Below are 55,384 nucleotides of genomic sequence, written 5' to 3' on the forward strand. Positions count from 1 at the left end.
GCCGGTCACGGCCCACGAGCACCACCCGGTGCCCCCGGCGGGAAAGCCCGGCCGCCGCGGCGGCCCCGATCCCGGAGCTTGCCCCAGTAATCACGCTAATCATCCTGTTCCTCCCACTGCGCCGGAACCTTAAACGGTGCTAGTCTCCTGTGCGATCTTCCGGAGGTGTATTTACACAAAAGGTGGAAATGCCCCTCGACTCCGAGGTTGGGACATGGGCTCGCGTAACCGGTCAATTCGGTTCAAGATCTTCTTATTGCTGCTGCTACCCCTCCTGTCTCTGAGCGCGCTCTGGGGGTTCGCACTGAACCTCACCGTGGGCGACGGCCAGGCCCTCCTGCGGAGCAACACCGTGTACCAGACGGTCGGCCTCACCTCGACCGAGCTGGGCCTCCAGCTCCAGGCCGAGCGCGCGCGCTCCGCCGTGGCCGTCACCACCCGTAAGCTCACCCAGGACCTCGGCGCCCAGCGAGCCCGCACCGACAAGGCCGTCGCCGACTTCCGCCGCTCCACCGTCGAGGCCGGTGACGCCGTCGAAGGCGAGCTGCGCGGCCCCATCGACGGGCTCGACCGCGCCCTGTCCCGGCTCGGCTCCATCCGCGCCGACATCGACGCCGGCCTCAGCTCCCGCCTCATGGGCATCGACGCCTACAACGCCGTCCTCGACGCGCTCTTCCGCTTCTACGACCACATGGTCTCCGTGCCCGACCTCCCCCTCTTCCAGGTGGCCACGGCCATGCAGGCGATGGGCAACGCCCGTGAGGTCATCGCCCGGGAGCACGCCCTGATCAGCGGCGCCCTCATCGACGGGCAGCTCACCGACCCCGAGGCCGCCGCGTTCACCGAGTACGCCGCCGCCCGCAAGTTCCTGCACGCCCGCGGCATGGCCGGGCTCGACGTCGCACTGCGCGGGCCGTACGAGAAGGTGTTCGACGACCAGACCTTCCGCGACTTCGCCCGGATGGAGACGCGCGTGGTCACCACCGGCGCGCCGCCCCCCGACGGCGACGCCTGGAACGCCGCCGCCGGCCAGGTGATGACCCAGCTCGACCGGATCAACGCCGACTCCACCGCCGTCCTCGCCGAGCGCGCCACCAGCGCCGCCACCGTCATCCTGCTCCGCATCGCCGTCGCCGGCGTCCTCGGCCTGATCGCCGTCCTCGCCTCGATCATCATCTCCGTGCGCCTCGGCCGCCGGCTGGGCGCCGAGCTGTCCGGGCTGCGCGCCGCCGCGGTCGAGCTGTCGGACGAGCGGCTGCCCGCTCTCGTCGAGCGCCTGCGCCGCGGCGAGACCGTGGACGCCGCCAAGGAGACCAAACCGCTCAAGGTCAGCGGCTCCGCCGAGATCACCGACGTGGCCCGCGCGTTCGCCTCCGTGCAGTCCACCGCCGTACGGGCCGCCGTGGGGCAGGCGGAGCTGCGCCGGGGCGTGAGCCAGGTCTTCCTCAACCTCGCCCGGCGCAAGCAGGGCCTGCTGCACCGCCAGCTCGCGCTGCTCGACAGCATGCAGCGCCGCACCCACGACCCCGACCGCCTGGAAGAGCTCTTCCGCGTCGACCACCTCACCACCCGCATGCGGCGGCACGCCGAGAGCCTCATCATCCTGTCCGGCTCCGCGCCCGGCCGGGCCTGGCGCAAGCCGGTGTCCGTGCTCGACATCGTGCGGGCCGCCGTCGCCGAGGTCGAGGAGTACACCCGGGTCACGGTCGACACCATGCCGGCCAGCGCCATCGACGGCGGCACCGCGGCCGACCTGACCCACCTCGTGGCCGAGCTGGTCGAGAACGCCACCCTGTACTCGCCGCCCGACACCGTCGTCCACATCCGCGGCGACCTGGTGAGCAACGGGTACGCGATCGAGGTGGAGGACAGGGGCCTCGGGCTCTCGCAGACCGAGTACGCCGCGGTCAACGCGCGGCTGGCCCGGCCGCCGGAGTTCGACCTGGCCGACAGCGACAGGCTCGGCCTGTTCGTGGTCGGCAAGCTGGCCGAGCGGCACGGCATCCAGGTGCTGATGCGCCGCTCGCCCTTCGGCGGCACCACGGCGATCGTCCTGGTGCCGCGCACGCTGGTCAGCGAGCAGGCGGCGCTGACGGCCGGCGACGACGACCGTGAAGCGGCCCGCGAGACGGGCAAGGACACGGGCGGCAGCGGCCGGGGCACCGCCACCACGCTGCCCAGCCGTACGAGGAAGAAGAAGGCCCTCGCCGTCGTGAACGGCGGGACCCATGCCGGCCTGCCCACGCGGGTCCGGCAGGCAAACCTGGCACCCCAGCTCCGGCCGGACCCCCAGCCGGAGCCGGAGCCGGAGCAGAAGACGGAACGCTCTCCCGACGAGGTACGCGATCTGTTCTCCGCGTTCCAACGGGGAACCCAACGTGCCCGAGAAGAAGCAACAGAGGAGGGGGAGGCATGAGCGCGCCCACGACCAACACCGGTGAACTGAACTGGCTGCTCGACGACCTGACGACCAGGGTCGCCGCGGTCCGGCAGGCGGTGATCCTGTCGACCGACGGCCTCGCGGTGGGCTACTCCAAGGGCCTGAGCCGGGAGGACGCCGAGCACCTGTCCGCCGTGGCGGCGGGGTTCCAGAGCCTCGCCCGCGGCACCGGACGCCACTTCGGAGGCGGGGACGTCCGCCAGACCATCGTCGAGATGGAGTCGGCGTTCCTCTTCGTGACCGCGGCCGGCAAGGGCACCTGCCTGGCCGTGCTGGCCGAGGCGAACGTCGACGTCGGGCACATCGCCTACGAGATGGCGATGCTGGTCAAGCGGGTGGGCCAGCACATCTCGACCAACCCGCGAGCGACGGCGCCATGACGGAGACCCCCCAATGGCTGGACGAGGCGGCGGGGCCGATCGTCCGGCCCTACGCGCTCATCCGCGGCAGGACCAGGTCGTCGGGGGACGCCTTCGACCTCATCGCCACCGTGAGCGTCGTCGGAGAGCCCTCCGACGAGGTGGCCGATGAGCTCGGGCCGGAGCAGCGGCTCATCTTGCGGGTGGCGCGCGACCCGATCTCGGTGGCCGACGTGGCCGTCGAGATCGACCTGCCCATCGGGGTCGTCCGGGTGCTGCTCGGCGATCTGCGTGACAACGGCCTCATCTCGGTGACATCCCCCTCAGCGGCCAGGCCGCGTCCGAGCGAGGGCATTCTCAAGGAAGTGATCAATGGACTCCGGGCTCTCTGACGACCCCGTGGCGCTGAAGATCCTCATCGCGGGGGGCTTCGGCGTCGGCAAGACCACCCTGGTGGGCGCCATCAGCGAGATCAAGCCGCTACGCACCGAGGAGGTGCTGTCCGAGCGCGGGATCGGCGTGGACGACATCGACGGCGTGGAGGCCAAGACCACCACCACCGTCGCCATGGACTTCGGCCGCATCACCATTCGCGAGGGGCTGGTCGTCTACCTGTTCGGCACGCCGGGACAGGAACGGTTCTGGTTCATGTGGGACGAGCTGTCCTACGGCGCGCTGGGAGCCGTCGTCATCGCCGACACCCGGCGGCTGACCGACTGCTTCCCGTCCGTGGACTACTTCGAGCAGCGCGGCACGCCGTTCGTGGTGGCCGTCAACTGCTTCGAGGACGCCGAACAGCACAGCGTGGAAGACGTGCGGATCGCGCTCGACCTGGACCCGGACGTGCCGGTGCTGCTGTGCGACGTGCGCCGGCGCACCTCGGCGAAGGAGGTCATGGTCACGCTGGTGGAGCACTCCCTGCGGACCCTGACCGCGACAGGCTAGCGTCCCGGCGCCCGCCCCCCGGCGAGGCGCCCGTCCGGCCCTGGCGGGCGCTACAGCGCCCGCAGGCCGTTGATGACCTCTCTGAGCAGGTTCTCCGTCGCCCCCGTGCCCTTGGCCAGCGGCGGGCGCACCGAGACCAGCCCGTAGTGCAGCAGGTCGCCGAGGAGCACCCGTACCACCCCCACGGGCAGTTCGAGCTCCGCGGCGAGCTCCACCACGGGTCTGGCCTGCCCGGCGACGCAGCCGATCAGCCGCCGGTGCTGGCCGCTCAGCTCCGCCTTGGCCGGCGCGGGCAGGCCGCTGGCGACGACGTTCGCCAGCAGGTCGATCTCCGGGGCGGAGGACCTGGTGCGTCCGCGGGCGACCGCGTAAGGTCGCACGACCGGCCCGGCCTCCTCATCCACCCACTCGGGCTCGCGGCTCACGATCGAGTTCCCCCATCCTGGTCGCTGTCCTGGCGCCCGCGCCGCCAGCCCGACTGGAGGGAGGACAGCAGGGCCCTGGCCTCCTCGGGCGAGCGCTCGTCGGCGGACCGGGCGGGCTGCTGCGTGCGGGTACGGGACGGCAGTGCGGACTCCTGCTGGCCGCCCTGGGCGGGCAGGCCGGCGCCCTGCTGCTGGAGCTGGGGCGGCAGGTTGGTCTGCCGGACGCGGCGGGGCAGCCCGGAGTCCTGGGGCTGCTGCTGCGGCGCCGAGGCGCGGCGGGACGTGCGGACGCGGCGCGGCAGCGCACCCGGCCCCGTGGTGCCCGTGCCGCCTTCCAGGGCCCCGGAGAGCCGCTCGGCCCCGTCGGCGTCGTGCCTGGCCATCGGCACCGACACCGGCTCGAACTCCGGCATGTCCAGCGGCGGCGGCAGCAGCTCCACCAGCATCGACGGGACGAGCACGATCGCCGTGGTCCCGCCGTAGGGTGACGGCTTGAGCGTCACCGAGATGCCGTGGCGGGCGGCGAGCATGCCGACCACGGCGAAGCCGAGCTGCTCGGTCTGCGACGGGTCGAAGTCGGGCGGGCTCGCCAGCCGCAGGTTGATCGCGTCGCGCTGCTCCGGCGCCATGCCGAGGCCCCGGTCCTCCACCTCGACCGCGAAACCGCGGCCGACCATCTCGCCGCGCACCGACACCTCGTTGTCGGGGGAGGAGAACGTGGCCGCGTTCTCGATCAGCTCGGCGAACAGGTGCATGAGGTCCGCCACCGCCGAGCCGGAGAAGCCGGCCTCGGGCATCGGGTAGACGCGGACGCGGGTGTACTCCTCGACCTGGGCGGCGGCGCCGTTCAGCACGTCCTCGACCGGGATGGTGCCGCGCCAGCGGCGGCCGGCCGAGCCGCCCGACAGCAGCACCAGGCCCTCCGCGTGGCGGCGCATGCGGGTGGTGAGATGGTCGAGCTTGAACAGCCTCTCCAGCGCCTCCGGCTCCTCGGTCTGGCGCTGCATGTCGTCGAGCAGCCTGAGCTGGCGCTGGAGCAGCGTCTGGCTGCGCCTGGCCAGGTTGCGCAGCGCCTCGGAGACGCCCTGGCGGAGCCTGGCCTGCTCGACGGCGGCGTCGACGGCGGTCCGCTGGACGCTGTCGAAGGCCGCCGCGAGGTCCTGGACCTCACTCGTGGTCTTGTCGGCCACCGTGATGGGCGGCGCCTCGGCGTCCACGTCCACGTTGTCGCCCTGGCGCAGCCGGGTGACCACGTCGGGCAGCTTGATCTCCGCCAGGTCGAGCGCGCTGCGGCGCAGCGTCCCGAGGTCGTGGGCGATGCGCCGGCCGGCCCGGATGGAGACGACGAGGGAGAAGATGACGGCGAGCAGCCCCAGCGCGCCCGCGATGGCGGCGCGGACGATGATCGTGATGCCGGCCGGCTCGATCCGCGCGAACAGCGCGTCACCGGTGCGCCAGATGGCCTCGGTGTAGTCCTTCAGCACCGGGTCGGCCAGCTCGCGCCACATCTGCATGTTCACGGGCTCACCCATGACGTATGACTCCAGCGCCCGCTCCATCGTCGCGAAGCGGGAGGAGCCGGCCACCTTCCGCACCCCGGCGCTCAGGTCGGCGTCCATGTTGGCCATGGCCGTCGGGAAGAGGTTCTGCCGGGCGCCGTCGATGCGGGCCAGCATGTGCAGGTCCGACATGGACGGCTTGCCGTTCGCGGCCACGATGAGGGCGTTCTCGCGGCTGAGCAGCTCGCGGACCTCGTCGGCGGCGATCAGGCCGTGGCTCTGCCGGGCCAGCTCCACGTCGGTGCTCACGGTGAACGTGGCGTACATGAGGTGGACGGCATCGGAGATCTCGGAATACTGCTCGATCAGGGCCGAGGGGGTCATCCTGCCGCCGTCGACCTGGCGCCGCACCTCCGGCAGGCGCTCGATCGCCTGGTACGCCTTCTTCAGCCGGTCGCGCATCTCCGGCGTCATGGCCGACTGGGTGCCCGGGGCGGCGCCGTTCTCGACGAGCTTGGCGCGCACCCGGTCGACCTTGGCGCGGGCCTCGGTCAGCGCGGCGGGGTCGGTGGCGGTGCCCGCGAGCCGCTCGGCGGAGGCCAGCCGCTCCTGCTGGAGATTGCCGACCACACCGTCGGCGTAGTTGATCACTCCGGTCCAGAGAGTCTGCGCCTTGAGGAGGTTGACGGCCTCGCCGATGGTGGTGCTGGCGGCGAACGCCCAGAGCGCGACGAGAGAGACCAGGGGGATGACGAGCAGTGTCGAGATCTTGAATCTTATGGATCTGCCCGATGCCATGGTACCTGCTCCCGGATAGAAGATCGCGGGAGAGAATAGCACCGATACGGGTGGGTTTAAGATCAACTAGCGATAAATCTGTGGTAAGTCAGGAAATTTGCGTCTTTTCCGATCGTCCGGGCCCAGGCCAGCCGGGCCAGCCACCCGGCCAGGACCAGCAACAACGCCACCTCGGCGCCCAGCAACAGCCGCTCCACCAGCCCGATCATCACCCGTCCGCCGGGCAGCGCCACGTAGGTGATCGCCAGCAGCCCCAGCCCCCCGGCGAGCGCCAGCCACTCCACCACCCGCGCCACCGGCTTCCACGCCGCGTCGGCCGCCAGCCTCGGCACCATGAGCGCCGCCGCCGCGGGCAGGCTCACGAACGCCGCCACCGACACGTACCGGTGGATCTGCGCGGTCAGCGTCAGGTCCTGACCGATGGGCGTGGTCGGCACCACCGCCGCGACCACCAGCGCCACCGACCACACCAGCAGCAGCCGCTCGGGCGTGCCGCGGACCGGCGCCCCCACCGCCCGCAGCCCGCCCAGCAGCGCCAGCGACCCCAGCCCCAAGACGGCCATCGCGACCTCCGTGACGCCCCCGCGGTCGGACACGGCGTACTCGCTGATGGTCACGTTCAAGGGGTCGAGATACGGGTCGGGACCGAGCTGGCCGGCCACGACCGCGACGACGGCGAACGCGATGGACAGGCACGCGACGAGGGCGTAGACCCCCGCCCGCGCCCCGCCGAACCCTTTGAACCGGCTCCCGGCCGACGGCCGCGCCGTCCCCTCCGGCGCGGCCGTGACACGGCTCGTGGTCGCGGGGGTCCTGTCCTTCACTGCTGTCATGCCCCAACCTTCCCGTCCCGGCCGGGCCCCGGGCATCAGGCCACACCCCGAACGCGCCCCTGATCCCTTCCCGGGGTCCCCTAGGGGGCCGTCGGGGGATCGGCCGGGGTCAGGGCAGGTATCAGGGGGTACGTCAGCCCGAGGGCTCACATGACACACAGGCGAACACCCGACGAGAGGGACGTACCTCATGAGTGAGCACATCCTGGAGCCTGAGGCACAGGAGATCGCGGACGCGACCTCCAAGCCCCCGTTCCTGTACGAGCTGGGCCCCGAGGGCGCCCGGAAGGTCCTCGACGACATCCAGGCCGCCCCGATCGACAAGCCCGACGTCGACGAGAAGTGGATCACCGTGCCGGCCGAGGTGGGGGACGTCCGGGTCCGCATCGTCAAGCCCGCCGGCGCCGGCGGCCCGCTGCCCGCCGTCCTGTACGTCCACGGGGGCGGCTGGATCCTCGGCAACGCCGGGACGCACGACCGGCTCGTCCGCGAGCTTGCCGTCGGCGCGAACGCCGCCCTCGTCTTCGTCGAGTACGAGCGCTCCCCCGAGGCGCAGTACCCGGTCGCGATCGAGCAGGCGTACGCCACCGCGCGCTGGATCACCCGGGACGGCGGCTCGGAGGGGCTGGACGCCTCTCGCCTCGCGGTCGCGGGCGACTCCGTCGGCGGCAACATGGCCACCGCCCTGGCCATCCTGGCCAAGCAGCGCGGCGACGTGACCTTCGTCCACCAGTCGCTCTACTACCCGGTCACCGACGCCGCCCAGGACACCGGCAGCTACCGGGAGTTCGCCAACGGGCCCTTCCTGACCGCCAAGGCCATGGCCTGGTTCTGGGACGCGTACCTGCCCGACCACGGCAAGCGCGGAGAGATCACCGTCTCGCCGCTGCGGGCGAGCGTGGAGGACCTCGCCGGCCTGCCGGAGGCGCTGGTGATCGTGGACGAGAACGACGTGCTGCGCGACGAGGGGGAGGCGTACGCGCGCAAGCTGGTCGCGGCCGGGGTGCGGACGACGTGCGTCCGCTACAACGGCATCATCCACGACTTCATGATGCTCAACCCCGTCAGGAGCTCGGCCGCCGCGACGGGCGCCGTCGAGCAGGCCGTCCGCGTGCTGCGCAAGGCACTCGGCACCTCCTGACGCCACCCGGCAGATCACCCGCCGCCTGGACCGGCCGTTCGTCCGCATCGGGCGGCCGTGCGGACGGGGGCGTCCGTCCGCATCGGGCGGCCGCCCGGAGGGGGCGTTCTTCTAGAGCGGGCGGTCGAGGACGTGGGGGCGGGCGGCGGCGTAGCGGTGGCGGATGTCCGGCACCGGGTCGGCCTCGTAGGCCGCGGCGTCCTGCGACGACCAGTCCACCTCCGCGTCCAGCAGCCGGGCCGCCTGGTAGGCCGCGCCGTCGGCGACGTACTCGCCCGGCGGCGGAGCCAGGACGGGCCGGCCGAAGACGGTCGGCGCGATGCGGCGGACCGCCTCCGAGCGGGCCCCTCCACCGATCAGCAGGACACGCTCCGGGACGTGGCCGAGCGCGTCGAGGCCGTCGGCCAGGCCGCACAGCATGCCCTCGATCGCCGCCCGGGCCAGGTGGGCCGGGGTGGAGGTGGCCAGGGTGAGGCCGTGGACCGCTCCCGTGGCGTTGGGCTGGTTGGGGGTGCGCTCGCCCTCCAGGTACGGCACCAGCGTGAGCCCACCGGCTCCCGGCGGGGCCTGGAGCGCCAGCTCGCCGAGCCGGTCGAGGCCGACGCCCGTGAGCCGGGCCGTCGCGTCCATGACCCGGGCCGCGTTCAGCGTGCAGACCAGCGGGAGGAAGCGGCCCGTAGCGTCGGCGAACCCCGCCACCTGGCCGCTCGGGTCGGCACTCGGCGCGTCGGAGACGGCGAACACGGTGCCGGAGGTGCCGAGGGACACCACGACGTCGCCGGGCCGCGCGCCCACGCCCAGCGCGGCGGCCATGTTGTCGCCGGTGCCCGGCGCGATGCGCGTCCGCCCCGCCTCGCCCCCGGAGCCGGCCTCCCCGTGCGGCGCGGTGGCGGCGTCGGCCACCGATCCGAGGACGCGGGGCAGCAGTGGCACCGCGCCGAAGGCAGCCTTGAGCAGATCCGTCCGGTACGTCCCGGTCGCCGGTGACCAGTAGCCGGTGCCGGAGGCGTCGCCGCGGTCGGTGGTCAGGTGGTCGAGCGGCGGCGGCGGCGCGTCGGCCCACGCGGCGAAGGGCAGGCCGAGCACTCCCGCGAGCCGCCAGGTGAGCCAGTCGTGCGGCAGGCACACGGCGGCCACCCGGCGGGCGTTGTCCGGCTCGTGCTCGGCCAGCCAGCGCAGCTTGGTGATCGTGAACGACGCCACCGGCACGCTGCCCACCGCCTCGGCCCATGCGGCGGGGCCGCCGAGCTCGGCCACGAGGGCCGCGGCGGCGTCCGCGGAGCGCGTGTCGTTCCAGAGCAGCGCCTCGCGCACGACCTGGCCGGCCTCGTCGAGGCAGACCATGCCGTGCTGTTGTCCCGCCACGCTCACGGCGGCCACGTCGTCGAGCCCGCCGGCCTCCTCGACGGCCCGCAGCAGGGCGGCCCACCAGTGGGACGGGTGGATCTCGGTGCCCTCGGGGTGGGCGGCCCTGCCCTGCCGGACGAGCCGGCCGGTGGCGGCGTCGCGGATGACGACCTTGCAGCTCTGGGTCGAGGAGTCGACCCCGGCGACGAGCGTCATGCGGTCACGCCCGGCACGCCGCACGGGAGAGGAAGGTGAATGTTAGCGCTACCCATGGCCCTGATGCTGCACGAACCTGCCCGGAGACCACAACCCCGGGCACCCCATTCCCCCACACCAGGCGCCACCGGCGGAACGCCGGAGGCCCCCGTCGCCCTGCGCCAGGGCCCCCGCGCCGGAGACCCCCCGTCGCGGACCCTGCGCCACGGCCCCCGCGCCGTGGACGGGCGTGACAGACCCTGTGCCACGGCCCCCCGCCGTGGACGGGCGTCACAGACCCTGTGCCACGGCCCCCCGCCGTGGACGGGCGTCACAGACCCTGTGCCACGGCCCCCCGCCGTGGACGGGCGTCACAGACCCGACGGGTCGCGGCCCACGCTGATCTCCTCGGCGATCTTGCGTAGCTCGGGGCCGTCGAGACCCGGTGCCTTGGGAAGCTGACGCACCAGCGCGTCGAGCACCACCGGCACCGGCTCTCCAGCCAGCCGCCCGGCGATCCCGTGGACCGCCCTGAACAGCGCATCGTCCATGTCGTGCATCCCCCCGCTCACGTCCGGGCGTGCGGAGCGTCGTCCGCTCCCCCGCCGGCCGAGGCCACACCCCGGCCACCCGCGCAACGCTACGACGTGCCACCGACAGTTTCCGCGCTAGCGCTCCAGCGTGTCCCGGACCGTGGCGCAGATGTCGTCGAGCGCCCGTATCCGCTCAGGGCCGAGCACGTCGAACAGCCTCCGCCGTACCTCCTCGACGTGGCCGGGGGCGGCGCCGGCCAGCGCGGCGAAGCCCTCGTCGGTGAGCACGGCGAAGCTGCCGCGCCCGTCGTCCGGGCAGCGCTCGCGGCGCACCCAGCCGCGCTCCTCCAGACGCGCGACCGCGTGCGACAGGCGGCTCTGCGAGGACTGCGCCCAGGTGGCGAGCTCGCTCATCCGCATGCGCCGCTCCGGCGCCTCCGACAGCCCCACGAGGATCACGTAGTAGGCGTGCGGCATCCCCGCGTCGCGCTGCAACTGGCGGTCGAGCGTCGCGTACAGGAGCTGGGTGGCGGCCACGAAGTTGCGCCAGGCACGCTGCTCGTCGTCGTCCAGCCATCGGGTCATGGGGGCATTTTACTTGAACTCTCATATACTTGAGTCGTGTCCTGCTGAAAGGGGAACACCATGCCGGTCCAGCGGCTCAACCACGCGGTCCTGTACGTCCGTGACGTGGAGCGGAGCGTCGCCTTCTACCGCGAAGCCCTCGGCTTCGAGGTGGTCATGGGCATGCGGGGCGCCGCCTTCCTCCAGGCCCCGGGCTCGAACAACGACCACGACCTCGGCCTGTTCGAGATCGGCGCCGGCGCGGCTGCGTCGCCGGCCGGGCGCTCTTCGGTGGGGCTCTACCACCTGGCCTGGGAGGTGGACACGCTCGACGAGCTGGAGCGCATCGCGGCCAGGCTCGGCGAAATGGGGGCGCTGGTCGGCGCCTCCGACCACGCCACCACCAAGGCCCTGTACGCCCAGGACCCGGACGGGCTGGAGTTCGAGGTGTCCTGGCTGGTGCCGGCCTCGCTCATCGACGAGGAGTTGCTCGCCGCGCGCAGCTCGGTCCGGCCGCTCGACCTCGCCGCCGCCAAGCAGCGGTACGGCGGGACGACGCGCGGCGGCGTGGGCGTGTCGATCCCCGCCTGACACACACGCCCTGACAAACGCCCTGACACGCACGGCTGACACGCACGGCCTGGCAGTCGGAACGCAGGCGCGGGAGGAATTGATCAGGCTCGGAGAGGTACCGTGGCCTTGTCCGACTCCCGCGCCTTGGAGAACGGTCATGTCGAGCGATCCTGACCACGTGCTCGACGCCATCGACGGCGTCGTCGACGAATGGGAGGCGCTGAGCGCCGACGCGATGCGCTGGGCGCCACCCGAGCAGAAACAGGTGGGCGTGGTGGGCGAGGTGACCGACATCCTCGCTCCGCTCGCCAACGCCCTCACGGAGGCGTTCCGCCCGCTGGGCGACGCCGTGACGCGCCTGCTGGACGGCATCGCGGGCGGCGATGACGACGACGACCGCTGAGGTCGTCAAGGTGATCCGCCGTGCCGCCGGCATCGCGGTGCGCCGCACCAGCCTGCCGGCCGGGGAGCGATGGACGTAGGCGGCAGCTGAAACACCTGCCGATCATCGGCCAATACGTAGTGACATTTCCGGATGATCGGATAACTACGTGCACAGAACGACAAGGTGGGCCGGCGTCGCCGTGCTCGCCATGGCCGTGGCCGCCCCATGGCAGGCGGTCGCACATGGGGCCGCGCAGGCCGCCGACCAGCCGGCGACCGGCGTGCGGACGGTCACGCTGGTGACCGGCGACAAAGTGACGGTGACCGGCCGGACGAGCGCGATCGTCGAGCCGGGCGAGGGCAGGGAGAAGGTCACCTTCTTCACCGACGAAGCGCAGGGGCGGCTCCGCGTCTTACCGAGCGACGCCGCGCCGCTGGTCCACGCCGGACGGCTGGATCCCCGGCTGTTCGACGTGACGGGGCTGCTGGAGCTCGGGTACGACGACAGCCGCGAGGAGTTGCCCCTGGTCGTGACCGGGCTCTCCGGTCCCGGGCCGTCCGTCCGCGCGATGGCCGGGTTCAGGTCGCTGAGCGCGGTGCGGGGCTTCGCCGTACGGCAGCGCAGGGACGGCGCCGCGCGGACGTGGCGGGCACTCGCGGACGGCAAGGGCAAGGTCTGGCTCGACGGGCGCCGGCGCGTCTCGCTCGACGTGAGCGTCAAGCAGGTCGGCGCGCCGCGGGCGTGGGAGCGCGGGCACACCGGCAGCGGCGTCAGGGTGGCGGTGCTCGACACCGGGATCGACGCGACCCACCCCGACCTCGCCGGACGGGTCGCGGCCCGCGCCGACTTCACCGAGACCCAGGACGAACGCGACGTGATCGGGCACGGCACGCACGTGGCCTCCACCATCGCGGGCAGTGGCGCCGCCTCAGGCGGCACGTACCGTGGCGTCGCGCCCGGCGTGACGCTGATGGACGGCAAGGTGTGCGAGTCGGAGTGGTGCTCGGACTCGGCCATCCTGGCGGGCATGCAGTGGGCGGCCGAGCAGGGCGCGAGAGTCGTCAACATGAGCCTCGGGGCTCCCGACACCCCCGGGCTCGACCCGCTGGAGGAGGCCGTGCAGACGCTCACCGAGCGCTACGGCACCCTGTTCGTGGTGGCGGCCGGCAACTCCGGCGGCGACCGCACGCTCAACTCGCCCGCCACCGCCGACGCCGCGCTCGCGGTCGGCGCCGTCAGCAAGTCCGGCGAGCAGGCCGGCTTCGCCAGCCGCGGGCCGCGCGCCGGTGATGAGGGCCTCAAGCCGGACATCACCGCCCCCGGCGTGGACATCACCGCGGCCCGCGGCAAGGACAGCCCCGGCGGCGGCTCCTACGTCTCCATGTCCGGCACCTCCATGGCCGCCCCGCACGTCGCGGGCGTCGCCGCGCTGCTGGCCGGGGCGCACCCCGACTGGACGGGCGACACGCTCAAGGCGGCCCTCATGGGCACCGCCCGGCCGCTGCCAGGGATCGGGGTCTTCGCACAGGGCGCGGGGCTGGTCGACGCCGACCGGGGCACGAGCCAGGCCGTCACGGCCGAACCGCCCGGTCTCGGCTTCGGACGGCAGGCGTGGCCGCACGACGACGACCAGCCGGTCGGCAAGAAGATCGTGTACCGCAACCGCGAGCAGCAGCCGGTGACCCTCCGCCTGGAGGTGCGCGGCGACAAGGCCTTCGGCGTCACACCCGCCACGCTGACCGTCCCCGCGGGCGGTGAGGCCGAGGCCACCGTCACCGCCGACACCCGCACCGGCGGGCCGGACGGTCTGCTCGGCGGGTACGTCGTCGCCACCGGCGACGACGGCCTGGTTCTCAGCACGCCGGTCGGGGTGGACAAGGAGACCGAGAGCTACGACCTCACCCTCAGGCACACCGGCAGGGACGGCCGACCGGCCACCAGGGCCTACACGACGCTGTACCGGCTCGACGCCCACCAGGACCCCATCGATGTGGAGGAGCCCGAGGGGCCGGTCACCCTGCGACTGCCGAAGGGCAGATGGCAGATCAGGAGCGCCGTCAGCGACGACCGGAGCAGGACGCTCCTCGTCCACCCGGACCTCGTCCTGGACCGGTCGCAGACCGTGGAGGCCGACGCGCGGCTGGGCCGGCCGATCTCGCTGACGCTGCCCCGCGCCGACGCCACCTCGCTGCTGGCCGAGATCGGCTACCAGTGGCAGGAGGCCGACGGCAGGTCGCGCAGCTGGGGCTGGCTCGCCGACTCCTATGACGGTGCGTTCACCGCCCAGCTCGGTCCCGACCGCGCCTATCCGGGTGTGCGTACCAAGGTCGCCGGGCAGTGGGCCGCCGCCCGGGCCGGGAGCCCGTACGCCTACCGCCTGACCTGGTTCCACTCCGGAGGCATGGTCAACGGATTCGAGCGGCGCGTGGCCCAGCGCGACCTGGCCGCCATCCACACCGGCTACGCCCGCCACCTGCCCGACGCGGAGGCCGACGCCTCCAGCCGGGCCTGGCCGCGCGACGGGGGCTTCTTCGGGTACCTGTCCCCCACCACGTTCGGCACGCCGTTCCGGCAGACCGAGTACGTCAACACCGACGACGGCATCCGCTGGCAGCGCTACCTGTTCGAGTACGCCCCCGACGGCCGGCTCAACAAGTTCGAGTCGCCCTTCGCGGTCTACCGGTCCGGGCGGGCGTACACGGAGGCGTGGAACCGTGGCGTCTTCGCGCCCGCCCTGCCCTGGGCGGGGCACCCGGACTCCGACGGCGTCAGCCGCACCGGCGACGTCATCTCGACCAGCCTGCTCATGTACGGCGACGCGAGAGGATCGCTCGGCTACTCCTCCCGGGCGACGCAGCGGACCGCCCTCTACCGTGACGGCACCCTGGTGGGCGAGCAGCCGGAGATCGTGACGAGCTTCACCGTGCCCGCGTCGGAGGCCGCCTACCGCCTCGTCGTCGAGACCGAGCGCGGAGCGCCCGCGACGCTGTCCACGCGCGTGTCCTGTGTGTGGACGTTCCGGTCCGGGCACGTCGCGGGTGACACGCCTGCGCGGCTGCCGGTGTCGGTCGTGCGCTTCAGCCCCGCCCTCGACGCCGACAACTCCGCCCCGTCCGGGCGGCGCTTCACCGTGCCGGTGACCGTTCAGCCGCTGGAGGGCAGCGCCGCCCGCCCCGTCCGGCGGCCGGCGGTGGACGTGTCCTATGACGACGGGGCCACCTGGAGCAGGGCCGCGGTCCACGGGTCGGCGGTCGTCCTGCGCCATCCGGCCGGCGCGGGGTTCGTGTCCCTGCGCGCCCGGGCGGTGGACGAGGCGGGCAACACGGTGGAGCAGACGGTCATCCGGGCCTACCGGATCCGGTAGCCGGAACCCGTGAGGAGCGGCCGGCCGGGGCCGGCCGCTCCTCACCTGACCACGGAGGACAGCGCTCAGGAGGCGGGCTCGGAGTCGGTCCAGCCCGATTCGAGGATGGTGTACGAATCCGACACGGCTCCTGGTTCGAGGCCGGCCTGCAGCCCGCCCGGTTCCACCACGACGCTCTCCTGGGCGAGCGCCTGGCCGGTCGTCTCGTCCATGATCAGACGCGACTGCAGGACGGCGCCGTCGCCGCCCTTCGCCCCGAGCCGCTGCCTGACCGCGATCGCGGTTCCGGTGCGGCCTTCGGCGTCCTTGACGTCGTCGATGACCTCGATGTTCTTCAGATCGGCGAGCATCCGGAAGGCCGCGCCGCGCACCTGCGGCGTGACCGGCATGTCCCTGATCAATCCGGTGGTGACGGCGAACAACCAGTCGTCCGACGACATCGGGTCGCCGGACTCGGTGCCGTGCCCGCCGTACGAGCGCAGCAGCCATTTCCTGAGCCCGGCCGGCGTGGAGGGCAGGGAGCGCAGATCCTTCATGCTGACGTTCCTGCCGAGCCAGAACACCTTGTCCCCGTCGACCAGGGGAGCATGACCGACCTCGGCGGCTCGCGGCTCGGTGGACAGCTCCACCGTCCCCTTCCCCGGCACCTTGACGCGGATCTCGGCAGGTGAGCCGGCCTGTCTCCACGCCTCCACGTCCTGTGGGGTCGCGGGCTGCGCGCCGAGCGACGACGCCCGGCTCCACTGCTCGCCACCGGGCGCCGACGGCGTCCAGGACTCGCTGCGCTGACTGTTCACGACCGTGTAGCCGGCCCCGTCGACCTTGAACAGCGTCCTCTGCACGCCGACCGTGTGCCAGTAGGCGCCCGTCGCCTCACGCCGGCTCTCCGCCCGCTGAGCGGCGGTCAGCAGGATCTCGCGGGCGGACAGGTGGATCTGCCGGTCGGACGCCGGCTGCGGAGCCGCGGTCGTGGCCGAGGGCGCGCGCGGAGCCGTACCCCCCGCGCCGGTGAGCATGACGGTGACCGCGGTCGCGGCCGCGGCGGCGCCCAGGAGGCCGAGTCCCCAGACCGGCCGGACCGTCTTGCGCCTTCGCCGGCTCGGGCGCGGCTGCGCCATGGCGTGGGACAGTTCGGTCGCTCTGGTCCGCGCGTCCACCGGCGAGTCGGACAGAACCTCGGGACGCGCCTGCCGCAGCTGATCGAGGACGTTCATGACAACTCCCTGCTGAGATTCATCGCCTGGGGCGCCGACCATGTGGTGCTCTCCATCGCCGCTCGCAGCCGCTTGCGGGCACGGTGCAGCCGCACACGGAACGCGGCGCCCGAACAGCCGATGACGCGCGCGGCCTCCCCTGGCGAGAGCCCGTGCCACGCGACGAGGATGAGGATCTCCCTGTCGTCCTCCGACAGCTTGACCAGTGCCTTTCGCACACTCATCCGCTCGGCGATCTGATCGGCGATGTCTTCCTCGTCCCAGGCCCGCAGCTCGGCCATGAGCGACTCCCGGCGGGCCTCTGCCCGGACGTGGTCGCGCAGGACGTTGCGGGCCACGCCGAGCAGCCATGGCAGCGCCGGCTCCGCCACGTCGTCCAGTCGCCGCCAGGCGATGGCGAACGTCTGGCTCACCACCTCGTCGGCCACCTGCCGGCCGGAGCGGCTGACCACGTAGGCCCATACGGATTGTCGGCATTCGTCGTACATGCGGATGAGTCTTTGCTCATCATCCGACACGACCACCCTCCCTTCGCCTCGGGTGATTCCCTGGCACCAGGTAGTGGTCTGGGGCGCCCCAGTGTTACAGGGGCCGTGTTACAGGGATCAGGCGGCCAGGCGCATGGGGCGCAGCGCGCCGGTGAGCTTGGCCAGCTCGGCGATCAGGGCGTCGGCGGCGGCGTTCATCACCTCGTTGGGCCGCACCACGCCGTCCTCGCCGACGACCTGGGGGAAGAACGGGATGGTGACGGACTCCACCACGGGCACCATCTTCAGCGAGCTGGTGACCTGGCGCAGGCCGTTGACCGCGCGGGTCCCGCCGGAGACGCCTCCGTAGCTGACGAAGCCGGCCGCCTTGTGCTGCCACTCCTGGTGCAGGTAGTCGAGGGCGTTCTTGAGCACGGCGTTGAAGCTGTGGTTGTACTCGGGGGTCACGAAGACGAAGGCGTCGCCGCGGTCGACGGTGGCGCTCCACGCCTTGGTGTGCGCGTGCTCGTACTGCTTGAGCCGGGGGTGGTTGGGCTCGTCGAGGAAGGGCAGCCCCACTTCGGCGAGGTCGATGAGCTCGACGTCGAAGCCGCCGGCGGCCACGGCGCGGTCGCGGAACCACTCGGCGATCGACCGGCCCACGCGGCCGGGCCGGGTGCTGGCGACGACGATCTGAAGGACGGGCTGGGACATGGATGGCTCCTCATGGCGCTGGTGTGGTGACGCTCAGCTTACTAAACATTTTTGAGGAACTACACATTTCTTAGTAAATGGCCGCCCGATCCGGTACGCTCGTGATGTGAGCCTCAAGACCGTCTGCACCCGCTTCCACATCGCCCTGGAGCTGATCGGAGCGCGGTGGTCCGGCGCGGTGATCCACATGATCTTCAAGGGCGCGCACCGCTACGCCGACCTCAAGGCCGCCATCCCCGGCCTCAACGACACGATGCTGGCCCGGCGGCTGCGCGAGCTGGAGGCCGCCGGGCTCGTCGAGCGGCGCGTACTGAGCACCTCGCCGGTCCGCGTCGAGTACCACCTCACCGAGATGGGCGAGGACCTGCGCCCCGTCCTGGACGAGCTGGTCACCTGGGCCCACAAGTGGATCCCGCTGCCCGGCGCCTCCGGCCACGAGGCGCCCGAGCACGTGTCCCGGCAGGACGCCGCGATCTGACACGGCTGTTACGTTGGACGGCATGGCATCCCTGGGGACGCTGCTGCGGCATGTCCACGAGATCATGGACGGCGCGATCGCCCAGATCTACACCGATCTCGGCATGCCCGACTACCGGCCGCGCTTCTCCCCGGCCGTGCGCACCCTGGCCGCCGAGGGACCGCTGGCCATCCGCGACCTGGCCGCCGCCATCGGCGTCACCCACTCGGCGGCCAGCCAGACCGTCCACCAGATGAGCAAAGCGGGCTTCGTCACCCTCGAACGCGGCACGGACGGCCGGCAGCGCGTCGTCCATCTGACCGAGCGCACCCGGGCGGCGCTGCCCGCCATCGAGGCGGAGTGGGCCGCCACGACGCGGGCGGTGGCCGAGCTGGAAAAGGAGCTGCCGGCGCCGCTCACCGCCGTCCTGGAGGCCACGGTGGAGGCGCTGCGCCGCCGCCCCTTCCACGACCGCGTCACCGCCGCCCAGGACCGGGACTGAACACCCCGGGTCAGGTCTGTGCGGACAGGCCCAGGTGCTCGGCGATCGCGGCGGTCACCGGGGTGACCGTGGGCAGCGGCGGCCCGGCGTAGTGTCCCGGCTTGTGCGCCCGCAGCAGCAGCTCGCCGCTGCGCTCCCAGTCGAACCCCTTGCGCCCGAGCAGCCCGGCGAACACCTCGCTCGCCCTGGCCGGGTCACGCTCGGCCAGGCGCAGGAGCGGCACCGGGGAGACGGCGTCGCCCCGGAGATAGGCGGACAGCAGATCGCGGTACGCGGCCCGGACGACGAGCGGAGGATCGTTGAACAATTCCTCCAGCATCCCGAACTCCGCGTAATACCCCAGCCCTGCCGCCTCGTCGAAGATCAGGCCGACCGTGCGCGCCGCGACCAGGTGCTCGGGCGGCTCGAACTCCCCGGACGGCGGACCGCCGAGCCGCGCCGCCTGGTGGGCGAGGTAGCCCCGGACCAGGTCGGCGAGGTCGACGCCGGGCAGCACGATCAGGTCGGCCCCGAAGTACTCGGTGAAGCAGCGCCGCTGCGCCCGCTGCGTCTCCTTGGCCTGGGCGAGCAGGACGGGGTTGCGGAGGACCCACGCCGGGTGGCCGAGCGCGAGCCGGGCGGCGACCTCCACGAGCGTGCCCCGCGCCTCGGCGGTGTGCACGGCCGGGGGCGCGCTGATCAGCCAGTCGGCGCCGAGCGGGATCAGCCGCCCCACGACGAACATGCCGGGCGCCAGCGCCCCGAACGCCCCCTCGCCCAGGTTGGAGAAGGCCCGGTAGACCAGCTCGTCGACGAGGTTGAACAGCAGCACGGCCGCCTCGTCCACGGCCCGCACCTCGAACACTCCCTCGACCACGATCTTCCAGCCCGCCACCAGCTCCACGTCGGTGCGGTCGAGCCCCGGCGTCTCGGCGAGGAAGCGGTCCACGACCGTGTCGCCGCTGGGCAGCGCGTGCTGGTGGGCGAAGAAGTCGACCGGCAGGAAGGCGGCCGCCTCGTCGGCCGGCGGCCCGCCGGCGTAGAAGCGGTCGAGCACGGCGCCCAGCTCGGCGCCGAACCGGCCCGAGGTGGCGAAGTGGATCAGCTCGGCCTTCAGCTCCACGGCCCGCGCAAGCTTGCTCACGCAGTGAGACTAACCGGCGACAGTGCGCTCACGCGGGCCGTTCGGGCAACTCGTGCTCTACCGCTCCCCGGCGGCCTGTGACTCCAGCGCGGAGTGCCGGCGGCCGTAGCCGAAGTAGATGATCATCCCGATCACGAACCAGACGGCGAACCGCAGCCACGTCAGCGGGTCCAGGAACGTGATCAGCCAGATCGAGAAGACCACCCCGATGGCCGGCACGAACGGCATGCCCGGCGTCCGGAACGTCCTGGGCAGGTCCGGCTGGCGGTACCGGAGCACGATGACCGCCACGCAGACCACCACGAACGCGAGCAGGATCCCGATGTTGGTCAGCTCGGCCGCCTCCCGGATCGGGAGGAACCCGGCGATCAGCGCGGAGGCGGCGCCCACGATCCAGGTGACGCGGGTCGGCACCCGGCGCACCGGGTGCAGCTTGGCGAACCACTGCGGCAGCAGCCCGTCGCGGCTCATCGAGAACCACACGCGCGTCACGCCCAGCATGAACGTGAACATGACGGTCAGGATGCCGATGATGGCCCCGACCGCGATCAGCGACGCCAGCCCCGACAGCCCGACCGAGGCGAACGCCGAGGAGAAGCCGCTCTCGGGGTCGATCTCCTTGTAGTTCTGCATGCCGGTGAGCACGAGCGTCGCCAGCACGTAGAGGATCATGGAGATGATCAGCGAGTAGATGATGGCCTTGGGCATGTGCCGCCGCGCGTCCTTGGACTCCTCGGCGGCGGTGCTCATCGCGTCGTAGCCGAACACGGCGAAGAACACGGTCGCGGCGCCGGTGATCGCCCCACTGATCCCGAACGGGAAGAACGGCGTGTAGTTGGCCGTGTTGATGAAGAAGAAGCCGACCACGATGACCATCAGCACCACGGCCACCTTGATGCCGACCACGATCGTCTCGAAGCGGGCGGCGGCGCGGATGCCGAGGTTGAGCAGGAACGCGATCAACAGGCACAGGACGACCGCGAACAGGTCCACCACGTGGCCGCTCCCCGTGCCCGGCGCGCCGAGCATCCAGGCGGGCAGGTGCACGCCGAACTGCAGGACCAGGAAGCCGAAGTAGCCGGAGATGCCGATGGCCACGACGGCGACGATGGCGGTGTACTCCAGCAGCAGGTCCCAGCCGATGAACCAGCCGACGATCTCGCCGAGCACCGCGTAGCCGTACGTGTAGGCCGACCCGGCCTTCGGGATGAGCCCGGCGAACTCGGCGTAGGACAAGGCCGCCGCCGCGCTCGCGACACCCGCGATGAGGAACGAGACGAGGACGGCCGGTCCGGCCGTCTGGTTGGCGACGGCCCCGGCCAGGGCGAAGATGCCGGCCCCGATGATGCCGCCGACGCCGATGGCGGTGAGCTGCCACAGTCCCAGCGTCCGGGACAGCTCACCCTCGTGCTCCTGGGCGATCTGTTCCACGGGTTTGCGCCGGAAGATCCCGCGAGAAGACACCATGACGATCCTCCTGACCAGGGTTCGGCCCACAGTGCCCCTTCCCGCCGCGTCCCCTCCTATGCCGTTCCCCCAGGTCGAACCGCCTTTCCCGGGTGACGGCAGAACGAGCGCGGCGGCGGCTCAGGGAGGGTCGCCGGGCAGGCCCAGGGCGCGGTGGAGCAGGTGGTGCATGTGCGCGCGGAAGCGGCGCAGCGCCCGCGGGTCGTCGGCGCCGTGCCGCTCACCGGCCTTGTCGAACACCCCGCTCAGCACGAAGCTGTGGGAGCACCAGATCAGCGTGTTGACCGTGTAGTCCACGTCCGCGTCGGGGTCCACGTCCAGGGTGGCCTTGATGGTGTCGATGACGAGCTGGGCCAGCGGCTGGACGTACTCGGGTTCGAGCCCGGTGACGTCGCTGGCGTCGGCGAGCCACCGGTGCGTCCACAGGGCGGGGAACTCGGGGTGCTCGACGCAGAAGTCGATGTAGAGGTCGATCAGCCGGTGCGCCGTGGGGAGCTTGTCCTCCTGCGGGGCCGCCACCAGGTCCTCGACCGCCGTCTCCAGCATGGCGCGGTGCGCGTTGTTGGCGCGGGCCATGACCGCGAGGTACAGCTCGCGCTTGCTGCCGACGTGGTAGCTGATGGTGGCCACGTTCAACCCCACCGCCTCGGCTATCTGCCGGGTGGAGGTGCCGTCGTACCCGAGTCCGGCGAACAGTTTCGTCGCGACCCGGAGAATCATCTCCCGCTGGCTCGTGTCCCCTGAAATCACCCAGGAGACGATAGGTCCCCCTATCGCCTCCCTCAATCAGTTGACGGACAGATTCCGGCCAAGTTCCGGCAAAGCGTCGCGCCGATCTTCCTGGAAGCGGGTGATCTTCATGATGACGAACGCCGCCAGCGCCGCCGTGGCCGTCCACCAGGCGCAGCCGACCACGTCCACCCACGCCGCCTCCCTCTGCGCCTCCAGGTCCGACCGCCACAGCAGCACGGCCACCACGTCGAACACCCAGACGCCGATCAGGAAGGCGCTCCACCAGGCCCAGACCAGCACGGAGGGGCGCGCCAGCGGCAGGGGTCCCGCGGGCGCGCCCGGCCTGGAGGCGTTCCACACGTCCTCGACGACCTGCTTGGGGAACCACAGATTGACGACCGGCACGAACCAGCCCATGATCACCCACGGCCTCGCCCGCCGGTGCGGCCCCGGCAGCAGCGCCTCGGCGTTCGCCCGCACCCGGCGCAGCCACACCAGGAACGCCCCGGCGGCCAGCACGAACACCGCGACCTCCGCGACCCCGTTCCCGATGGCCAGGGCGCCGTTGACGTCCACCTCCAGCGGCCGGACGGAGTCCGAGTCGACGAGCATCCGCTGGATGATCACGGCCTGCCACGCGTTCATCCCGGCTCCCACGACCTTCACCAGGGAGTGCGCCGCCAGCGTCACCACGGCCACTGACGCCATCCCCCGGACCGGCCGCAGGGTCACGGCAGGCACCGCCGGATGCATGAGAACTCCTCGCGTAGACACCCAGAAGCGCAGTATCGCCAACTTCCACGCCCCGAAGCCCCGATTCCGGGCGTCGCAACGCTCCTGTGATCGACGACTGATCGACGACGACGGAGTCGCGCTCTCAGAGGTCGGTGGCGATGATCTTCTCGATGTTCCGCTCGGCGAGGGCCGTGATCGTGACGAACGGGTTCACGCTGGTGTTGCCCGGGATCAGCGAGCCGTCGATCACGTACAGACCGGGGTGACCGGTTAGGCGGCCGTAGTTGTCGGTGGCCCTGTTGAGGACCGCGCCCCCGAGCGGGTGGTACGTGAGGTGGTCGCCCCAGATCTTGTACGTGCCGAAGAGGTCGGTCCGGTAGATCGTCCCCTCCTTGGAGTTGATCTTGTCGAAGATGGTCTTGGCCATGTCGATGGCCGGCTGCTTCCAGGCGGTCTGCCAGTTCAGCTCGACCGCGCCCGTCGCGGCGTTCCAGGTGAACTGGGCGCGGTTCGGGTTCTTGGTGATCGACAGGTAGAACGAGGCGAACGTCTCGATCCCGGTCGGAAGCGGCGCGATCTCGGCGAACGCCCCGCCCGCGGCCCAGTTGTCGATGCCGCTGCACGGGATGGTCGACTGGTGGGAGCCGGTCGGGTCCCAGAGGTGGTTGGCGCGGCCGCACATGACGTTGCCGTTGTCGCCCCAGCCCTTGCCGACCTCGCCGTTCAGGTTGGGCAGCGCGCCGGTGGCCTTCAGCTTGACCAGCAGCTTGCTGGTGCCGACGCTGCCGGCCGCGAAGAAGACCCGGTCCGCGGTCACGGTCTTGGTGGCCGTGGTGTCGCCGTTGGTGTTGATCTGCTCGATGACGACCGTGTAGCGACCCCCGGCCGCCGGGGTCACCGAGGTGACCTTGTGCAGCGGCGAGATGGCGACCCGCCCCGTGGCCTTGGACCGGGCGAGGTACGTCTTCTGGAGCGACTTCTTGCCGTGGTTGTTGCCGTAGAGGATCTCGCCGGCCAGGGCCGACTTGGTGGCGGTGCCGGCCGCCTCCTCCTCCATGTAGCTCCAGTCGTACACGTCGGGGACGAAGACGAACGGGAACCCGGAGCGCTCGGCGTGCTTGCGGCCGACCCGCGAGAACTGGTACCACTCCGTCGAGTCGAACCAGGCCGGGTTCACCGTGCCGACCCCGAGCCCGGCGTTGGCGCGCGGGTAGTAGACGTCGTACATCTCGTCGGGGCTGACCGAGGGCAGGATGGCGGGGAAGTTCTCGCGCTTGGGGGTGACCGCCATGCCGCCGTTGACGAGCGAGCCGCCGCCGACCCCGCGGCCCTGGTAGACCGTGATGCCGCTGAACTCCTCGGCGTCCAGGACCCCGGTGTAGCGGCTGATGTTCCGGTCGATGGGGAAGCCGAGGAAGTAGTTGAGCGGCGCCTTGGTCCTGGTGCGCAGCCAGTACGACCGGTTGTCCGGCTCCAGCGTGCTGCAGAAGATCTTGCCGTCGGAGCCCGGGGTGTCCCAGGCCATGCCCATCTCGATCATGTGCACGTCCACGCCGGCCTGGGCCAGGCGCAGGGCGGCGACGGACCCGCCGTACCCGGTGCCGATGACCAGTGCCGAGACGCTCGCCCCGTTCGCGATCGGGCCGGTGATCGCCTGTGCCGTGGCCTGCGCCGGCTCGCGGCCGGCGAGGGCGGCGACCCCGAGCAGGGTTCCGGTCCCGGCGATGAACCCACGACGCGAGATGCCGGAGGTCTTCTCACTCATGCGGCGTTCCTCACTCTTGAGGGAGTTGTACGGGGTTGCTCGCGCCTGAGTCGCTGCCTGGTGAATGCGTCTACCGGTCACCGGCCGGCGAGGGACCACCGGTGGGCAGCACGCACACGGTGTCCAGCCCCAGCACCCGGTTGAGCCGGCCGAACGCCAGCCACGATCCGATGCACATGCTCAGCTCCACGATCTGGAGCTGGCTGTAGTGCGCGGTCATCCGCGCCCAGAACTCGTCGTCGATGCCGTGGTGGTCGACGGCGTACCGCTCGGCGTACTCGGCCGCCAGCCGGGTCCGCACGTCGAAGGCCGCGGTGGTGCGCCACTCGGCCACCGCCTCGGCGAACTCGTCCTCCACCTTCTGCCCGTCCCGTTCGGTACGCCAGTCGAGGCAGAACGCGCAGCCGTTGATCTGCGCGATCCGCAGCCGCGCGGCCTCGAACTCGCGCAGCCCGAGGGTCGTGTGGGCGTACACGGCGAGGGAGAAGTGGGAGGCGGCGGGCCCGATGCCGGGGACCAGCTCGCCCCACACGTACGTGATCGGGTCCTTGCCCGCGGGAATGTCGACCCTCACCAGCGGCTCCTTCCGAGCTTGCCCGTCGCCGGGCGCAGGGGGACGTCGAGCGCGTCGTACAGTCCCGGCTCCGCCTCGGCCAGCCACTCGACGGCGTTGACCAGGCGTCCGACGGCGGTGGCGTTCCCGCCGGCGGCCGGGTTGCCGCCCTCGTCGCTCGCCTCGACCGTGACCTCGATCCGCGGTCTGCCCTCGATGACCACGCGGTGCGCCCCCGCGCGGCCGGGCGTCGCGGGCCAGTCCGGGGCGCAGGACGGGTGGATCCGCGTCACGTGCTCGACCACGATCCGCGGCTCGCCGTCCACGATTCCCTGGACCTCGAACCGCACCGCGCCCTGCGTGCCGGCCTTGAACTCCCCCATGGCCTCCGTGGCGACGGTGGCGCCGAGGGGGCGCCGCTCCACGCTCTCGCGGATCTCCTCGACCCGGACCCCGAGGCCCCGGGCGATCAGCCGTACCTGCCCGCCCCACACCATGGTCGGGACGGTCGGGGCGATCATGGGCGGCTCGTAGTCCATGGGCTGCCCCATCCCGACCAGGTAGCGGACGGAGTCCTCCTGGTCGTAGGCGGAGTAGTCGAAGATCTCCTGGCAGCGGATGGCGTCCACGGTGGTGGCCAGCCCGCTGATCAGGAGAGGCAGCACGTCGTTCCCCCACCCGGGATCGACCCCGGACACGAACAGCGACCCGCCGCCCTCCGCCACGGCCCTCAGCACGTTCAGCCGCGTCTCTGGCGGCGCGTTGCGCTGGTCGTAGAGCGCGTACAGCGAGGGGGTGACGACCACCGCCCCGCCCCGGATCGCCCGGATGACGTCGGCCAGCGCCTCGTCGGGGCGGATCTCGCCGGACGCCGCGTAGACCACGGCGCGGGGACGGGTGGCGAGCACCGCGTCCACGTCGTCCGTCGCCGTGACCCCCAGCCCGTGGCCGAGACCGGCGAGCTCGCCCGCGTCGCGGCCGGCCTTGCCGGGGTCATGGACGAGCACGGCGGCGAGCTCCAGCGCCGGATGGGCCTCGACGGCGCGGATGGCCGCCCGGCCCACGTTCCCGGTACCCCAGACGATCGTGGACACCATGGGCGGAGCGTAACAAGCGCTTGGTTAGGTGTATAGGGCCCCCGGTGTGACTGGACGACGCCCAGCTACAGCGCCTGCGGAACGCCGTCCACCGTGCGGGGGACGCCGAGCGGGTTGGCCTCGCGCAGCTCCGGGGGCAGCAGGGCCTCCGGGGTGTCCTGGAAGCACACCGGCCGCAGCCAGCGCTCGATCGCGGTACTCCCCACCGAGGTGGAGCCGCTGGTGGAGGCCGGGTACGGCCCGCCGTGCTGCATGGCGGGGGCGACCGTCACCCCCGTGGGCCAGCCGTTCACGACGACACGCCCGGCCAGCCCGGTCAGCCGGGCCACCAGCTCGGCCGCCCCGCCGTCCGCCTCGCCGCTCTCGTCGGCCGCGATCTGCGCCGTCGCCGTGAGATTGCCGGGCAGGGCGTCCAGCACCGCGTCCCGCTCGGCCCGCGACCCGTAGCGGGCCAGGACGGTGACGGGCCCGAAGCACTCCTCCAGCAGCTCGCCGTGCGCCCCGCCGGCCGCCAGGCCCGACGCCGCCACGGTCAGCATGCCCGGCCGGACCGCGAGCGGCGCGTCGCCGTCGCCCGCCTCGCCGGCCGCGAGAACCTCGCGCACGCCGGGAAGCTCGGCGCGGGCGCGCACCCCGGCCAGGAACGCCTCCCGCATGCGCGGGTCGAGCAGCGGCCCGGAGGGCACCGTGGCCGAGACGGCCGCCTCGACGACGGCGTCGCCCGCCGGGCCCTCGGGCAGGAGCACGAGGCCGGGCTTGACGCAGAACTGGCCGAGCCCCTGGGTGTAGGAGGCGGCCAGCCCCGCGCCGATCTCCGCGGCCCGGGTCTCGGCGGCGCGCTCCGTCACCACCACCGGGTTGAGGCTGCCCAGCTCGCCGTGGAACGGGATCGGCCGGGGCCGGGCGCAGGCGATGTCGTACAGGGCCCGGCCCCCGCGCACCGACCCGGTGAAGCCCACCGCCGCCGTCAGCGGATGGCGTACCAGCTCGGGACCCGCCTCGAAGCCGTGGACCAGTCCGACCACGTCCTCCGGCAGCCCGACCTTGACCGCCGCCGCGCGCAGGGCACGGGCGCACAGGACGCTGGTGGCCGGGTGGTCGGGGTGCGCCTTGACCACGACCGGGCAGCCCGCGGCCAGCGCGCTCGCGGTGTCGCCGCCGGGCACGCTGAAGGCCAGGGGGAAGTTGCTCGCCGAGAAGACCGCGACCACGCCCAGCGGCACCTTGTAACGCCGCAGGTCCGGCCGGGGCGCCGGCCGGGCTCCCGGGTCCGCGTGGTCGATGATCACGTCCAGGTAGGCGCCGGACTCCGCCACGTCGGCGAAGGCCCGCAGCTGGTAGCACGTGCGCGCCAGCTCGCCCGTCAGCCGTACCCGGCCCAGCGCGGACTCCGCGTCGGCGGTCGCGATGATCTCCTCGCCGCCCTCCTCCAGCAGCGCGGCGGCCGTGCGGAGCAGGTCGGCGCGCACCGAGCGGTCCGCGAGGGCCTCCGTGGCGGCGGCCGCGGCCCGCACCGCCCGGTCGACGTCCGACGGCGTCGACTCCGTCGCGACGCGCTCGCGGGTCTCCCCGGTACGCGGATCGACGCTCAGCACGGCGTTCGCCATCTCATCCTCTTTCTTCGGTGGGGTCACTGACGGTCGGGTGCCGGTCGAGGGCGGCCAGCTCGCCCAGGGTCACGGGCGCCGCCAGGCTGCGGGTGGACAGCGGGCGCAGGTCCTCGGCCGTGGTCTCGCGGCGGCTCAGGCAGGCCGCGACGCCCGCGGTCGCGAAGCCGCACACCCGTCCCTGGCACCAGCCCATACCGGGCCTGGCCAGCATCTTCAGGGTGCGCGGGTCGTCCGCGCCGAGGTCGTCGTGCGCCCGTCGCAGGTCGCCGTAGGAGACCTCCTCGCAGCGGCAGACGAGCGTCTCGTCCCGCAGCCACTCCGTCCAGGCACGCGGTACGGGGTACGTCCGGTGCATGGCCGCGGCGAACCGCCGCCCGCGTCCGATCACCCCGCGCAGCCGGGTCATCACGGCGGGACTGACCGGGTGGCCGAGCGAGCGGGCGACGGCGAGACCGCTCAGGCGGCCCTCCTGCGTGGCCAGCACCGCGCCGCCCACCCCGGTCGCCTCTCCCGCGACGTACACGCCCTCGACGCTGCTGCGCTGGAAGGCGTCCACGGTCACGACGAGGGAGCCGTCGACGTCCTTCCTCGTGCCGGCGCCCAGCATGAGCGCCAGTTCGAGGGAGGGGGTGAAGCCCCAGCCGAGGGCGACGAGGTCGGCGGCGACCTCCCTGACCGGGCCGGCCGGGCGGCCGTCCCGGTCGACCCCGGTCAGCCGGACCGCCTCGACCCTGTCCTCCCCGAGGATGCGGCTCACGACGGTCCTGGTGCGGTACGGGATGCGGTGGCGGGCCAGGAGCGCGGCGTACTGCAGCGCCTCGACGGCCTTGCCGGGGACGGAGGCGGCCCCCACGGGGTCGCGCAGCCAGCCGAGCGTGCCGTTGGCCTCGGCGACGGCCACCACGGACGCCCCGGCCTGCGCGAGCCCGGTGGCCACCGGGAGCAGGAACGGCCCGGTGCCGGCGACCACGGCCCGGCCGCCCGCGAGCGTGCGATGCCCCTTGAGCAGGGCCTGCACTCCCCCGGCCGTCATCACGCCCGGCAGGTCCCAGCCGGGGACGGGCAGTTGCCGGTCGTATCCCCCCGTGCAGAGGACGAGCGCGCGCGCGACGACGTCACCGGCCCCGTCCGCTCCGGACTCCCTTCCGGACTCCCTTCCGGACTCCCTTCCGGACTCCCCGAGGGAGGCGGACGGCGTGGTGCGTAGGGTGAACGCGCCCGTCTCGTCCCGCGTGACGAGGTAGACCTGGCGGCCGGGCAGGTAGCGGATCCGGCCGGCGGCGCCGAGGGCGTACAGGCGGTCGCGGAGCCTGACGAACAGCGGCCAGCCGTGGTGGCCGGCGCGGTCGCCGGGCCGGGCGTGCCTCTCGTCGTAGTGCCGCCAGAACTGGCCGCCGGGCTGTCCGGCGCCGTCCACGACGGCGACCCGGAGGCCGGCCTCGGCGGCCGCGACGGCGGCGGCGAGCCCGGCCGGGCCGGCCCCGACCACGGCGACGTCATGCGTGTCCGTCATGGCCGCCCCCTCCCGAAGCCTCGTGCGGGTCGTCGCCGAGGCGCATGCCGTCGGCGGCCGGGACGAGGCAGGCCCGGCGGTCCGAAACGCCGTCGATGGTGATCAGGCAGTCGAAGCAGACGCCGATGCCGCAGAACAGGCCGCGCGGCCGGCCCGCCTTACGGGTGACGCGCCAGTCGAGGATGCCGGCCGCGACCAGGGCGGCGCCGACGCTCTGACCGGGCTCCGCGGGAACGGCGGCGCCGCGGAAGGTCATCCGGTGGGTCACGGGAGCACTTCTTCCATGTCGGGGAAGCGGTCGGGGGCGAACGGCTTGAGGTCCAGGTCCGGGCTTCGCCCCGTGAGGGCCTGGGCGACGAGCTTGCCGGTGCCCGCGGACAGGCCGATGCCGGCGCCCTCGTGGCCGCAGGCGTGCCACAGGCCGGGCGCGCGCGGGTCGGGGCCGATGACCGGCAGGTGGTCCGGGCAGTAGGGCCGGAAGCCCAGGTAGGTGCGCATGGCGCGGACCTCGCGCAGCATCGGGAACAGCGCGATCGCCTTGGCGGCCAGGGCGGCGATCGCCTCGACGGACGGCGTGCGGTCGAAGCCGACGCGCTCCCGGGAGGCGCCGATGAGGATCGTGCCGCTGTCGGTGCCCTCCACGACGGGCGAGGTCTGCAGGGCCGCGTCGGAGCTGGCCACGTCGCCCACGTACTCGGCGGCGTAGACCTTGTGCCGGATCGTGCGGGGCGGCATGGGCTGGGTGACCAGCACGAACCCGCGCCGGGGCAGCACCGGCAGGGACACCCCGGCGAGTCCCGCCAGGCCGCCCGCCCACGTGCCCGCCGCGTTGAGCACCGCTCCGGCGGGGATGTCGCCGCCGGTCGTGCGCACGCCCGTCACCCGGTCGCCGTCGCGCAGGAAACCCGTCACCTCGGTACGGGTACGCACCTCCGCGCCGAGCCCCCGGGCCAGCCGGAGCAGATGGGCGACCACCAGCATCGGCTGGACCTGGGCGTCCTGCGGGTAGAAGGCCGCCCCGGCGAGCTCCGGCGACAGGTGCGGCTCGTAGTCGGGCAGCTCGTCCCGCCCGACGTCGCGGACCTCGACGCCGTGCCGGCGCTGGTGGGCGCCCAGCTCGCGCAGCGACGCCACGCTCGCCTCCGAGCCCGCGACGACCAGGCCGCCCTTGGCCTCGAACTCCCACAGCCCGGCGTGCTCGGCCAGATCCTCACGCCACACCCGCTGCGAGTACAGGGCCAGGTCCAGCTCGGGACCGGCCTCCTTGTCGGAGACGAGCAGGTTGCCCTCGCCGGCGCTGGAGGTCCCTCCGGCGATGGGTCCGCGCTCGACGACGACCACCCGCAGGCCGGCGAGCGACGCGAAGTACGCGCTCGCCGCCCCCACCACGCCGGCGCCGACCACGACCAGGTCGGCGCCGCCGGCGCCGCGGGCGCTCATGTCGCCCCCTTGGCGCCACCCGCCCACAGACCGCGCACATGGCCGATGTGGCGGTGCATCAGGAGCTCGGCTCCGACGGGGTCGCGGGCCTGGACGAGGTCGAGCAGCTCGTGGTGCTCGGCGGCCGAGCGGGCCAGCCTGCCGCTCTGCAGCAGCGGGGTCAGGCCGAGCAGCCGCGTCTGGGAGCGCAGGTTGGACACGACGTCCACCAGGAACCGGTTGCGGCTGTACCCGAGCAGGGTCAGGTGGAAGACGTGGTCCGCCTCGACGTACCCGACGAGGTCGCCCCCCTCGGCGGCGTCGACGATGGCCTGGGCCAGCCGCCGCAGCTCGGGGAAGTCCTCCTCCGGGATCACGGCCACGCTCTCCCGCACGGCCGGCGGCTCGATCAGCAGCCGTACGGCGGCCAGGTTGTCGAGGTCCTCCTCGGACACCACCGTGACCCGGAAACCCTTGTTCGGCTGCGGGACGACCAGGCCCTCCTTCACCAGGTCCAGCATGGCCTCGCGCACGGGCGTGGCCGAGACGCCGAACTGGGTGCCGAGCGCCGGCGCCGAGTACACGACGCCGGGCTCCAGCTCGCCGGAGATGATGGCGGCGCGCAGGGCGGCCCTGATCCGGTCGCGCAGGTTCTCCCTGGGACCGATCTCGGGCAGCTCCGGGACCGGTGAGAGGCTCACAGCAGGAACCCCGCGGGGAACGGGTCGGTGGGGTCCAGGTGGAACTGCGAGGTGCCGGTGACCCAGGCGCGGCCGGTGATCGACGGCAGCACCGCGGGGAGCGCGCCCACCGTCGTCTCGCCGAGCAGCCGCCCGGTGAAACGCGTGCCGATGAAGGACTCGTTCACGAAGTCCTCCCCGATCGCCAGCTCGCCGCGGGCGTGGAGCTGCGCCATCCGGGCGCTCGTCCCGGTGCCGCACGGCGAGCGGTCGAACCAGCCGGGGTGGATGGCCATGGCGTGCCGCGACAGCTTGGCGGTCGAGCCGGGCGCCTTCAGGTAGACGTGGTGGCACCCGTTGATGTCGGCGCGTTCGGGGTGGACGGGGCGGTCGTGCTCGTTGACGGCGTCCATGATGGCGAGCCCCGCGCTCAGCAGGTCGCCGGCGCGCGAGCGGTCGAAGGGCAGCCCGAGCTCCGCCAGCTCGACGACGGCGTAGAAGTTGCCGCCGAAGGCGAGGTCGTAGCCCACCTCGCCGAAGCCGGGCACCTCGACCTTCTGGTCCAGCGCGTACGAGAACGAGGGAACGTTCTCGATCGTGACCGAGGTCGCCGCACCGTCCTCGACCGCCACGGACGCGACCACGAGCCCGGCGGGCGTGTCGAGCCTGATCGTGGTCACCGGCTCCACCACGGGCACCATCCCGGTCTCCACGAGGACGGTGGCGACGCCGATGGTGCCGTGCCCGCACATCGGCAGCAGCCCGGAGACCTCGATGAACAGCACGCCGTAGTCGGCGTCGGGACGGGTCGGCGGCTGCAGGATCGCGCCGCTCATCGCGGAGTGGCCGCGCGGCTCGTACATGAGCAGCGTCCGGACGTCGTCGCTGTTGTCCATGAACCACTGCCGGCGCTCGGCCATGGTGGCGCCGGGGATGACGCCCACGCCGCCGACGATCACCCGGGTGGGCATGCCCTCGGTGTGGGAGTCGACGGCGTGGAAAGTGCGGCGTGATCTCACTTGTAACCCTTGCGGATGACGGCTTCGGTGTCGGCGGTGATGCGGGCGGTCAGCTCGGGCGAGAGCGGCAGGCGCGGCGGCCGGCAGGCGCCGCCCTTGAGCCCCGCGAGGTCCATCGACAGCTTGATCGACTGGACGAACTCGGTCCGGGAGTCCCAGCGCAGCAGCGGGTGCAGGTCGCGGTAGATCCGCGACGCCTCCGCGAGGTCGGCCGGGTCGCCCGAGGTGGCCAGCTTGTAGAGGCGGACCGTGGCCTCGGGAATCATGTTCGGGTAGCCGGCGATCCAGCCTACCGCTCCGGCGATGCCCAGTTCGAGCAGCACGTCGTCGGCGCCGATGAGCAGGTCCAGACCGGGCGCCAGCTCGGCGATCTGGTACGCCCTGCGCACGTCGCCGGTGAACTCCTTGACCCCGACGATGAGCCCCTCGCCGAACAGCTCGGCGAGCAGGTCCGGGGTCAGGTCCACCTTGGTGTCGATCGGGTTGTTGTAGGCGACGACGGGCAGCCCGGCCTTGGCCACCTCGCGGTAGTGCTGGACCACGGCCTCCCGCTCCGCGCGGTAGGCGTTCGGCGGGAGCAGGAGCACGGACGCGGCTCCGGCCTCGGCCGCCTGCTCGGCCCAGCGGCGGGCCTCCTGCGCGCCGTAGGCGGCGACGCCCGGCATGACGCCGAACCCGGCGGGGGCGGCCTGGACGGCCGTCTCGACGACGCGGGCCCGCTCCTCCGGGGTGAGCGTCTGGTACTCGCCCAGCGACCCGTTGGGCGTCACGCCGTCGCAGCCGCCCGCGGCGAGGAAGCGCACGTGGTCGGCGAACGCGTCGTAGTCGACGGACAGGTCGTCGTTGAAGGGCAGGGCCGACGCGACGTGGATGCCGCGCCAGGGCGTGGCGGCGGTGGTCATGCTGAGGTCTCCTCTGTCAGGGTGTCCGAGATTACTGGTGCAATGTCACATCGACTACATGGCTGACTACACGGCGGCCATCCATTTCTCCAGCCCAGGTGCGTCGAGGGGCAGCGCGGCGGACAGGACCTCGGCGCCCTCGGCGGTGACCAGGAGGTCGTCCTCGATGCGGACGCCGATCCCGCGCAGCTCCGGGGGCACGGTCAGGTCGTGCGCGTGGAAGTACAGTCCGGGCTCCACGGTGAGCACCATGCCGGGCGCCATGACGGCGCCGTGGTAGGACTCCTCGGGCGCCCTGGCGCAGTCGTGCACGTCCAGGCCCAGGTGGTGGCCGATGCCGCACACCAGGTAGCGGCGGTGGTGCTGCCCGGTGTCGGACAGCGCCTCGTCCACCGAGACAGGCAGCAGTCCCCAGTCGGCCAGGCCGTGCGCGATGACCTCCATGGCCGCGTGGTGGAAGTCCGTGAAGCGCCGGCCCGGGCCCACCGCCGCGAGGCCGGCCCGGTGCGCCCGCTCCACCAGGTCGTGTGCCTGCCGCTGCGCCGGGGAGAAAGTCCCCGACGCGGGGAACGTCCTCGTCACGTCGGCCGTGTAGTACGCGTGGGTCTCCACGCCCATGTCCAGGAGGACCAGCTCGTCCGGCAGCACCGGGCCGTCGCAGCGCACCCAGTGCAGCGTCGGCGCGTGCCGGCCGCTGCCCACGATCGAGGCGTAGCCGGGGCCGTTGCCGTAGGCGCGGGCGTAACGGTCGAACGTGCCCTGGAGCCACCGCTCGCCGGGCCCGGCCACCGCGGCGGGGATCTCGCGGACGACGGCGGCGAAGCCCTCGACCGTACGGTCCACCGCCTCGCGGAGCTGGCCGATCTCCCAGTCGTCCTTGAACATGCGCAGCTCGGCCAGCGTCCGGCCGACCTCCTCGTCCAGGGGCGCGGCCGGGTCCACGCCGAGCTCCGCGAGCTCGGCCAGCGGCCGGACCGGGACCTCCAGCGCCGCCGCCCAGTCCTCCAGGCCCGGCGCGGCCCCCACCCAGAGCTCGCCGTACCTGGCGTCCGTCCAGAACCCGGGCTCGCCCGGGTAGGCGGGCGGCGGCAGGTAGAGGGTGGCGTCGGCGCCGCGCAGCACCACGACGGCGTTCTCCACCGCGCAGCCCGTCAGCCAGAAGAAGTCGCTGTCCGGCCGGAAGTCGTAGGCCGTGTCGTTGCTGCGGGTCGGCGCCTCGCCCGCGCCCAGCACGACGGTCCGGCCGGGGAGCGCCTCGGCCAGCCTGGCCCGGTGGGCCGCCGCCGCCCGGGCCGCGCCCGGCACGACCGGCGGGGTCCGGTCGGGCGTGGCCCAGCCGGTGTTCATGTACGCGGTGAACGCGGGGATCTCGGAAAGCTTGGGGGGCCTGCCTTCACGCACCGATGATCTCTCCTCCCATGTCGCGGATCAGCTCGCCCAGCCGGTCGAAGACCCTGGGGTCGCTGATGCCGTCGTGCTCGTACTCGTTGGTGACCCAGCACCGGGTGTTCCCCACCCGGGAGGCGGTGTCCAGTTGCAGGCCGGCGTCCACGTATATGTCGTCGTAGTAGACGGCGGCGGCGACGGGGACCTCGTTGGCGGCCAGCCGGTCGAGGTCGTACAGCGGGGGCCACTCCTCGCGGGCGGCCATCGCCTCGACGGCGCCCCGGAACGGTCGCAGCTCGGCGATCTCCTCGAACATCCAGGGGTAGATCATCTCGCCGGTGAACAGCAGCGGCCTGGCCTCCTCCGCGAACTGCGGATGCCGGGCCCGCTCCTCCTGCGCCGCCCACGCGGTCGCGCCCGCGCCGTGGCCGTAGATGCTCTCCTGCAGCGCCGCGAACAGCGGGTTGTCGCTGTAGGAGCTGCGTGCCAGCACCTGGTGCAGGAACACCGCCGACAGCTCGTCCCCGTTGAACGCCTCGTCGAGCAGGTAGTGCATGCGCTCGTAGCCGGGCTTCATGCCGAAGTCGATGCCGAGCGACTGGAGCCGCCGGACCGTGAGCACGTCGCCGTCGGGCAGCAGCACGTCGCCGCCCGCCAGCCGGTCGGCGATGCGGCCCACCTGCTCGATGTGCTGCGGGTAGCGCCGGTAGAACTCCTTGTTCTTGGCCTCGACCCGCGGGTACGTGCGCCGGTAGACCTCGGCCGCCGACGGGTCGAGGCCGGCCAGGCCGCCCGTGACGCGGCACGAGCTGAGCGCCTCCGGCGCCACCGACAGGTACGTCAGCGTGAGGAAGCCGCCGTACGACTGCCCGATCGTGCTCCAGCGCCGGCCGCCGAAGAACGTCCTGCGCACGTGCTCGTGGTCGGCCACGATCGCGTCGGCGCGGAAGCACGCGAGGAACTCGGCGCCCTCCTCGGCGGTCGCGAACGCGCTCATCCGGCGGCCGTCGATCCGGCTGCTGCGGCCGGTGCCGCGCTGGTCCATCACGATGACCCGGTGCGTCTTCAGGGCCTGGCCGATCCACCCGTCGGCGTTGAGCGGGCGCGGTCCCTTCCCGCCGGGGCCGCCCTGCAGGTAGACCAGACACGGCAGGTCCTCGCGGGCCCGTCCCGGGTCGACGAGCTCGCGGAAGAAGAGGTCGATCCGGCCGCGCGCCGGGTCGGACCAGTCGAGCGGCACGGGCGTGACGTGGTCGCGCACGAGCATGCCCGGGATGGTGTACGTGGCGGTGACGCTCACTGGGCGGCCCTCCTTCTGCGGTCCCATTCGGGGTTGATCCGGGGGATCGCGGCCAGCAACGTTCGGGTGTACTCGTCACGCGGAGACCGGAAGACCTCCTCGCAGGGACCCTCCTCCACGATCTTGCCCTTGTTCATGACGGCCACCCGCTGCGCGAGCTGCCGGACCACGGCCAGGTCGTGGGCGATGAAGATGTAGCTGAACCCGCTCTCCCGCTGCAGCCGCCGCAGCAGCTCGATGACCTGGGCCTGGACGGAGACGTCCAGGGCGGACACGGCCTCGTCGCAGATCACCAGCTTGGGGTTGACGGCCAGCGCCCGCGCGATGCCGATCCGCTGCGCCTGCCCGCCGGAGAACTGGGCGGGGTAGCGCTGCGCGTGGTCGGGGTTGAGGCCGACCCGCTCCATCAGCTCCCTGGTGTACGCCCGGCGGCCGCCCTTCGGGGCGATGCCCTGGTAGTCCAGCGGCGCCATGAGGATGCGCTCCACGGTGTGCCGGGGGTTGAGCGAGGAGAACGGGTCCTGGAAGACGACCTGCACGTCGGCGCGGTAGCGGGCGAGCCGGGCGCCGGTGGCGCGGGTGATGTCCTCGCCCTCGAACTCCAGAGTGCCGGAGGTCGGCTCCATCAGCTTGGCGACGATCCGCGCGCTGGTCGACTTGCCGCACCCGGACTCGCCGACGACGGCGAGGGTCTCCCCGAGCCGCACGTCGAAGCTGACCTCGTCCACCGCGGTGAACTCGGTCCTGCGCCGGTACGGTCCGCGCACCGCGAACCGCTTGGTCAGGTCGCGGGCGCGGAGCAGCACGTCACTCACAGGACCACCTCGTCGTCGATGCGCGGGATGCTCTCCAGCAGCATCCGCGTGTAGTCGTGCCGGGGCGCGGAGAAGACCTGCTCGGCGTCGCCGTACTCGACCTGCTCACCACGGCACATGACCAGCACGCGGGTGGCGATCGAGCTGATCACGGCCAGGTCGTGGGTGACGAACACCATGCCGGTGCCGGTCTCCTGCTGGAGGCCGGCCAGCAGGCGCAGGATCTGCGCCTGCACGGTCACGTCCAGGGCGGTGGTCGGCTCGTCCGCGATGAGCAGCGCGGGCGAGCAGACCAGCGCCATCGCGATCATGATGCGCTGCCGCTGCCCGCCGGAGAACTGGTGGGGGTAGTAACCGGCCCGCCGCTCGGGCTCGGGGATGCCCACCTGCGTCAGAGCCTCGACGGCGACCTTCCTGGCCGCCCGCTGCGAGCTCTTCCGGTGGGCCCGGTACATCTCCTCGATCTGCAGGCCGACCGTGTAGTAGGGATTCAGGGACGACAGCGGGTCCTGGAAGATCATCGAAGCCTGTTCGCCCCGGATACGGCGCATCTCCCTGTCCGTCCGGCCCAGCAGCTCGACGCCGTCCAGCCGGATGCTGCCCCGCGTGAGCGCCCCGGACGGCAGCAGGCCCATGACGGCCAGGCTGGTCATCGACTTGCCGGAGCCGGACTCGCCCACGATGCCGACGGTCTCGTTCCGCCCCACCGTGAACGACACGTCCTTGACCACGTCCACGGGGCCGCGCGTGGTCGGGAAGGTCACCGTGAGGTCCTCGACGACGAGCAGCTCGCTCATGACACCCTCACTCTCGGGTCGAGACCGGTGTAGAGCAGGTCGACCACGACGTTGCCGGCCATCACGAAGAACGCCGCCAGGAGGGTGACCGCCATGATCACCGGCTGGTCGTTCTTGGCGATCGAGTCGGCCGCCATCTTGCCGATGCCGTTGAGGCCGAAGACGGTCTCGGTGATCAGCGCGCCGCCCATGAGCGCGGCGAAGTCCATGCCGAAGATGGTGACGATCGGGGTCAGCGCGGGCCGCAGCGCGTGCCGGCGCATGGTGAGCACCGGGCTCATGCCCTTGGACCGGGCGGTGCGCATGAAGTTCTGCGCCAGCGCGTCGATCACGTTCGCCCTGGTCAGGCGGGCGTACAGGCAGGCGTAACCGGTGGCGAGCACCAGCCACGGCATGAGGTACGACTGGAACCACAGGACCGGGTCGTCCGAGAACGGCACGGCCGAGGGGAACGGCAGGATCTGCAGCTTGACCACGAGGACGTACTGCAGGGTCAGCGCGAGCACGTAGTTGGGAATGCTGGCGCCGCCGAGGGCGAGGCCCATGGCGGCCCGGTCCCACCAGGAGCCCTCCTTGACCGCGCTCAGCAGGCCGGCGGCGATGCCGACGATCAGCCAGAGGACCGCCGCGCCCACCGCGACCGTGGCGCTGACCGGGAGCCGGTCCACGATCATCTGCGTGACCGACTGGCTGCTCTGGAAGGAGTAGCCGAGGCAGGGCGCCGGGCAGTGGATGAGGTTCGCCCCGCTGCCGTAGTCGCGGCCGGCGACGATCCCGCTCACGTAGTCCCAGAACTGCGTGACGAACGGCTGGTCGAGCCCCAGCGAGGTGCGGATCTGCGCGACGCGGTCGGGGGTGCAGGTCTTGCCGCAGATCATCAGCGCCGGGTCCGGCGACAGCTTGAAGAAGATCAGGTACGTGAACAGGCAGACCAGGAAGAGCAGGACGACGAGCCCGGCGATCCGGCCGGCGACGTAGCGGGCCATCAGGACGCCTCCCCCGCGTCGGTGGCGGCGCGGACCCGGTCCCCGAGCACGGTCAGCGAGAGCACCGTGAGGAAGAGGAAGAGTCCGGGCACCGCGAAGTACATCGGGTCGGTCGCGTACCAGCTCACCGCACTGGAGATCATCTGGCCCCACGAGGGAGTCGGCGGGGTGACGCCGACCCCGAGGAACGACAGGCCGGCCTCGGTGCCGATGTAGCCGGGGACGGCCAGGGTCGTCATGACGATGAGGGAGTTGCGGAGGTTCGGCAGGATCTCCTTGAACACGATGGCCCGGGTGGACGCGCCGGAGGCGCGGGCGGCCTCGACGAACTCCCGGTTCACCAGCGTGAGCGTCTGTCCGCGCACCACCCGCGCCAGGTACGGCCAGCCGAACACGGTGATCACCGTGACCAGCAGGACCGAGCGGTTGCCCGTCGGCAGGGACGACAGGATCGCGATCATGAAGATCAGCGCGGGGAAGGCCATCAGGAAGTCCATGACGCGCGAGATCGCCTGGTCCACCCAGCCCTGGTAGAACCCGGCCAGCAGGCCGAACACCACGCCGAGCAGGGTGGTCAGCACGGTCGCCGAGATCGCGATCAGGAACGACACGCGGGCGCCGTAGGCGATGCGGGCCAGGATGTCGCGGCCGTTCTGCGGCTCCACCCCGAGCAGGTGGTCGGCGCTGACACCGCCGAACGAGCCGCGCGGCAGCCCGCCGAGGTTGGTGTCCACGGCGGCGGGGTCGAAGTCGTTCGGCCCGTGCCCGGTGACGGCGGAGATCAGCGGCGCGCAGATCGCCATCAGCACGACCAGGACGAGGAACGCCGTGCTGAGGACGGCGCCCCGGTCGCGCAGCAGGGCGCCCGCGATCCGGCGCCCCTCCGTGGCGGGCGCGGTGCCCGCGCCCGCCAGGGGGTCCGCCATCGCGTCGTGCGAGGTTGCGGCGATGGTCATGGCCGTCCTACTTGCTCGGGTCCTTGAGCCCGACCGAGACCAGGTCGATCCCGGCGGAGTACGAGTCGTTGAGGTAGGCACCCGCGATGTTCTCGCCGATGACCGTCACGTTCTTCTCGTAGAGCAGGGGCACGATCGGCGCCTTCTCCATGATCTGCTTGTCGAGCTCGCCGTAGGCCGCGTTGGCGGCGTTGACGTCGGTCATCGCGGCGATCTCGTCGATCTTCTTGTTGATGGCCTCGTCGTCGATCTGGGCGAGGTTGCTGTTGCCCTTGTCGAAGATGTTGCGGCCGTCGAACAGCGGAGGCAGGAAGGTGGCGCCGGACGACCAGTCCGGGCACCAGCCGGTGAGGGCGGCGTCGTGCTGGCGGGCGGGCGTGCCGATCACCTCGTAGAAGGTGGACGTGTCCATGTTGTTGATCTTGACGTTGACGCCCAGCGGCTTCAGCGACTCCTGGATGGCGACCGCCATGCCCTGCTGGCGCGGCACCGGGCGCACGTCCAGGGTCAGGTCGAAGCCCTTGTCCTGGCCCGCCTCGGCCAGCAGCTGCTTCGCCTTGGCCGGGTCCGTCGGGTACGGGTCGTAGTCCAGCCGGCCGACGATCGTCGGCGGCTGGATCGCTCCGCCCTTGGTGGCCAGCGTCGTGCCGCCGTCACCGGCGACCACGTTGTCCTTGTTGATCGCGTAGTTGATCGCCTGGCGGACCCGCACGTCGTCGAGCGGCTTCTTGGTGGTGTTCAGGCTCATGTACGTGGTGCAGCCCATGTAGCCGGACAGCGTGCGCGCCTTGTAGCGCGGGTCCTGGATGCGGGCCACGGTGGCCGGCTGGATCGCGCCCGCGATCGCGCTGGCGTCCGCGCCCTGCCCGGCGAGCATGCGCTCGTCGATGGTCGCGCCGTCGATCCCGAAGCTGAACTCGAACGCGTCCGGCTTGGCGGCGCGAACCGTGTCCGTCGCGGCCTTCCAGTGCGGGTTGCGCACCAGCTTCAGCTTCGAGCCACGCTGGTAGCTCTCCACCTTGTACGGACCCGACGCGATCGGCTTGGCGTCGAACGCGGCGGCCGCGCCCGTGCCCTTGGGGAACGGCACGAAGTTGGGCTGCACGAGCGCGCTGGCGAAGTCGGCGAACGGCTTCTTCAGGTGGAAGACGACCGTCTTGGGGTCCGGGGTCTCGATCGTGTCCAGGTCTCCCGAGACGTACGGGCCCTTGTAGTCCTTGGGCGCGTCGATGAGCAGCTTCGCGTAGGGGGAGCCGATGCCGGCCTCCGGGTCCCAGGCGCGCTCGAAGCCGAACTTCACCGCCTCGCTGGTGATCGGCTTGCCGTCCTCGAAGAAGATGTCGTCCTTGAGGGTGAACGTCCACGTCTTGTTGTCGTCGGACGGGGTGCCCGTGCTGGTGGCGAGGTCGGGGACCACCTTCGTGCCCTCGGTGCCCGGGCCCGCGCCGAACGTCGTCAGACCCCGGTAGATGAGCCGGTAGAAGTTGTTGACCCCGCCGTCCCAGCCCCGGGCGGGGTCCAGGTGGGAGAAGTCGGCGGTCTGCAGGACGTGGACGGTGCCGCCGGAGGTGGCGGCCGGGGCCCCGTCACCGGAGGCGGACGCGTTCTTCTCCCCGCCTCCGCCGCCACATGCCGTGACTGCCAACGTGGTGAGCACCGCGACGCTGGCGAGCGTGGCCGATCTCCTCATTGTGCCTTCTTTCGAGCTGGCTTTCCGTTTACCGAAGCGACGCCGGGGGGCCGCCGTCACTGTGTCCTGATCCACACGCGCATGGCCTCGGGCCTGCGATTGCCCCACAGGAAGTAGGGGAGGAGGGCGGCGGAGACGTCCGCCGTCCCGCTGGTGCCGGCGTCCGTGCCGAGCTCGGGGTAGAGCTCCGCGGACGCGGGGGTGACGACGCTCGCCGGGACCCGGAGAACGACGGCGCCTGCCGGCTCCTCGGAGATCTTCGCGCCGGAGATGTTCGCGCCGGAGATCTTCGCGCCGGAGATGTTCGCGCTAACAATGTCGGCCGGCGAGAGCACGAGGTCGTCCACATCGGCCGGGACGTCCTGCTGCTCGACGCAGTAGACCAGCGGCCCGCGGGCGACGGCCACCGCGCCGCGGGCCGCGTCCACGTACGGGTGCACCCCGTGCGCGCGTACCGGCATCGGCAGCGCCAGGCGCAGGACGTCGCCCTCCGCCCACCGGCGCTCGACGGTCAGCCAGCCGTCCTCGGCCGTGACCGGCTCGCCGTCCAGCGTCACGCCGCGCGCCCAGGCCGGAATCCGCAGCTTGAGCGCGTACGGGTGCGCCGGGGCCCGCTCGATCGTGATCCGGACGTCGCCGTCCCACGGGTAGGCCGTCTCGACGGTCAGCGCGACGGCGTCCGTCTCGACGCGGGCGTCGGCGTACTGGGCGAGGAAGAGCGCGCCGTCGCGCTCGGCCGCCGCGTAGTCGCCGAGCTGGGCCATCCACCGGACGATGTTCGGCGGGCAGCACGGGCAGCCGAACCACGACCGGCGCAGCTCCTCGCCACCGGTCTCGGCGCCGCTGCGCTGCTCGTGGTCGGGGCGGCGCTGCAGCGGGTTGTCGTAGAAGAACGCCTTGCCGTCGGCGGACAGGCCGACCGCGTAGGCGTTGTAGAGGACGCGCTCGAACACGTCGAGGTACTTCGCGCCGCCCGTGGCCAGGAACATGCGCCAGCCCCACTGCATCGTGGCGATGGCCGCGCAGGTCTCGCTGTACGCCCGCTCGGACGGCAGCTCGTACCGGTCGCCGATGGCCTCGTCCGAGTGCCGGCTGCCGAGCCCGCCGGTGATGTACAGCTTGGCGGCGACCATGTCGTCCCAGAGGCGCTCCAGGGCCTCGAAGAGCGTCCGGTCGCCCGTCTCGATGAAGACGTCGGCCGCCCCGGCGGCGAGGTAGGCCATCCGCACCGCGTGCCCGGTGACCGACGGCAGCTCGCGGAACGGAAGATGATCCTGGAAGTACTCCGGCGGGAAGATGCTGTGCTTGAGCTTGCCCTGGCCACGGCGGTCGACGAAGAGCCGGGCCTGCGTCAGGTAGTCGCGCTCGCCGGTCTCCCGGTAGAGCTCGACGAGCGCCATCTCCACCTGCGGATGGCCGCAGACGGCCTCCTCGCCCCCCTCGCCGAAGCGCCGCACCACCAGGTCGGCGAACCTGACCGCCACGCCGAGCAGCCGGTCGTCGCCCATCCGCCGCGACGCCGCGACGGCGGCCTGGATGAGGTGGCCCAGGTTGTACAGCTCATGCCCCCAGGCCAGGTCCTCCCACGGCTTCTTGGCCGCGTCGGGGTCCTGGAAGAACGAGTTCAGGTAACCGTCCTCGGCCTGCACCCGCTCCAGCAGGTTCACGACCTCGTCGAAGAACTCCCGCTCACTCTCGCCGGCCTCGCCGCGGCCGATCTCGTACGCGAGCCCTTCGAGGGTCTTGTACAGGTCGGTGTCGAGGAAGGGGTAGCGGCCCCGGTAGGGCGGCGGCGCGTCGTCCGCGACGAGCCTCCGGAGGTTGTCGACGTTGCCCGCGGCCCGCAGCTGCTCGACGGTGTGCGGGATGGTCGCGCGCCGGTTGCGGTCCTGCCACTGACGGAGCAGACCCCCGGTGATGCGCACGCCGGCGACCGGGGCGACGGCTCCGGCCCGGGTCCGCACGGCTCCGGCCTGCTGCTCGATCTCCTCAGACATCCATCCGTCTCCTAGTGCTGTGTGGCATTGCACTGCACCCTAAGACTGCGTACGGTCATCGCCAAGAGGTGAACGGGAAGTTGCACGATTCGTTATAAAAAACACCAGACGGTGATCTACATGCATGTTTCCCCCGCGCGGAGAGGGCGGAAGCGGTCGGCGGCCGAACCCGTTTCCGCGCGCCGCGACCTGGCGCGACGCCCCGCATCCAGGATCGTCCCGCAGAGCAATTGCACATGGCAGTCTTTCCGGATGTGCGGTCACGCCGGCCGGTGCGGCCGTACCCGGTGCCCGGGACGGCGCTCTTCGAGACCGGCGACTCACGGAAAGCCCGCGGCTCTGACGAGGAGCGAGCCCTCGGATCGCTCGACCCGTCTGAGCCGCCCCCGGGCTTGAGCCGTCACAGCAGGGCCCTTGATCAGTGAAGCGAACCGAAGGATCCTGACAGCTCGACCCTCATTCAAGGATGGAGCCGACATGCACTCCCCCTACGAGGGCGGCGACCATCGCCCTCCACCACCCCGGGCCCGGCGTAGTGGTCGCCGACGGGCGGGGCTGCAAGCGGACGGCCAGCGGGCTCCAAGTACGGGCGCATAGCCTGCCCGGCATGAGAAAGCGACTCTCCGCCCTCGCCCTCCTGTCGGCCGCCGCCGTACTCGCCGGGACCTCGGCCGCGTGGGCCGCCCCGGACTCGTCCGCCGAGCAGGCCAGGACCCTGTCCTTCCGCGGGATGACGCTGAAGATCCCCGCCGACTGGCAGGTGCACCGCAAGGGGGACACGGTCGTGGTGGTGACCGGCTCGCTCTGCAAGAAGCCGGAGCCGTTCGCCCCCGGCTGCGAGAGTTTCTGGATCTTCGGCCCGAAGGCGTACAAGAACGTCCCGGTCGGGGGTGGTTCCATCACCTACACCGGCAAGCGACAGTTCCACCCCTTCAGCGGCGTGATCCCCTGCCCGTTCAACTCCAAGCTGAGCTGGTACCCGGGCGAGAAGGCCACCTCCAGGGGCCTGCGCCAGGTCGGCCCCGGCCACAAGGCGCAGTACACCGCCTGGCCGAACAGGTGCGTGACGAACGACACGGGCCGCACGACGGCGAAATGGACCCAGCGGGAGTGGCTCCTGCCCACCTCCCAGATCCTGGTGGTCGACGCCTGGAACACGCACGGCCTGTCAGGCGTCCTCAAACGCGCCACCTGGCGCTGACCATCTCTCCGGAAAGCCGCCGCCTCGCGCAGTTCCATCGGAAACGCCCTGATCCTCGGGCGGAGGAGCCTCGAGAGACGCTCGGCGTCCCAAGGCCCGTCTCCTGCACCGGCGCGCAGCGTCGTCCATCTCCTGCGTGCCGGCTCAGCAAGCGGGACACCTGACCTCGCCCGCGGCTACTTCCTCAGCCAGAGCATGTAGTACGGGCTGTCCCAGCGGCAGTCGTACTCCTTGTACCCGCTCATGATGAGTTTGGCGGTCCCCGCCGAGACGCAGTTCTGCAAGGTCCGGTAGCCCTGGTACGGGACCCAGCCCGTAGCCGTGGCACTGGCCGGGGTGGCAGCAGCGAGGACACCGGCGGCGAGAGTGCCGGCCATGGCAAGGGTCACGCCGAACCGTGCGGCTTTCTGTCGCAAGACATGGTCCTTCCTCGATGGGCAGCGCACGCGCCGCCGTCTGGATGGCCCACGGTAGCGCTTGTTGATCTAGAAAGTGTGCACGTTTGTCGATCTTGCCCGAAAGGTCGGGCAGAAAGGTGACGTGCTCCACCGACCGCACCCGTCCGCGCGGGAACGTCTCGCTCCACGCCATCCCCAAGGCACGTCCAGCCGGCTCATCATGCGCCGAGCTGCGCTGCCTGCAAAGGGCGACGACCTTGTCCAGATCCTCAGGCGTCTCGGTCCGGATGGCCCGCTGCAGCACCGCGTACGCGAGTTTGGACAGCGGTTCCACCCGGTCGGGGTGCTCGGCGGGATCCCGGGATATTGCAGGCGACGTAGTCGGGGAAGGAGTAGAGCAGCCCCTCGGAATGGGTTCACCGTCTTCGGGAGGGCCTCGGCGATGCCTGAGCAAGGTTGGCAGCTTCCGCGGCCGTGAACGAACACATTAAGCGCTCCGCCAGGCGTCGGTGATGCAGGACTCCTCGAAGTGCCACCAGCCATCCATTTGACCGCGCATCAGCAGCGTCTTTATCTGCCCGAGTTCCGCGTCGGCCGGCACGGTGAAGGCGACCAGGGGAAGCTCCGAGCTGAAGGATTCTGCACCCAGGCCGAACGGGGTCAATTGCTCATACACGGCCTGTGCGCTGCGCCCCAGCGGTCCGTCCGGCACCGGCAGAACCCTGACCGTGCAGTTGCCCGACGCTTCCACCCGCTCACAGGCCCAGTGAAGTCCCTCGTCATTAGTGATGAAGCGCACCACGTCACCCTCGGCGACCCCGTCCTGCAGGAAGGGGACGTTGGCCACACGGGCGGTGTCCCCGGTCAAGCGCGTGGCCCAAAGTCCTTCGCTGTCGTAGGGAAGCCAGCCTTTCCGAGGCACGAACTGAAACCACACCTTGATCGAGTTCGGCTCTCGGGGAAGACGTTCGGAGGGGGCAGGGAGAACCATGCCCACATGATCGCGCAGTCTGCCGAGTGCCGGTGAACAAGCTGATCGCGGGTATGCCTGAAGCGCATGCGGAGTCCGCGTTGGACACCCTGCATGGTCGGTACGAAAAGACCATGCCGATCTGGCCGACAGCGGGTGCACGGGCACGCTGGCGGCCGGGGACAGGCAGAAGCTCCGAATGGCGCTGGAGATCGTCAAGTACCGCGAGGACACTACGGGGTTCGTCGTCTCCGCGCGCTGTCGGTAGAAGACCGGCTGCGCGAGCCCGCGTGGCCGTACGACGTTGCTGTACGGCCACCAAGAAGGCCCTCCGTGGATCATCCCGAAGGACCTTTGATCTGCTGTACGGCCGGAGGTACTCGAAACCCCATCCTTCTGATCCGTAGGCCCCCAAACGATCTTCAGGGTCGTTCGGAGGCGTTCGCCGTGCTGCTCACCGGATCTTCTGGAGTTTGAATCGGTCCGGCACAGTTCATGATTGTTCGTTTCGGTGGCTCCCACGGTGAATCCCAAATGAGATCGACTCTGCGGTCACCCAGAGCCGGCAGCAGTGGTCCGATGTCTGCTTTGATCACGGTTATGGAACCAGAAGCGGCACGCTATGAGCCGATGACTCCGGCACACCTGGCCGTAGAGCATGGCGACCTGAGGGAGCTAACCCATTGCTCGACGCCGGTACCGACCCAAATGAGGTGTGCTCCAACATGACACTGCTCTTGCATGCGATCGACGTGGAGGCGGACGGAGCAGCTCAGACCGGAGAGCCACTCGATGCTGCATGCACCGCCGTGCTCCTGGCATATGGGGCGGATCCTGAACGCTCAGGCCCCGATGGGGACATCCCGCTGCTCTTCGCCTTCCACTACCGTCATGGGCTGGCTGTTCGGCTACTTGAGGCTCACATCACCCGCCGTCACGGTGGCACTGCGTCTGTCCCCTGTCCTGAGCTTCCTCCAGCAGAACCACTAACGCGCCCCCGGCCCTAGCGAGCTCTATGTAATGCCACCATCGTCGACGAGGAGGCGCCGCCAGCTACGGAAGGAACCACAGGGTGATCGCTTTCGATGGGATCTTCTACCGCATCACGGATCCGGAGTTCGAGATGACGATCCCAGCATGGGACGGATACGAGCCGGACACCGCTGATGAGGCGGACGCGACGATCACTTTTCGCGACGGCTCACGCCGGTATGCGACCTTCATGACCTTGGATGTGGTCCGGCGGAACATGGACAAGAACGTGCGCACCGGTGAGTGTCTCGGCGGCAGGTACTTCTGGTGGTCAGACTTGATCATCATCCGGGACGCTGGGTTCGAGAGTATGGCGGCTGCGGTTCGCGATCTGATCTCGTCTGGAGACATCGAGGGAGCGTGCGGCCTGCTCGCCCCTGATGACGATGATGGGGGGAAATGAACGCCCGGGACACGCGGGAGTTGAAGCGGGTGACGGGAACGAACCCTCGCTGTCAGCTTGAGAATTGCAGGGACCTTGGCTCGTAGGGCGTTGGCCTGGGGCTGAGGTCGGGCGTGAGTGGCCGTGCCTGACCCCTCGCCACCGCCCTTAATGGCACGGCGATCAGGGACGGCGACCGCTGGCGCTTCTCTCACCTGTTCTCCAAGTTGGCCCAACGCGCCGGGCTCGGCCACTGGCACCCGCACGAGCTGCGCCACTCGGGGGCCTCGCTCATGCTGGCCCAGGGCACGCCGCTGCACGTCGTGTCGGACGTGCTTGGCCACGCCAGCATCGCGATCACGAAGGACGTGTACGGGCACCTCATGGAGGGTGACAAGCGGGCCGCTACCGAAGCCATCTCGGGCGCTCTCCTGGGCAAGCTCGCCCCGGTGGCTCCCACAGGATCCGAAGAGAGCGGATGAATGACACAACGAAAAGGCCCGTCACCAGTTTTCCCTGGTAACGGGCCTTGATGCTGTGTGCGGCCGGAGGTACTCGAAACCCCAACCTTCTGATCCGTAGTCAGATGCTCTATCCATTGAGCTACGGCCGCTCGCTGCGTAAGCAAGCATAGCGGACCTTCGGCTGTGCCTCGAACCGGATTTGGGGTCAGGATCTGGCGGACGCGGGTTTGCGGGGCCAGAGGGTGTAGCTGACCGGCCAGATCAGGGCGATGAGGGGGATCTTGAGGAGGCCGCCGACGAAGGCGAGGAGGGGGTCCGTGCGTGTCGGGTCGGCTACCAGCCAGATGAGGGCTTGGACGATGGCCCAGGTGAGGGCGTAGGCGAGGACTACGCGGAGCCAGATGGCCCATTCGTAGCGGGCTCGGGGCATGCCGCCCGCTGGTGGGCGTGGGGGTGGGGGACCGCCGGCGAAGCGGTGGTGGAACTTGGCGTCGGCCCAGCGGATCGTGCGGTGGCCGAAGACGATCGAGTACGACAGATAGGCGGTCGCGAGGCCGTGTCTGATGTCCGCCACGGCGCCGCCTCTCATGTCGATGACGGCTGCCGTGAGCAGGATCACGTCCAGGAGCGGTACGCACAGGAGCAGGGCGGTGCTGAGGGTCCGGCGCTTCCACAGGTATCGGGAAGCCAGGCCCAGGGCGAGGAGGAGCCAGAAGCCGATTTCGCAGCCGATGAGGATGGCGACAATCACGACTTCCATGGTGGCGGGGACGAGGGCGTCGTACATCGTCAGGGGATAGGAGCCTGTGGATACATCGAAGGGTGTATCCACAGGTGGCCCGAGGGGGGAGGGGCTTGGCGGCGCGAGGTGGTGGGATGGGGGGCATGCGGACAGCGGGGCTGTGGGCGGTGGCGGCGTTCCTGTGCGGGGCGCTGCTCGTCGCGGGTGGCGCCTATTTTCGCCGTGGGGCGGATGAGTGGGCGCTCCTTGTTCCGCTGGCGTTGACGTGCGCCGGCGTCGCCGTGCGGTGGCGCACGCCGCTGGGGGCGTTGGGGCTGGGGACGTTGGGTGTGGTGGTGGACCTCTTCGTGGGGCCTTCGCTGCCTACGTTGTTGATCTATACGGACAACATCTACGCTGCGGCGCTGTATGGGCCGGCGAGGTTCTCGCGGTGGTTGCTGGGGATTGCGTGTTGTCTCGCCGTGTTGGTCGGGGCGTTGACGTGGTTTGTGACTGAGGACTGGCGGTTGCCGGCCGTTTATGCGGTGCAGGCGGGGCTGGTGCTCATTTCGCCGGTTACGACGGCGATGGTGCTGCGGCAGCAGCGGGAGCAGGCCGCCGCCGAGCGGGCTCGGGCGGAGCAGGTGGCGCGCCTCGCGGAGTTGGATCGGCAGGCTGCCATCGCGAGTGAGCGTGCTGCGATGGCGCGGGAGCTGCATGACATGGTGGCCAACCACTTCAGCGCCATTGCCATTCAGGCCACGGCCGTTCTGTCCCGTAAGGATCTCGATTCGATGACCGTGCGGGGGGTCATGGAGTCGGTTCGGGAGAACAGCGTCAAGGGGATGGCTGAGATGCGGGCCATGATCGGGCTGTTACGGCAGGACAGTGGCGAAGGTCCAGGTGGAGGCGCGGGCGGGGGTGGTGGTGACGCCGTGCGGCCTCGGCTGGCGGACGCTGAGAGTTTGGTGGAGCGGGCTCGGCGGGCCGGGATGGAGGTCGGGTTGCGGGTCGAGGGGGAGCCTCGGGAGTTGCCGGCCTCGGTTGATCTGGCGGGGTATCGGATCTTGCAAGAGGCGTTGACCAATGCGCTGAAGCATGGGGAGCGGTCGGCCGAGGTGGTGCTGGGTTATGGGGCTGGGTGCGTGACGGTGATCGTCGACAATCCTGTCCGTGGGTCGAGTGGGGCTGGGAGTGTCGCTCCTCCTGGCAACGGTTCGGGGGCTGGGGTTGCCGCCCGTACCGGCAACGGTTCGGGGGCTGGGGTCGTCGCCCGTACCGGCAATGGTTCGGGGACTGCGGTTGGGGTCGGTGGAGGTACGGAACAGGAGCCGGGTGGAGGGGTGCGCCTTCGCCGGGGTGAGGTGTGGTTGCCGGGGTCGGGGGCGGGGATCGTCGGGATGCGTGAGAGGGCAGCGCTGGTAGGTGGATCTTGTGAGATCGGGACTGTCGTCGGAGCTGGCGCCTTGGCTGTGAGGGCGGGCGCCGGGTTGGACACGGCTGGGGTGTGGCGGGTGAAGGCGGTGCTGCCCACCGGGTTGGTTTCCGCGTGAACGGGTGGTGGGTGCGGGCGCCGAGCGGTCCGGTCCAGCCGGTCATGTGGGCGCCGGATCGCCGGGGCGAGTACGTCATGTGGGCGCTGGGTCGCCGGGGCGAGTGGGTGGTGGGTGGATGACGATCAGGGTGGTCGTGGCGGATGATCACGCGGCGGTTCGGGCCGGGATTGCGCTGATTCTGGGGGGTGTGGATGACATCGAGGTCGTGGGTGAGGCGGCCGACGGGGAGGAGGCGGTGGCGGTCGCTCGGGAGATGCGGCCGGATGTCGTGTTGATGGATGTGCGGATGCCCCGGCTGGATGGGATATCGGCTACTCGGGAGTTGGCCGGGGTCGCCGATGTGCTGATCTTGACGACGTTCGATGTGGATGAGTACGTCTTCGGGGCGCTTCGGGCTGGGGCTGCGGGGTTCTTGTTGAAGAACACCGATGCGGACGGGCTGGTAGAGGCCGTGCGGGTGGTGGCTCGGGGGGATGGGCTGATTTCGCCGGCGGTCACTCGGCGGTTGATCTCGGCGTTCGCGGAGCTGCCTCCGCCTCGGGATCGGCAGGCTGTGGCCGGGTTGACGCCTCGGGAGCGGGAGGTGCTGGCTTGCGTGGCCCGGGGGTTGTCCAACGCGGAGATCGCGAAGGAGCTCGACATGGCGGAGGCCACGACGAAGACGCATGTGAGCAGGGTGCTCAACAAGCTGGGGCTGCGGAGCCGGGTGCAGGCGGCGATCTACTACTCCGCCTATGAGGGGGAAGGGCCGGCTGTCTGACGCCACACCTCTTCTTCTCTGGCAGGCTCCGGGGGCCAGTGGTCGGGCGGGGGACCGTGAAAGCGGGGGACCGCGAAGGCCGAGGACCGCGAAGGCCGAGGACCGCGAAGGCCGAGGACCGTGGGTTCAGGTGGTCGTACGGGTGTAGGTGAGGGTGAAGTCGACGTTCCAGGTGGTGCCGTCCTTGGAGAACTCCCATCGGGCGTCGATGGCGTCCCCCTGGAGGGTGCCGGTGAAGCGTTGGTGGAAGCCGGGGGCATTACGCCAGATGCGCCAGATGCCGTCGATGAAGGTCATCCGGTAGACGCGGTGAACGCCTCGGGCGTCGGCGTACAGCATGGTGAACTCGCCCGTGGCGTCGTCCAGGCCGATCAGGACGGTGGTGGGGAAGGGTGCGTGCTCCCGCCACTCCTGAGGAGCGGATTCCGGTATTTCGTCGATGTCGGAGACCTGGCGGAGGAACAGGCCGTTCTCGGCCCAGGTGAACTCGCTCCAGGCGGGGGTGAGGCCGGGTACGTGTGTCTGGACGGTCCGGCGGCCGACGAGGGGTGCCAGTGGGGCGAGGAGGGCCGGCGCGGGCTGGCGGTTCGGGTTCATGTCTTGCTCCTCGGCTTTCGCTTGGGTGGCTGCAATCAGCGTGCCCCAGTACTGACCGTTCGGGGAGCGGGAACTGAGCGCTCGACGGCCGGACCGGAAGCCGGAAGACAGACGGCCTATCTCCTGTCGGGAGTGGCCCGTAGGCTGGCCGTCGTGAGTTCTCCTCCGCTTCCGCCCTCCCCGGGCCGACCCCCACCCTCACAGACCGGGCAGGTCGTCGGGCTGGCCTTCGCGGGCGCCTTCGGGTACTGGGTCGTGAACGTGGTCGTGGGCCTGGCCGTGCTGCGCGTCGGGTCCGCGGCCGGGATCGGGGTCGGGGCGGCGTTCCTGGCCCTCGGGGCGTTGGGCGGCGGAGTCGTGCTGGTGCTTCGGCGTAAGCCGTGGGCGTTGGGGCTGGGGCTGGGCCTGATGATCGGGTGGGCGTCGGCTTCGATCGTGTCCGCCGGGTTCTGTACGGGGCTCAACCCGGATCTCTACTCGTAGCGGGGAGTGTTCTGAGGGATGGGCGCACCACCACCACCGCCGCCGCCACCGCCGCCGGACGGACCGCACCAGCAAGGGCCGCCGCCGTACGGCGCGTGGCCGCCTCCCCCGAGGCCGCCCCGGGAAGGGTCCCCGGGCCTGGTCATCGGGCTGGCGTTCGCCGGGGCGGCTCTCTACAGCCTGGTCAACGTCGTGCTCGGCCTCCTGATGTTCTTCGCCGCCATGGGGCGGAACGGCGGCACGCCGTGGATGGCCGTCGGCGCCGTCGCGCTGGCTCTCGTCGGGCTCGGGGCGGGCGCCGGGTTGCTGTTCGTGCGGCGGCCGTGGGCGACGGGGCTGGGGCTCGGGCTGATGATCGGCTGGGCGTTGTGGTCGATGGTGTCCGCCGGGTACTGCACCGGCCTCAACCCGAGTTTGTACGGCTGACATGCCGCTGCATGAGATCTTCGTGGGGCTCGGGGTGCTCGTCGCCTCCGTCGTGTTCGTACGGGAGGCGCGGCGGCGGGGCGCGCTCAGCGAGCAGTCCCTGGTGGCCGTCACCGGCGCGCTCGTCGGCGGCGCCATCGGGATGCGCCTGGCGGGCTGGATGGAGACGCTCGACCTCCAGGATCTGTGGCTGTACGGCTCCCGCAGCATCCTGGGCGGCCTGACCGGGGCGTACGCCGGCGTGCTGATCGCCAAGCGGATCATCGGCTATCAGGAGCGCACCGGCGACCTGTTCGCCCCGGCGGTGGCGCTGGGCATGGCCGTCGGGCGGATCGGCTGCCACCTCACCGAGGCCCCCGGCCGGCCCACCGACCTGCCGTGGGGCATCCACGCTCCCCCGGCCACCCCCGAGTGTCCCGGCTGCCTGACCGGCCAGGCCATGCACCCGTCGTTCGTCTACGAGATCATCTTCCAGCTCGTGGCGTACGGCGCGCTGGTCTGGGCGCGGGACAGGGTGACGCGGCCGGGTGAGCTGTTCACGCTGTACCTCGCCGGCTACGCGGTCTTCCGGTTCCTGGTGGAGTTCACCCGGGCGAACGAGACCGTGTGGCTCGACCTGACCCGGCCGCAGTGGTTCCTCGTCCCGGGGCTGCTCCTGCTGGCCGTACGGGTCGGGTACGGCTGGCGGCGCGGCCGCTACGATGCGCTTCTCCGGCGGAAGGTCAGGTCATGAGCACTGGGATGGGACTGCGGGGCGACCGCATCCTCAGGTACGTCAACGCGTTCTGCCCGCACTGTCACGGCCAGGAGCTGGAGCGGGTGGAGCGGCTCAGCGGTTACCTGGCGGTCCGGGACGGCCGGGTGTGGCTGGAGCGCGGGTGCCGCGAGCACGGCCTGGTCCGGACGTTGTACGACGAGGACCCCGAGATCCTGACGTACCTGGAGGAGTGGACCGCTCCCACCAAGCAGCACGTCCCGGACGTGTCGGGCAACTTCGCGCCGATCCCCGCCGCGTACCTCCAGGGTCTGCCGGAGATGCAGACGCAGCACACGTGCATCCTGCTGGAGGACATCGCCGAGGCGTGCAACCTGCGCTGCCCGACCTGCTTCGCCGACAGCTCGCCCGACCTGAGCGGAATCGTCCCGGTCGCGGACGTCCTCGCCAACGTCGACCAGCGCCTGGCCCGCGAGAACGGCCGGCTGGACGTGCTCATGCTGAGCGGCGGCGAGCCGACCCTGCACCCGGAGCTCCCGCTCCTGCTGCGCGAGCTCACGCAGCGGCCGGTCACCCGCATTCTGATCAACACCAACGGCGTCCTCGTCGCCCGCGACGACGACCTGCTCGACCTGCTCACCGAGCACCGCGAGCGGGTCGAGGTCTACCTCCAGTACGACGGGAGCTCGGCCGAGGCGTCGCGGCACCACCGCGGCGGTGACCTGCGGCGGCTCAAGGAGCAGGCCGTACGGCGGCTGTCGGAGCGTGAGATCTTCACCACGCTGGTGATGACCGCGGCGCTCGGCGTCAACGACGGCGAGATCGGCGACGTGGTGCGGCTGGCCCTCGACACGCCGTTCGTGGGCGGGGTGTCGCTGCAGCCGCAGTTCGGCTCCGGCCGTTCGGCACTGATCGACCCGATGGACCGGCTCACCCACACCGGCGTGCTCAGCCGGCTCGGGCCGCAGACCCGTGGACTGGTGACGTGGCGCGACCTGACCGCGCTGCCCTGCTCCCACCCGCACTGCTGCTCGGTCGGCTACCTGATCCGTGACGACTCGCGGCAGTGGAAGTCGCTGGTGGCGCTGATGGGCCACGACCGCCTCAAGGCCAACCTGGGCCTGGTCTCCAACCGGATCGCCGACAGCGACATCCCGCGCGAGCTGCGGCTGGCCGTACAGGAGTCGCTGCTCGGGCTGCTGTCGGAGCAGTCGTCGCTGTCGCACCCGCGGATCGGCGACCTGTGGCGTGACATCTGCGAGAACTGCGACCTCGGCGTGGCCACCCTGCTCACGCTCGCCTCGTCGGCGCTGCCGGGCCGGCGCGCGAAGCTGCGCCGGATGCTGGGCGAGCGGGTGGTGCGGCTGACGATCAAGCCGTTCATGGACATCTCGACGATGATCGAGGAACGGCTCACGCAGTGCTGCGTCCACGTGGGCACGCGGGCCGAGCAGGACCAGTGCGCGCCGTTCTGCGCGGTGCAGGCGTGGCCGCAGCTCTCGGCGCAGCGGCTGTCGGCGGTGGCGTCGCAGCCCCGGACCCGGCTGCCGCTGGAGGTGCTCACGTGAAGGCCGCCGCCGATGACCCCGGCGTGAAGAAGGCGGAGCCGTACGATCCGCTCCGGCTGTGCGTGTACGCGACGGTCGCGCTGCTGGCGTGGCTGCTCGGGCCGTGGGCGGTCCTGGGGTTCGCCGGACTGGGGTTCGCGGGGTACTGGAAGGCGCGGCGGGCCGGGCTGACCCGCAGCAAGTGCCTGCTGCGGGACACCCGGCTCGTGCTGGCCTACCTGGGACTCCTGGGCGCGGTGGCGGTCGTCGCGATCGTCCTGTCCCTGCGGTGACGGCTACTCGGCGGGGACGTACAGGCTGAGCGTCTCCGCGATGCAGGCCGGCCGCTTCTCGCCCTCGACCTCGATCGTCATCTTCAGGTTGGACAGGTAGCCGGCGGGCGTGCCCTTGACGTCGGTGAGCTCGCCCGAGGCCCTCACCCGCGCGCCGACCGGCACCGGGCGGGGGAAACGGACCTTGTTGAGGCCGTAGTTGACGCCCATGGCGATGCCCTCGACCTTGACCAGCTCGAACATGAACGACGGCAGCAGCGACAGGCTCAGGTAGCCGTGGGCGATCGTGCCGCCGAACGGCCCGCTCTTGGCCCGCTCCACGTCGACGTGGATCCACTGGTGGTCATCGGTGGCGTCGGCGAACAGGTTGACCTGCTCCTGGGTGACCGTGCGCCACTCGGTCGGGCCGAACGTCTCGCCGACGGCCGCCTTGAGCTCATGTACGTTCGCGAAGGTCCGCATGGGGGTGAACGCTATTGCGCTGGCGGGACGGCTGCCAAGTCCAACAGTCCGTACGCCTCCGGACGCCGGGCCGAAGAGCC

General features: G+C 71.4%; 57 protein-coding genes and 1 tRNA gene (1 of these 58 running past the window's edge). 20 read left to right on the plus strand and 38 right to left on the minus strand.

Annotation, left to right across the window (positions count from 1 at the left end):
• Window positions 1-103: the start of an SDR family NAD(P)-dependent oxidoreductase gene (locus MTP10_RS03205; protein ID WP_310707416.1), read on the minus strand. The gene continues 698 nt to the left of window position 1, outside the view; the window shows 103 of its 801 coding nt (coding positions 1-103); its start codon is at window positions 101-103; the stop codon falls past the left edge of the window.
• A 153-nt stretch (window positions 104-256) separates the two neighbouring features.
• On the opposite strand from MTP10_RS03205, the gene MTP10_RS03210 reads away from it, so the two are divergent.
• Genes MTP10_RS03210 through MTP10_RS03225 form a run of 4 tightly spaced genes read left to right on the plus strand, consistent with a single transcriptional unit; the run spans window position 257 to window position 3,744 of the window.
• The gene (locus MTP10_RS03210) at window positions 257-2,416 is read left to right on the plus strand and encodes a nitrate- and nitrite sensing domain-containing protein (protein WP_310707417.1); all 2,160 of its coding nucleotides are present in this window, start codon (window positions 257-259) and stop codon (window positions 2,414-2,416) included.
• A complete protein-coding gene (locus MTP10_RS03215) occupies window positions 2,413-2,820 on the plus strand; it encodes a roadblock/LC7 domain-containing protein (protein ID WP_310707418.1) in 408 nt (135 codons plus the stop codon). Before MTP10_RS03210 ends, MTP10_RS03215 begins: the two co-directional genes overlap by 4 nt.
• Window positions 2,817-3,191 carry a DUF742 domain-containing protein gene (locus MTP10_RS03220; RefSeq protein WP_310707419.1) on the plus strand — a complete coding sequence of 125 codons (375 nt, stop codon included), beginning with the start codon at window positions 2,817-2,819 and terminating at the stop codon, window positions 3,189-3,191. The genes MTP10_RS03215 and MTP10_RS03220 overlap by 4 nt, the downstream gene beginning before the upstream one ends.
• Complete coding sequence (locus MTP10_RS03225; RefSeq protein ID WP_310707420.1) at window positions 3,172-3,744, plus strand: ATP/GTP-binding protein; 573 nt, start codon at window positions 3,172-3,174, stop codon at window positions 3,742-3,744. Before MTP10_RS03220 ends, MTP10_RS03225 begins: the two co-directional genes overlap by 20 nt.
• Window positions 3,745-3,794: 50 nt before the next feature.
• Here the strand turns inward: MTP10_RS03225 and MTP10_RS03230 are convergent, their stop codons facing one another.
• The 3 genes from MTP10_RS03230 to MTP10_RS03240 all read right to left on the minus strand — a co-directional run bounded on the left by MTP10_RS03230 (window position 3,795) and on the right by MTP10_RS03240 (window position 7,299).
• Window positions 3,795-4,169: a DUF742 domain-containing protein gene (locus MTP10_RS03230; RefSeq protein WP_310707421.1), complete on the minus strand. Its 375-nt coding sequence runs from the start codon at window positions 4,167-4,169 to the stop codon at window positions 3,795-3,797.
• Window positions 4,166-6,466, minus strand: a complete 2,301-nt coding sequence (locus MTP10_RS03235) for a nitrate- and nitrite sensing domain-containing protein (protein WP_310707422.1) — start codon at window positions 6,464-6,466, stop codon at window positions 4,166-4,168. The genes MTP10_RS03230 and MTP10_RS03235 overlap by 4 nt, the downstream gene beginning before the upstream one ends.
• A 62-nt stretch (window positions 6,467-6,528) precedes the next feature.
• The gene (locus MTP10_RS03240; RefSeq protein ID WP_310707423.1) at window positions 6,529-7,299 is read right to left on the minus strand and encodes a DUF998 domain-containing protein; all 771 of its coding nucleotides are present in this window, start codon (window positions 7,297-7,299) and stop codon (window positions 6,529-6,531) included.
• A 190-nt stretch (window positions 7,300-7,489) separates the two neighbouring features.
• Here MTP10_RS03240 and MTP10_RS03245 point away from each other — a divergent pair, with 190 nt between their 5' ends.
• Window positions 7,490-8,440, plus strand: a complete 951-nt coding sequence (locus tag MTP10_RS03245; protein WP_310707424.1) for an alpha/beta hydrolase — start codon at window positions 7,490-7,492, stop codon at window positions 8,438-8,440.
• 111 nt (window positions 8,441-8,551) lie between these two features.
• On the opposite strand, the gene xylB is transcribed toward MTP10_RS03245, so the two are convergent.
• The 3 genes from xylB to MTP10_RS03260 all read right to left on the minus strand — a co-directional run bounded on the left by xylB (window position 8,552) and on the right by MTP10_RS03260 (window position 11,100).
• Window positions 8,552-10,003, minus strand: a complete 1,452-nt coding sequence (xylB, locus tag MTP10_RS03250; RefSeq protein ID WP_310707537.1) for a xylulokinase — start codon at window positions 10,001-10,003, stop codon at window positions 8,552-8,554.
• 350 nt (window positions 10,004-10,353) lie between these two features.
• Window positions 10,354-10,533 carry a hypothetical protein gene (locus MTP10_RS03255; RefSeq protein ID WP_310707425.1) on the minus strand — a complete coding sequence of 60 codons (180 nt, stop codon included), beginning with the start codon at window positions 10,531-10,533 and terminating at the stop codon, window positions 10,354-10,356.
• Window positions 10,534-10,650: 117 nt separating this feature from the next.
• Window positions 10,651-11,100 carry a MarR family transcriptional regulator gene (locus tag MTP10_RS03260; protein ID WP_310707426.1) on the minus strand — a complete coding sequence of 150 codons (450 nt, stop codon included), beginning with the start codon at window positions 11,098-11,100 and terminating at the stop codon, window positions 10,651-10,653.
• Between the two features lie 60 nt (window positions 11,101-11,160).
• On the opposite strand from MTP10_RS03260, the gene MTP10_RS03265 reads away from it, so the two are divergent.
• From MTP10_RS03265 to MTP10_RS03275, 3 genes are all read left to right on the plus strand, one after another.
• Window positions 11,161-11,670, plus strand: coding sequence for a VOC family protein (locus MTP10_RS03265; protein ID WP_310707427.1), 510 nt, complete (start codon window positions 11,161-11,163; stop codon window positions 11,668-11,670).
• Window positions 11,671-11,809: 139 nt separating this feature from the next.
• Window positions 11,810-12,055, plus strand: a complete 246-nt coding sequence (locus MTP10_RS03270) for a hypothetical protein (RefSeq protein WP_310707428.1) — start codon at window positions 11,810-11,812, stop codon at window positions 12,053-12,055.
• Between the two features lie 148 nt (window positions 12,056-12,203).
• Complete coding sequence (locus tag MTP10_RS03275) at window positions 12,204-15,401, plus strand: S8 family serine peptidase (RefSeq protein WP_310707429.1); 3,198 nt, start codon at window positions 12,204-12,206, stop codon at window positions 15,399-15,401.
• A 65-nt stretch (window positions 15,402-15,466) separates the two neighbouring features.
• On the opposite strand, the gene MTP10_RS03280 is transcribed toward MTP10_RS03275, so the two are convergent.
• From MTP10_RS03280 to MTP10_RS03290, 3 genes are all read right to left on the minus strand, one after another.
• On the minus strand, window positions 15,467-16,615 hold the full coding sequence (locus tag MTP10_RS03280) for a CU044_5270 family protein (protein WP_310707430.1): 1,149 nt from the start codon (window positions 16,613-16,615) through the stop codon (window positions 15,467-15,469).
• Window positions 16,612-17,103 (minus strand): sigma-70 family RNA polymerase sigma factor, encoded by a 492-nt coding sequence (locus MTP10_RS03285; RefSeq protein ID WP_310707431.1) that lies wholly within the window; start codon window positions 17,101-17,103, stop codon window positions 16,612-16,614. The genes MTP10_RS03280 and MTP10_RS03285 overlap by 4 nt, the downstream gene beginning before the upstream one ends.
• 117 nt (window positions 17,104-17,220) lie before the next feature.
• Window positions 17,221-17,796: an NAD(P)H-dependent oxidoreductase gene (locus MTP10_RS03290; protein WP_310707432.1), complete on the minus strand. Its 576-nt coding sequence runs from the start codon at window positions 17,794-17,796 to the stop codon at window positions 17,221-17,223.
• Window positions 17,797-17,902: 106 nt separating this feature from the next.
• On the opposite strand from MTP10_RS03290, the gene MTP10_RS03295 reads away from it, so the two are divergent.
• Window positions 17,903-18,274 (plus strand): helix-turn-helix domain-containing protein, encoded by a 372-nt coding sequence (locus MTP10_RS03295; protein WP_310707433.1) that lies wholly within the window; start codon window positions 17,903-17,905, stop codon window positions 18,272-18,274.
• Window positions 18,275-18,296: 22 nt separating this feature from the next.
• Window positions 18,297-18,755: a MarR family transcriptional regulator gene (locus MTP10_RS03300; protein ID WP_310707434.1), complete on the plus strand. Its 459-nt coding sequence runs from the start codon at window positions 18,297-18,299 to the stop codon at window positions 18,753-18,755.
• 10 nt (window positions 18,756-18,765) lie between these two features.
• On the opposite strand, the gene MTP10_RS03305 is transcribed toward MTP10_RS03300, so the two are convergent.
• From MTP10_RS03305 to MTP10_RS03410, 22 genes are all read right to left on the minus strand, one after another.
• The gene (locus MTP10_RS03305; protein WP_310707435.1) at window positions 18,766-19,878 is read right to left on the minus strand and encodes a hypothetical protein; all 1,113 of its coding nucleotides are present in this window, start codon (window positions 19,876-19,878) and stop codon (window positions 18,766-18,768) included.
• A 57-nt stretch (window positions 19,879-19,935) separates the two neighbouring features.
• Complete coding sequence (locus MTP10_RS03310; RefSeq protein WP_310707436.1) at window positions 19,936-21,345, minus strand: amino acid permease; 1,410 nt, start codon at window positions 21,343-21,345, stop codon at window positions 19,936-19,938.
• A gap of 120 nt (window positions 21,346-21,465) precedes the next feature.
• Complete coding sequence (locus MTP10_RS03315) at window positions 21,466-22,095, minus strand: TetR family transcriptional regulator (RefSeq protein WP_310707437.1); 630 nt, start codon at window positions 22,093-22,095, stop codon at window positions 21,466-21,468.
• A gap of 36 nt (window positions 22,096-22,131) precedes the next feature.
• The gene (locus tag MTP10_RS03320; RefSeq protein WP_310707438.1) at window positions 22,132-22,830 is read right to left on the minus strand and encodes a DUF4328 domain-containing protein; all 699 of its coding nucleotides are present in this window, start codon (window positions 22,828-22,830) and stop codon (window positions 22,132-22,134) included.
• A gap of 124 nt (window positions 22,831-22,954) precedes the next feature.
• Entirely contained in the window at window positions 22,955-24,577 is a 1,623-nt protein-coding gene (locus MTP10_RS03325; protein WP_310707439.1) for a GMC oxidoreductase, read from the minus strand.
• A gap of 70 nt (window positions 24,578-24,647) precedes the next feature.
• On the minus strand, window positions 24,648-25,151 hold the full coding sequence (locus tag MTP10_RS03330) for a carboxymuconolactone decarboxylase family protein (RefSeq protein ID WP_310707440.1): 504 nt from the start codon (window positions 25,149-25,151) through the stop codon (window positions 24,648-24,650).
• Window positions 25,148-26,227, minus strand: a complete 1,080-nt coding sequence (locus tag MTP10_RS03335) for a dihydrodipicolinate reductase (RefSeq protein WP_310707441.1) — start codon at window positions 26,225-26,227, stop codon at window positions 25,148-25,150. The genes MTP10_RS03330 and MTP10_RS03335 overlap by 4 nt, the downstream gene beginning before the upstream one ends.
• Before the next feature lie 65 nt (window positions 26,228-26,292).
• Window positions 26,293-27,834 (minus strand): aldehyde dehydrogenase (NADP(+)), encoded by a 1,542-nt coding sequence (locus tag MTP10_RS03340; RefSeq protein WP_310707442.1) that lies wholly within the window; start codon window positions 27,832-27,834, stop codon window positions 26,293-26,295.
• Window position 27,835: 1 nt separating this feature from the next.
• Window positions 27,836-29,350 (minus strand): FAD/NAD(P)-binding oxidoreductase, encoded by a 1,515-nt coding sequence (locus MTP10_RS03345; RefSeq protein WP_310707443.1) that lies wholly within the window; start codon window positions 29,348-29,350, stop codon window positions 27,836-27,838.
• A complete protein-coding gene (locus tag MTP10_RS03350; protein WP_310707444.1) occupies window positions 29,334-29,618 on the minus strand; it encodes a (2Fe-2S)-binding protein in 285 nt (94 codons plus the stop codon). The genes MTP10_RS03345 and MTP10_RS03350 overlap by 17 nt, the downstream gene beginning before the upstream one ends.
• Window positions 29,615-30,790: an FAD-binding oxidoreductase gene (locus MTP10_RS03355; protein ID WP_310707445.1), complete on the minus strand. Its 1,176-nt coding sequence runs from the start codon at window positions 30,788-30,790 to the stop codon at window positions 29,615-29,617. Before MTP10_RS03355 ends, MTP10_RS03350 begins: the two co-directional genes overlap by 4 nt.
• Entirely contained in the window at window positions 30,787-31,470 is a 684-nt protein-coding gene (locus tag MTP10_RS03360) for a GntR family transcriptional regulator (protein ID WP_310707446.1), read from the minus strand. The genes MTP10_RS03355 and MTP10_RS03360 overlap by 4 nt, the downstream gene beginning before the upstream one ends.
• Window positions 31,467-32,420 (minus strand): proline racemase family protein, encoded by a 954-nt coding sequence (locus MTP10_RS03365; RefSeq protein ID WP_397204250.1) that lies wholly within the window; start codon window positions 32,418-32,420, stop codon window positions 31,467-31,469. Before MTP10_RS03365 ends, MTP10_RS03360 begins: the two co-directional genes overlap by 4 nt.
• Before the next feature lie 44 nt (window positions 32,421-32,464).
• Entirely contained in the window at window positions 32,465-33,370 is a 906-nt protein-coding gene (locus MTP10_RS03370; RefSeq protein WP_310707448.1) for a dihydrodipicolinate synthase family protein, read from the minus strand.
• Window positions 33,371-33,436: 66 nt separating this feature from the next.
• The gene (locus MTP10_RS03375) at window positions 33,437-34,771 is read right to left on the minus strand and encodes an aminopeptidase P family protein (RefSeq protein WP_310707449.1); all 1,335 of its coding nucleotides are present in this window, start codon (window positions 34,769-34,771) and stop codon (window positions 33,437-33,439) included.
• Complete coding sequence (locus MTP10_RS03380; RefSeq protein ID WP_310707450.1) at window positions 34,764-36,056, minus strand: alpha/beta fold hydrolase; 1,293 nt, start codon at window positions 36,054-36,056, stop codon at window positions 34,764-34,766. Before MTP10_RS03380 ends, MTP10_RS03375 begins: the two co-directional genes overlap by 8 nt.
• On the minus strand, window positions 36,053-36,871 hold the full coding sequence (locus tag MTP10_RS03385; protein WP_310707451.1) for an ATP-binding cassette domain-containing protein: 819 nt from the start codon (window positions 36,869-36,871) through the stop codon (window positions 36,053-36,055). The genes MTP10_RS03380 and MTP10_RS03385 overlap by 4 nt, the downstream gene beginning before the upstream one ends.
• Window positions 36,868-37,668 (minus strand): ABC transporter ATP-binding protein, encoded by an 801-nt coding sequence (locus tag MTP10_RS03390; RefSeq protein WP_310707452.1) that lies wholly within the window; start codon window positions 37,666-37,668, stop codon window positions 36,868-36,870. The genes MTP10_RS03385 and MTP10_RS03390 overlap by 4 nt, the downstream gene beginning before the upstream one ends.
• A complete protein-coding gene (locus MTP10_RS03395) occupies window positions 37,665-38,654 on the minus strand; it encodes an ABC transporter permease (RefSeq protein WP_310707454.1) in 990 nt (329 codons plus the stop codon). Before MTP10_RS03395 ends, MTP10_RS03390 begins: the two co-directional genes overlap by 4 nt.
• The gene (locus MTP10_RS03400; protein ID WP_310707455.1) at window positions 38,654-39,610 is read right to left on the minus strand and encodes an ABC transporter permease; all 957 of its coding nucleotides are present in this window, start codon (window positions 39,608-39,610) and stop codon (window positions 38,654-38,656) included. The genes MTP10_RS03395 and MTP10_RS03400 overlap by 1 nt, the downstream gene beginning before the upstream one ends.
• A gap of 7 nt (window positions 39,611-39,617) precedes the next feature.
• Entirely contained in the window at window positions 39,618-41,300 is a 1,683-nt protein-coding gene (locus MTP10_RS03405) for an ABC transporter substrate-binding protein (protein WP_310707456.1), read from the minus strand.
• A gap of 56 nt (window positions 41,301-41,356) precedes the next feature.
• Entirely contained in the window at window positions 41,357-43,297 is a 1,941-nt protein-coding gene (locus MTP10_RS03410; RefSeq protein ID WP_310707458.1) for a beta-L-arabinofuranosidase domain-containing protein, read from the minus strand.
• 607 nt (window positions 43,298-43,904) lie between these two features.
• Between MTP10_RS03410 and MTP10_RS03415 the strand changes: the two genes are divergently transcribed.
• A complete protein-coding gene (locus tag MTP10_RS03415) occupies window positions 43,905-44,498 on the plus strand; it encodes a hypothetical protein (protein ID WP_310707459.1) in 594 nt (197 codons plus the stop codon).
• Between the two features lie 176 nt (window positions 44,499-44,674).
• Here MTP10_RS03415 and MTP10_RS03420 read toward each other — a convergent pair whose 3' ends face one another.
• Both MTP10_RS03420 and MTP10_RS03425 read right to left on the minus strand, forming a co-directional pair.
• Window positions 44,675-44,914: a hypothetical protein gene (locus MTP10_RS03420; RefSeq protein ID WP_310707460.1), complete on the minus strand. Its 240-nt coding sequence runs from the start codon at window positions 44,912-44,914 to the stop codon at window positions 44,675-44,677.
• Window positions 44,915-45,383: 469 nt separating this feature from the next.
• Window positions 45,384-45,887 (minus strand): DUF4265 domain-containing protein, encoded by a 504-nt coding sequence (locus tag MTP10_RS03425; RefSeq protein WP_310707461.1) that lies wholly within the window; start codon window positions 45,885-45,887, stop codon window positions 45,384-45,386.
• Between the two features lie 1,051 nt (window positions 45,888-46,938).
• On the opposite strand from MTP10_RS03425, the gene MTP10_RS03430 reads away from it, so the two are divergent.
• Together MTP10_RS03430 and MTP10_RS03435 are read left to right on the plus strand one after the other, a co-directional pair.
• Window positions 46,939-47,301, plus strand: coding sequence for a hypothetical protein (locus MTP10_RS03430; protein ID WP_310707463.1), 363 nt, complete (start codon window positions 46,939-46,941; stop codon window positions 47,299-47,301).
• A gap of 194 nt (window positions 47,302-47,495) precedes the next feature.
• Window positions 47,496-47,762, plus strand: a complete 267-nt coding sequence (locus MTP10_RS03435) for a tyrosine-type recombinase/integrase (RefSeq protein ID WP_310707538.1) — start codon at window positions 47,496-47,498, stop codon at window positions 47,760-47,762.
• Window positions 47,763-47,820: 58 nt separating this feature from the next.
• Here MTP10_RS03435 and MTP10_RS03440 read toward each other — a convergent pair.
• A tRNA-Arg gene (locus MTP10_RS03440) sits at window positions 47,821-47,893 on the minus strand.
• Between the two features lie 56 nt (window positions 47,894-47,949).
• Window positions 47,950-48,495, minus strand: coding sequence for a hypothetical protein (locus tag MTP10_RS03445; protein WP_310707464.1), 546 nt, complete (start codon window positions 48,493-48,495; stop codon window positions 47,950-47,952).
• 134 nt (window positions 48,496-48,629) lie between these two features.
• On the opposite strand from MTP10_RS03445, the gene MTP10_RS03450 reads away from it, so the two are divergent.
• Window positions 48,630-50,018 carry a histidine kinase gene (locus MTP10_RS03450; protein ID WP_310707465.1) on the plus strand — a complete coding sequence of 463 codons (1,389 nt, stop codon included), beginning with the start codon at window positions 48,630-48,632 and terminating at the stop codon, window positions 50,016-50,018.
• 118 nt (window positions 50,019-50,136) lie between these two features.
• Window positions 50,137-50,781 carry a response regulator transcription factor gene (locus MTP10_RS03455; protein ID WP_310707466.1) on the plus strand — a complete coding sequence of 215 codons (645 nt, stop codon included), beginning with the start codon at window positions 50,137-50,139 and terminating at the stop codon, window positions 50,779-50,781.
• 126 nt (window positions 50,782-50,907) lie between these two features.
• Here the strand turns inward: MTP10_RS03455 and MTP10_RS03460 are convergent, their stop codons facing one another.
• Complete coding sequence (locus tag MTP10_RS03460) at window positions 50,908-51,378, minus strand: hypothetical protein (RefSeq protein ID WP_310707467.1); 471 nt, start codon at window positions 51,376-51,378, stop codon at window positions 50,908-50,910.
• A gap of 153 nt (window positions 51,379-51,531) precedes the next feature.
• Here MTP10_RS03460 and MTP10_RS03465 point away from each other — a divergent pair, with 153 nt between their 5' ends.
• The 5 genes from MTP10_RS03465 to MTP10_RS03485 are packed head-to-tail and all read left to right on the plus strand — an operon-like array spanning window position 51,532 to window position 54,842.
• Window positions 51,532-51,861, plus strand: a complete 330-nt coding sequence (locus tag MTP10_RS03465) for a hypothetical protein (protein ID WP_310707468.1) — start codon at window positions 51,532-51,534, stop codon at window positions 51,859-51,861.
• Window positions 51,862-51,879: 18 nt separating this feature from the next.
• Window positions 51,880-52,287, plus strand: a complete 408-nt coding sequence (locus tag MTP10_RS03470) for a hypothetical protein (RefSeq protein WP_310707469.1) — start codon at window positions 51,880-51,882, stop codon at window positions 52,285-52,287.
• A 1-nt stretch (window position 52,288) separates the two neighbouring features.
• Entirely contained in the window at window positions 52,289-53,020 is a 732-nt protein-coding gene (locus MTP10_RS03475) for a prolipoprotein diacylglyceryl transferase family protein (RefSeq protein ID WP_310707470.1), read from the plus strand.
• A complete protein-coding gene (locus MTP10_RS03480) occupies window positions 53,017-54,570 on the plus strand; it encodes a radical SAM protein (protein WP_310707471.1) in 1,554 nt (517 codons plus the stop codon). The genes MTP10_RS03475 and MTP10_RS03480 overlap by 4 nt, the downstream gene beginning before the upstream one ends.
• Window positions 54,567-54,842, plus strand: a complete 276-nt coding sequence (locus MTP10_RS03485) for a hypothetical protein (RefSeq protein ID WP_310707472.1) — start codon at window positions 54,567-54,569, stop codon at window positions 54,840-54,842. The genes MTP10_RS03480 and MTP10_RS03485 overlap by 4 nt, the downstream gene beginning before the upstream one ends.
• A 3-nt stretch (window positions 54,843-54,845) precedes the next feature.
• Here the strand turns inward: MTP10_RS03485 and MTP10_RS03490 are convergent, their stop codons facing one another.
• A complete protein-coding gene (locus MTP10_RS03490) occupies window positions 54,846-55,304 on the minus strand; it encodes a MaoC family dehydratase (protein ID WP_310707473.1) in 459 nt (152 codons plus the stop codon).
• Window positions 55,305-55,384: the final 80 nt, after the last annotated feature.

Source organism: Nonomuraea sp. 3-1Str (genome assembly GCF_031570565.1).
GTDB lineage: Bacteria > Actinomycetota > Actinomycetes > Streptosporangiales > Streptosporangiaceae > Nonomuraea.

Bases quoted from the DNA above. Each gene is read 5' to 3' on its own strand.
- MTP10_RS03405 (WP_310707456.1), bottom strand. From the start codon at position 41,300: ATGAGGAGATCGGCCACGCTCGCCAGCGTCGCGGTGCTCACCACGTTG.
- MTP10_RS03240 (WP_310707423.1), bottom strand. From the start codon at position 7,299: ATGACAGCAGTGAAGGACAGGACCCCCGCGACCACGAGCCGTGTCACG.
- MTP10_RS03365 (WP_397204250.1), bottom strand. From the start codon at position 32,420: ATGCCCACCCGGGTGATCGTCGGCGGCGTGGGCGTCATCCCCGGCGCC.
- MTP10_RS03480 (WP_310707471.1), top strand. From the start codon at position 53,017: ATGAGCACTGGGATGGGACTGCGGGGCGACCGCATCCTCAGGTACGTC.
- xylB (WP_310707537.1), bottom strand. From the start codon at position 10,003: ATGACGCTCGTCGCCGGGGTCGACTCCTCGACCCAGAGCTGCAAGGTC.
- MTP10_RS03280 (WP_310707430.1), bottom strand. From the start codon at position 16,615: ATGAACGTCCTCGATCAGCTGCGGCAGGCGCGTCCCGAGGTTCTGTCC.
- MTP10_RS03370 (WP_310707448.1), bottom strand. From the start codon at position 33,370: ATGACCACCGCCGCCACGCCCTGGCGCGGCATCCACGTCGCGTCGGCC.
- MTP10_RS03455 (WP_310707466.1), top strand. From the start codon at position 50,137: ATGACGATCAGGGTGGTCGTGGCGGATGATCACGCGGCGGTTCGGGCC.
- MTP10_RS03470 (WP_310707469.1), top strand. From the start codon at position 51,880: ATGGGCGCACCACCACCACCGCCGCCGCCACCGCCGCCGGACGGACCG.
- MTP10_RS03400 (WP_310707455.1), bottom strand. From the start codon at position 39,610: ATGACCATCGCCGCAACCTCGCACGACGCGATGGCGGACCCCCTGGCG.
- MTP10_RS03390 (WP_310707452.1), bottom strand. From the start codon at position 37,668: ATGAGCGAGCTGCTCGTCGTCGAGGACCTCACGGTGACCTTCCCGACC.
- MTP10_RS03220 (WP_310707419.1), top strand. From the start codon at position 2,817: ATGACGGAGACCCCCCAATGGCTGGACGAGGCGGCGGGGCCGATCGTC.
- MTP10_RS03345 (WP_310707443.1), bottom strand. From the start codon at position 29,350: ATGACGGACACGCATGACGTCGCCGTGGTCGGGGCCGGCCCGGCCGGG.
- MTP10_RS03225 (WP_310707420.1), top strand. From the start codon at position 3,172: ATGGACTCCGGGCTCTCTGACGACCCCGTGGCGCTGAAGATCCTCATC.
- MTP10_RS03285 (WP_310707431.1), bottom strand. From the start codon at position 17,103: ATGTACGACGAATGCCGACAATCCGTATGGGCCTACGTGGTCAGCCGC.
- MTP10_RS03265 (WP_310707427.1), top strand. From the start codon at position 11,161: ATGCCGGTCCAGCGGCTCAACCACGCGGTCCTGTACGTCCGTGACGTG.
- MTP10_RS03260 (WP_310707426.1), bottom strand. From the start codon at position 11,100: ATGACCCGATGGCTGGACGACGACGAGCAGCGTGCCTGGCGCAACTTC.
- MTP10_RS03395 (WP_310707454.1), bottom strand. From the start codon at position 38,654: ATGGCCCGCTACGTCGCCGGCCGGATCGCCGGGCTCGTCGTCCTGCTC.
- MTP10_RS03475 (WP_310707470.1), top strand. From the start codon at position 52,289: ATGCCGCTGCATGAGATCTTCGTGGGGCTCGGGGTGCTCGTCGCCTCC.
- MTP10_RS03460 (WP_310707467.1), bottom strand. From the start codon at position 51,378: ATGAACCCGAACCGCCAGCCCGCGCCGGCCCTCCTCGCCCCACTGGCA.
- MTP10_RS03215 (WP_310707418.1), top strand. From the start codon at position 2,413: ATGAGCGCGCCCACGACCAACACCGGTGAACTGAACTGGCTGCTCGAC.
- MTP10_RS03425 (WP_310707461.1), bottom strand. From the start codon at position 45,887: ATGGTTCTCCCTGCCCCCTCCGAACGTCTTCCCCGAGAGCCGAACTCG.
- MTP10_RS03310 (WP_310707436.1), bottom strand. From the start codon at position 21,345: ATGGTGTCTTCTCGCGGGATCTTCCGGCGCAAACCCGTGGAACAGATC.
- MTP10_RS03270 (WP_310707428.1), top strand. From the start codon at position 11,810: ATGTCGAGCGATCCTGACCACGTGCTCGACGCCATCGACGGCGTCGTC.
- MTP10_RS03235 (WP_310707422.1), bottom strand. From the start codon at position 6,466: ATGGCATCGGGCAGATCCATAAGATTCAAGATCTCGACACTGCTCGTC.
- MTP10_RS03335 (WP_310707441.1), bottom strand. From the start codon at position 26,227: ATGGTGTCCACGATCGTCTGGGGTACCGGGAACGTGGGCCGGGCGGCC.
- MTP10_RS03300 (WP_310707434.1), top strand. From the start codon at position 18,297: ATGGCATCCCTGGGGACGCTGCTGCGGCATGTCCACGAGATCATGGAC.
- MTP10_RS03290 (WP_310707432.1), bottom strand. From the start codon at position 17,796: ATGTCCCAGCCCGTCCTTCAGATCGTCGTCGCCAGCACCCGGCCCGGC.
- MTP10_RS03415 (WP_310707459.1), top strand. From the start codon at position 43,905: ATGAGAAAGCGACTCTCCGCCCTCGCCCTCCTGTCGGCCGCCGCCGTA.
- MTP10_RS03320 (WP_310707438.1), bottom strand. From the start codon at position 22,830: ATGCATCCGGCGGTGCCTGCCGTGACCCTGCGGCCGGTCCGGGGGATG.
- MTP10_RS03340 (WP_310707442.1), bottom strand. From the start codon at position 27,834: ATGGCGAACGCCGTGCTGAGCGTCGATCCGCGTACCGGGGAGACCCGC.
- MTP10_RS03245 (WP_310707424.1), top strand. From the start codon at position 7,490: ATGAGTGAGCACATCCTGGAGCCTGAGGCACAGGAGATCGCGGACGCG.
- MTP10_RS03450 (WP_310707465.1), top strand. From the start codon at position 48,630: ATGCGGACAGCGGGGCTGTGGGCGGTGGCGGCGTTCCTGTGCGGGGCG.
- MTP10_RS03490 (WP_310707473.1), bottom strand. From the start codon at position 55,304: ATGCGGACCTTCGCGAACGTACATGAGCTCAAGGCGGCCGTCGGCGAG.
- MTP10_RS03410 (WP_310707458.1), bottom strand. From the start codon at position 43,297: ATGTCTGAGGAGATCGAGCAGCAGGCCGGAGCCGTGCGGACCCGGGCC.
- MTP10_RS03325 (WP_310707439.1), bottom strand. From the start codon at position 24,577: ATGAGTGAGAAGACCTCCGGCATCTCGCGTCGTGGGTTCATCGCCGGG.
- MTP10_RS03255 (WP_310707425.1), bottom strand. From the start codon at position 10,533: ATGGACGATGCGCTGTTCAGGGCGGTCCACGGGATCGCCGGGCGGCTG.
- MTP10_RS03355 (WP_310707445.1), bottom strand. From the start codon at position 30,790: ATGAGCGCCCGCGGCGCCGGCGGCGCCGACCTGGTCGTGGTCGGCGCC.